This is a genomic window from Streptomyces sp. NPDC090045 (assembly GCF_044747975.1).
Taxonomy (GTDB): Bacteria; Actinomycetota; Actinomycetes; order Streptomycetales; family Streptomycetaceae; genus Streptomyces.
In genome coordinates, this window is sequence record NZ_JBIVFA010000029.1 from 1 (window position 1) to 44,966 (window position 44,966).

At 72.1% G+C, this 44,966-nt stretch carries 36 protein-coding genes and 1 pseudogene; 11 read left to right on the forward strand and 26 right to left on the reverse strand.

Features of this window, described 5'->3' with window-relative positions; all coding sequences use genetic code 11:
* Window positions 1–394 precede the first annotated feature (394 nt).
* The 3 genes from ACIPYQ_RS40165 to thyX form a co-directional block, all read right to left on the reverse strand.
* A complete protein-coding gene (locus tag ACIPYQ_RS40165) occupies window positions 395–2,080 on the reverse strand; it encodes a ribonuclease J (protein ID WP_361766126.1) in 1,686 nt (561 codons plus the stop codon).
* Between the two features lie 122 nt (window positions 2,081–2,202).
* Complete coding sequence (gene dapA, locus ACIPYQ_RS40170; protein ID WP_401259552.1) at window positions 2,203–3,102, reverse strand: 4-hydroxy-tetrahydrodipicolinate synthase; 900 nt, start codon at window positions 3,100–3,102, stop codon at window positions 2,203–2,205.
* 229 nt (window positions 3,103–3,331) lie between these two features.
* Window positions 3,332–4,072, reverse strand: coding sequence for an FAD-dependent thymidylate synthase (gene thyX / locus ACIPYQ_RS40175; protein ID WP_361766132.1), 741 nt, complete (start codon window positions 4,070–4,072; stop codon window positions 3,332–3,334).
* A 213-nt stretch (window positions 4,073–4,285) separates the two neighbouring features.
* Here thyX and ACIPYQ_RS40180 point away from each other — a divergent pair, with 213 nt between their 5' ends.
* Complete coding sequence (locus tag ACIPYQ_RS40180) at window positions 4,286–4,525, forward strand: hypothetical protein (protein ID WP_327416746.1); 240 nt, start codon at window positions 4,286–4,288, stop codon at window positions 4,523–4,525.
* 48 nt (window positions 4,526–4,573) lie between these two features.
* Window positions 4,574–5,137 carry a hypothetical protein gene (locus tag ACIPYQ_RS40185; RefSeq protein WP_401259554.1) on the forward strand — a complete coding sequence of 188 codons (564 nt, stop codon included), beginning with the start codon at window positions 4,574–4,576 and terminating at the stop codon, window positions 5,135–5,137.
* A 35-nt stretch (window positions 5,138–5,172) separates the two neighbouring features.
* On the opposite strand, the gene ACIPYQ_RS40190 is transcribed toward ACIPYQ_RS40185, so the two are convergent.
* The 6 genes from ACIPYQ_RS40190 to eccD form a co-directional block, all read right to left on the reverse strand.
* Window positions 5,173–5,625, reverse strand: coding sequence for a hypothetical protein (locus ACIPYQ_RS40190; protein ID WP_319726327.1), 453 nt, complete (start codon window positions 5,623–5,625; stop codon window positions 5,173–5,175).
* 16 nt (window positions 5,626–5,641) lie between these two features.
* Window positions 5,642–6,394, reverse strand: a complete 753-nt coding sequence (gene dapB / locus ACIPYQ_RS40195) for a 4-hydroxy-tetrahydrodipicolinate reductase (RefSeq protein ID WP_401259556.1) — start codon at window positions 6,392–6,394, stop codon at window positions 5,642–5,644.
* A 25-nt stretch (window positions 6,395–6,419) separates the two neighbouring features.
* A complete protein-coding gene (locus tag ACIPYQ_RS40200; protein WP_361766143.1) occupies window positions 6,420–7,799 on the reverse strand; it encodes a pitrilysin family protein in 1,380 nt (459 codons plus the stop codon).
* Window positions 7,796–10,018 (reverse strand): polyribonucleotide nucleotidyltransferase, encoded by a 2,223-nt coding sequence (locus ACIPYQ_RS40205; RefSeq protein WP_319726368.1) that lies wholly within the window; start codon window positions 10,016–10,018, stop codon window positions 7,796–7,798. Before ACIPYQ_RS40205 ends, ACIPYQ_RS40200 begins: the two co-directional genes overlap by 4 nt.
* Window positions 10,019–10,324: 306 nt before the next feature.
* Window positions 10,325–10,612 carry a 30S ribosomal protein S15 gene (rpsO, locus tag ACIPYQ_RS40210; RefSeq protein WP_030011220.1) on the reverse strand — a complete coding sequence of 96 codons (288 nt, stop codon included), beginning with the start codon at window positions 10,610–10,612 and terminating at the stop codon, window positions 10,325–10,327.
* Window positions 10,613–10,795: 183 nt separating this feature from the next.
* A complete protein-coding gene (eccD, locus tag ACIPYQ_RS40215) occupies window positions 10,796–12,316 on the reverse strand; it encodes a type VII secretion integral membrane protein EccD (protein WP_401259559.1) in 1,521 nt (506 codons plus the stop codon).
* Window positions 12,317–12,512: 196 nt separating this feature from the next.
* Between eccD and eccCa the strand changes: the two genes are divergently transcribed.
* Both eccCa and ACIPYQ_RS40225 read left to right on the forward strand, forming a co-directional pair.
* Entirely contained in the window at window positions 12,513–16,469 is a 3,957-nt protein-coding gene (eccCa, locus tag ACIPYQ_RS40220; RefSeq protein WP_401259561.1) for a type VII secretion protein EccCa, read from the forward strand.
* A gap of 130 nt (window positions 16,470–16,599) precedes the next feature.
* Window positions 16,600–16,845 (forward strand): DUF397 domain-containing protein, encoded by a 246-nt coding sequence (locus ACIPYQ_RS40225; RefSeq protein WP_030708695.1) that lies wholly within the window; start codon window positions 16,600–16,602, stop codon window positions 16,843–16,845.
* A gap of 82 nt (window positions 16,846–16,927) precedes the next feature.
* Here the strand turns inward: ACIPYQ_RS40225 and ACIPYQ_RS40230 are convergent, their stop codons facing one another.
* The 4 genes from ACIPYQ_RS40230 to eccB form a co-directional block, all read right to left on the reverse strand.
* Window positions 16,928–17,236: a WXG100 family type VII secretion target gene (locus ACIPYQ_RS40230; protein WP_401259563.1), complete on the reverse strand. Its 309-nt coding sequence runs from the start codon at window positions 17,234–17,236 to the stop codon at window positions 16,928–16,930.
* 45 nt (window positions 17,237–17,281) lie between these two features.
* The gene (locus tag ACIPYQ_RS40235) at window positions 17,282–17,623 is read right to left on the reverse strand and encodes a WXG100 family type VII secretion target (protein ID WP_401259565.1); all 342 of its coding nucleotides are present in this window, start codon (window positions 17,621–17,623) and stop codon (window positions 17,282–17,284) included.
* Between the two features lie 216 nt (window positions 17,624–17,839).
* Window positions 17,840–19,096, reverse strand: a complete 1,257-nt coding sequence (gene mycP, locus ACIPYQ_RS40240) for a type VII secretion-associated serine protease mycosin (RefSeq protein WP_401259567.1) — start codon at window positions 19,094–19,096, stop codon at window positions 17,840–17,842.
* Between the two features lie 11 nt (window positions 19,097–19,107).
* Entirely contained in the window at window positions 19,108–20,691 is a 1,584-nt protein-coding gene (gene eccB, locus ACIPYQ_RS40245) for a type VII secretion protein EccB (protein WP_401259569.1), read from the reverse strand.
* Between the two features lie 284 nt (window positions 20,692–20,975).
* Here eccB and eccE point away from each other — a divergent pair, with 284 nt between their 5' ends.
* The 3 genes from eccE to ACIPYQ_RS40260 all read left to right on the forward strand — a co-directional run bounded on the left by eccE (window position 20,976) and on the right by ACIPYQ_RS40260 (window position 25,997).
* On the forward strand, window positions 20,976–22,256 hold the full coding sequence (gene eccE, locus ACIPYQ_RS40250; protein ID WP_401259571.1) for a type VII secretion protein EccE: 1,281 nt from the start codon (window positions 20,976–20,978) through the stop codon (window positions 22,254–22,256).
* Window positions 22,253–22,951, forward strand: coding sequence for a hypothetical protein (locus ACIPYQ_RS40255; protein ID WP_401259573.1), 699 nt, complete (start codon window positions 22,253–22,255; stop codon window positions 22,949–22,951). The genes eccE and ACIPYQ_RS40255 overlap by 4 nt, the downstream gene beginning before the upstream one ends.
* A 106-nt stretch (window positions 22,952–23,057) precedes the next feature.
* Window positions 23,058–25,997: an SCO5717 family growth-regulating ATPase gene (locus ACIPYQ_RS40260; RefSeq protein WP_401259575.1), complete on the forward strand. Its 2,940-nt coding sequence runs from the start codon at window positions 23,058–23,060 to the stop codon at window positions 25,995–25,997.
* A 63-nt stretch (window positions 25,998–26,060) separates the two neighbouring features.
* On the opposite strand, the gene ACIPYQ_RS40265 is transcribed toward ACIPYQ_RS40260, so the two are convergent.
* The 9 genes from ACIPYQ_RS40265 to rimP all read right to left on the reverse strand — a co-directional run bounded on the left by ACIPYQ_RS40265 (window position 26,061) and on the right by rimP (window position 38,192).
* Window positions 26,061–27,017 (reverse strand): bifunctional riboflavin kinase/FAD synthetase, encoded by a 957-nt coding sequence (locus tag ACIPYQ_RS40265; RefSeq protein WP_401259576.1) that lies wholly within the window; start codon window positions 27,015–27,017, stop codon window positions 26,061–26,063.
* Window positions 27,018–27,146: 129 nt separating this feature from the next.
* Window positions 27,147–30,827, reverse strand: a complete 3,681-nt coding sequence (locus ACIPYQ_RS40270; RefSeq protein ID WP_401259578.1) for a serine protease — start codon at window positions 30,825–30,827, stop codon at window positions 27,147–27,149.
* A gap of 225 nt (window positions 30,828–31,052) precedes the next feature.
* A complete protein-coding gene (truB, locus tag ACIPYQ_RS40275) occupies window positions 31,053–31,961 on the reverse strand; it encodes a tRNA pseudouridine(55) synthase TruB (protein ID WP_361766180.1) in 909 nt (302 codons plus the stop codon).
* Window positions 31,961–32,416, reverse strand: coding sequence for a 30S ribosome-binding factor RbfA (gene rbfA, locus ACIPYQ_RS40280; RefSeq protein WP_361766183.1), 456 nt, complete (start codon window positions 32,414–32,416; stop codon window positions 31,961–31,963). The genes truB and rbfA overlap by 1 nt, the downstream gene beginning before the upstream one ends.
* A 28-nt stretch (window positions 32,417–32,444) precedes the next feature.
* Window positions 32,445–32,738 (reverse strand): DUF503 domain-containing protein, encoded by a 294-nt coding sequence (locus tag ACIPYQ_RS40285; protein WP_030030358.1) that lies wholly within the window; start codon window positions 32,736–32,738, stop codon window positions 32,445–32,447.
* 185 nt (window positions 32,739–32,923) lie between these two features.
* Window positions 32,924–36,061, reverse strand: a complete 3,138-nt coding sequence (infB, locus tag ACIPYQ_RS40290) for a translation initiation factor IF-2 (protein WP_401259580.1) — start codon at window positions 36,059–36,061, stop codon at window positions 32,924–32,926.
* A 148-nt stretch (window positions 36,062–36,209) separates the two neighbouring features.
* A complete protein-coding gene (locus tag ACIPYQ_RS40295; protein WP_401259582.1) occupies window positions 36,210–36,497 on the reverse strand; it encodes a YlxR family protein in 288 nt (95 codons plus the stop codon).
* A gap of 169 nt (window positions 36,498–36,666) precedes the next feature.
* Window positions 36,667–37,677 carry a transcription termination factor NusA gene (gene nusA / locus ACIPYQ_RS40300; protein ID WP_361766193.1) on the reverse strand — a complete coding sequence of 337 codons (1,011 nt, stop codon included), beginning with the start codon at window positions 37,675–37,677 and terminating at the stop codon, window positions 36,667–36,669.
* A 2-nt stretch (window positions 37,678–37,679) separates the two neighbouring features.
* Window positions 37,680–38,192 carry a ribosome maturation factor RimP gene (gene rimP, locus ACIPYQ_RS40305; protein ID WP_361766196.1) on the reverse strand — a complete coding sequence of 171 codons (513 nt, stop codon included), beginning with the start codon at window positions 38,190–38,192 and terminating at the stop codon, window positions 37,680–37,682.
* A gap of 114 nt (window positions 38,193–38,306) precedes the next feature.
* Here rimP and ACIPYQ_RS40310 point away from each other — a divergent pair, with 114 nt between their 5' ends.
* Genes ACIPYQ_RS40310 through ACIPYQ_RS40325 form a run of 4 tightly spaced genes read left to right on the forward strand, consistent with a single transcriptional unit; the run spans window position 38,307 to window position 41,257 of the window.
* Complete coding sequence (locus tag ACIPYQ_RS40310) at window positions 38,307–38,891, forward strand: hypothetical protein (RefSeq protein ID WP_401259585.1); 585 nt, start codon at window positions 38,307–38,309, stop codon at window positions 38,889–38,891.
* Window positions 38,888–39,355 (forward strand): ferritin-like domain-containing protein, encoded by a 468-nt coding sequence (locus ACIPYQ_RS40315; protein WP_401259587.1) that lies wholly within the window; start codon window positions 38,888–38,890, stop codon window positions 39,353–39,355. The genes ACIPYQ_RS40310 and ACIPYQ_RS40315 overlap by 4 nt, the downstream gene beginning before the upstream one ends.
* 16 nt (window positions 39,356–39,371) lie before the next feature.
* Window positions 39,372–40,274 carry an aminoglycoside phosphotransferase family protein gene (locus tag ACIPYQ_RS40320; protein ID WP_401259589.1) on the forward strand — a complete coding sequence of 301 codons (903 nt, stop codon included), beginning with the start codon at window positions 39,372–39,374 and terminating at the stop codon, window positions 40,272–40,274.
* 41 nt (window positions 40,275–40,315) lie between these two features.
* Window positions 40,316–41,257 (forward strand): slipin family protein, encoded by a 942-nt coding sequence (locus ACIPYQ_RS40325; RefSeq protein ID WP_401259591.1) that lies wholly within the window; start codon window positions 40,316–40,318, stop codon window positions 41,255–41,257.
* A gap of 182 nt (window positions 41,258–41,439) precedes the next feature.
* On the opposite strand, the gene ACIPYQ_RS40330 is transcribed toward ACIPYQ_RS40325, so the two are convergent.
* From ACIPYQ_RS40330 to ACIPYQ_RS40345, 4 genes and pseudogenes are all read right to left on the reverse strand, one after another.
* Window positions 41,440–43,137, reverse strand: coding sequence for a proline--tRNA ligase (locus ACIPYQ_RS40330; RefSeq protein ID WP_401259593.1), 1,698 nt, complete (start codon window positions 43,135–43,137; stop codon window positions 41,440–41,442).
* 42 nt (window positions 43,138–43,179) lie between these two features.
* A complete protein-coding gene (locus ACIPYQ_RS40335; protein WP_361771223.1) occupies window positions 43,180–43,722 on the reverse strand; it encodes a GNAT family N-acetyltransferase in 543 nt (180 codons plus the stop codon).
* 98 nt (window positions 43,723–43,820) lie between these two features.
* Complete coding sequence (locus ACIPYQ_RS40340; RefSeq protein ID WP_361771225.1) at window positions 43,821–44,666, reverse strand: GNAT family N-acetyltransferase; 846 nt, start codon at window positions 44,664–44,666, stop codon at window positions 43,821–43,823.
* Window positions 44,667–44,831: 165 nt separating this feature from the next.
* Window positions 44,832–44,966, reverse strand: a pseudogene (locus tag ACIPYQ_RS40345) (4-hydroxy-3-methylbut-2-en-1-yl diphosphate synthase); the annotation flags it as partial.

A 44,966-nucleotide genomic window follows, 5' to 3' on the forward strand; every position in this document is an offset into this window, starting at 1 on the left:
TCCTTTGTACTCACCCTCTCGGGCTTTCCTCCGGGCTTTCGTTCTGTTCTTGCGTTTCCGACTCTATCAGACTCTTTCGGGCCCGACTTCCTCGGCGCTTTCCAGTTCCTGCGCTTTCGCGCTTTCCCTTTCCGGCGATTCCGACTCTATCAGATTCTTTCCGGGCCGTTTCCGGCTGGATTCGAATTCAGATGGCCTTCGGAGGGCCTTTCCCTTTCGGGCGGATCAGACTTTATCAGGTCTCCCTGGTCTGGATTCACACCCGCTCGCGCGAACCGTCCGGACACACGTGTGTGCCCGGATGCCGTGCGAGGTGGAGACGTAAACGTACTGGAGCGGGGCCCCCGGATGCAAATCCGGTTGCCCCGCTCCCGTTCGGCCGTTAGGGCGAGGCTCAGACCTCGACGACGACCGGGAGGATCATCGGGCGGCGGCGGTAGCCGTCCGAGACCCACTTGCCCATCGTGCGGCGGATCAGCTGCTGGATCTGGTGCGGCTCGGCGACGCCGTCGGCCGCGGCGCGGGCGATGGCCTCCTCGATCTTCGGGATGACCGAGGAGAAGGCCGAGTCGTCGATGCCGGAGCCGCGGGCCTGGATGTTCGGGCCGCTGACGACCTTGCCCGTGCTGCTGTCCACCACGACGTAGACCGAGATGATGCCCTCGTCGCCGAGGATCTTGCGGTCCTTGAGGTGGACTTCCGTGACGTCGCCGACCGAGAGGCCGTCCACGTACACGTAGCCGGCCTGGACCTTTCCGGAGATCCGGGCCTTGCCGTCGATAAGGTCGACCACCACGCCGTCCTCGGCGATGACGATGCGGTCCTTCGGGACGCCCGTCATGGCACCGAGCTCGGCGTTGGCGCGCAGGTGGCGCCATTCGCCGTGGACCGGCATCAGGTTCCGCGGCTTGCAGATGTTGTAGAAGTACAGCAGCTCGCCGGCCGAGGCGTGGCCCGAGACGTGCACCTTGGCGTTGCCCTTGTGCACGACGTTGGCGCCCCAGCGGGTCAGGCCGTTGATCACGCGGTAGACCGCGTTCTCGTTGCCCGGGATCAGGGACGACGCCAGGATCACGGTGTCGCCGGGGACGATCCGGATCTGGTGGTCGCGGTTGGCCATGCGGGACAGGGCCGCCATCGGCTCGCCCTGCGAACCCGTGCAGACCAGGACGACCTCGTGGGCCGGCAGGTCGTCGAGGGTCTTGACGTCCACGACGAGACCGGCCGGGACCTTCAGGTAGCCCAGGTCGCGGGCGATGCCCATGTTGCGGACCATCGAGCGGCCCACGAAGGCGACCCGGCGGCCGTACTCGTGCGCGGCGTCGAGGATCTGCTGGATCCGGTGCACGTGGCTGGCGAAGCTGGCCACGATGATCCGGTTGTGGGCGTTCGCGAACACCGTGCGCAGGACGTTGGAGATCTCGCGCTCGGGCGGGACGAAGCCCGGGACCTCGGCGTTCGTCGAGTCCGAGAGGAGGAGGTCGATGCCCTCTTCGCTCAGACGCGCGAAGGCGTGCAGGTCGGTGAGGCGCTTGTCCAGCGGGAGCTGGTCCATCTTGAAGTCGCCGGTGGCGACGACCAGGCCCGCGGGGGTCCGGATCGCGACGGCCAGGGCGTCGGGGATGGAGTGGTTGACCGCGATGAACTCGCAGTCGAAGGGACCCAGGCTCTCGCGCTCGCCTTCCTTCACCTCGAGGGTGTAGGGGCGGATGCGGTGCTCCTGGAGCTTCGCCTCGATGAGGGCCAGCGTCAGCTTGGAGCCGATCAGCGGGATGTCCGGCTTCTCCCGGAGGAGGTAGGGGACGGCGCCGATGTGGTCCTCGTGACCGTGCGTGAGCACGATGCCCTCGATGTCGTCGAGGCGGTCCCGGATGGACGTGAAGTCCGGCAGGATCAGGTCGATGCCCGGCTGCTCCTCCTCGGGGAAGAGGACGCCGCAGTCGACGATCAGCAGGCGACCGTCGAACTCGAAGACGGTCATGTTGCGGCCGATCTCGCCGAGACCACCCAGGGGGGTGACCCTGAGGCCGCCCTTGGGCAGCTTCGGCGGCGGACCGAGTTCCGGATGCGGATGGCTCAAAAGTGTCTCCTCACCACGCACGCCACGTACCCGGAAGGCACGTGGCGCGCATGTCATTCGTGCACTTGCTGTTGTCTGTTCTGTATTTGTTCGTCGTGCTTATTCAGTTGTGAAGTCTGTTGTCAGAGCTGTACCCCGCCGGCGGCAAGATCGATCTTGAGCTGCGCCGTCTCTTCGGCGGTCAGTTCGATCAGCGGGAGCCGGAGCGGGCCCGCGGGCAGGCCCTGCAGGTTCAGCGCGCCCTTGGTGGTGATCACGCCCTGGGTGCGGAACATGCCGGTGAAGACCGGGAGCAGCTTCTGGTGGATCTCGGCGGCCTTCTGGACGTCTCCGCCCAGGTGGGCCTCCAGCATGGCGCGCAGCTCTGGGGTGACCACGTGGCCGACCACGGAGACGAAGCCGACCGCGCCGACCGACAGGAGCGGCAGGTTCAGCATGTCGTCGCCCGAGTACCAGGCCAGGCCGCTCTGTGCGATGGCCCAGCTGGCGCGGCCGAGGTCGCCCTTGGCGTCCTTGTTGGCAACGATACGGGGGTGCTCGGCCAGCCGGACGAGAGTTTCCGTCTCGATCGGGACACCGCTGCGGCCGGGGATGTCGTAGAGCATGACCGGCAGCTCGGTGGCGTCCGCGATGGCCGAGAAGTGCCGGTAGAGGCCCTCCTGCGGCGGCTTGCTGTAGTACGGGGTGACGGCGAGCAGGCCGTGGGCGCCGGTGCGCTCGGCCTGGCGGGCCAGCTCCAGGGTGTGGCGGGTGTCGTTGGTACCGATGCCGGCGACCACGTGGGCGCGGTCTCCGACGGCTTCGAGCACGGCTCGTACGAGGTCGTTTTTCTCCGCGTCGGTGGTGGTCGGCGACTCACCGGTGGTGCCGTTGATGATCAGGCCGTCGTTGCCTGCGTCCACCAGGTGGACGGCGAGCTGCTGCGCGCCGTCGAGGTCGAGTGCGCCATCCGCCGTAAACGGCGTGATCATGGCGGTGAGGACCCGCCCGAAGGGGGTCTGCGGAGTCGAGATCGGAGCCATGGGTAACACGCTACTCGCTGCCATGCTCGCAGTGTCCCCTCGGGGGACGTCAACGGGGTGTGCCGCCCGGCGGCGGCCGGGGGGAGGTGTTGGACGCCGGCACTGCCTGCTCGGGGGTTCAAGCAGTGCCGGGTCCGTTTGATCAGCCTAGATGAAGTTTACGAAACGTCGCAATACGGACACTTCGGACTTGACGCAGCACATCTGTACGCCGCTGGAGCAACGGGCCTTACGGGGCAACGCGGCCGTTGCCGTTGTAGGCCGCGTACGTGAGCGGCATGAGCTTCGCCCAGTGCTGCTCCATCTTCTGGCCGACCATCTCGATCTCCCGCTGCGGGAAGGAGGGCACGGCCGCGAGCTCGTGCTGGGTGCGCAGGCCGAGGAAGTGCATGAGCGAGCGCGCGTTGCAGGTGGCGTACATCGAGGAGAAAAGACCGACTGGCAGGACCGAACGGGCAACCTCCCGGGCCACGCCCGCGGCGAGCATCTCCTGGTAGGCCTCGTAGGCCCGCACGTAGGAGTCCTCCATGACGCGGCCGGTGAGCTCCTGCTGCGCCCGGGTGCCCTCGACGAAGACGTACTTGCCCGGGCGGCCCTCCTGGACGAGCTTGCGCTCGGCGTCCGGAACGTAGAAGACCGGCTCCAGCTCCCTGTAGCGGCCCGATTCCTCGTTGTACGACCAGCCCACGCGGTGGCGCATGAACTCCCGGAAGACGAAGATCGGGGCGCTGATGAAGAAGGTCATCGAGTTGTGCTCGAAGGGGCTGCCGTGGCGGTCGCGCATCAGGTAGTTGATCAGGCCCTTGGAACGCTCCGGGTCCTTCTGCAGCTCCTCCAGGGACTGCTCGCCGGCCGTGGAGACGCGCGCGGCCCACAGCACGTCGGAGTCGGCGGCGGAGTGCTTCACCAGCTCCACCGTCACGTCACTGCGGAAGCTGGGTTTCAGATCTGAAGCGGCGGTCTCGCTCACCGGGGGTCCTTCCAAACGTGCGTTCCTGGGGCGCGCCCACTCTACGGCGCCCCTCACGGGTCCTCGCGCAATCGCACGCTCACGGCGGACCCCTCACAGCTGACGCACAGCCATGAAATCTGGTGAATGTCCCGAAATCCGGCACCGATTGACCGGCTCGTTCGTCCTACAGGGCAGAACCCCCACCCCACCATCCCGAGGAGATTCGCTCTGATGTTCCTCCGGCGCGAAGCCGTCCCGTTCGCTTTCGTCTCCGAGGCCGACCGTTTCCGAAGCAACGTCACTCCGCCGCCGCGCGAGCGTCTGAGCCGGACCCAGATGGCCGCCCGTAGTCTGGTCGGACTGACCGTGGTTGCGGGGCTCGCCGGCTCACTGCTCTTCGGCATGCCCGCGCTGCAGCCGAACAAGGCGCCGGAGAAGTCGCAGCAGTCGGAGGCGTCCGAGGGGCGGTAGCCTCACGGGCACAGTCCAACCGAACGTGCATGTGAGTGAGGTCCAGCCGTGCCCCTGCCCTTCCTGACGGCCGACGGCGCATCCGATGCGGATGACGACGACGAGGTCCTGGCCCATGCCGACCACGACCGCTGGCGCCGCCCCTACCGGCCCGGCCCCTGGCGCGTGGCCATCGCCGCGCTGCTGCTCCTGCTGTCCGCCTTCATGCTGCTGGCCACGATGATCATCGCCTTCGCGGGTGCGTGGGGCGGGGCCTGCGTCTGCCTGGCGGCCGCCCTCGCGGTCGTCGGGTCGGCGGTGCAGACGCTGCGCGCGGGCGTGTGGGTGAGCCGTACGGGACTGCGCCACGTGGGGTTCTTCGTGACCCGCACGGTCAAGTGGAGCGAGATCGCCGAGGTCCGTACGGTGCAGCAGCCGGTGCGCTGGCTCGGCCTGCCGAGGACCGTACAGGGGCAGGCGCTGACGATGTCCCGGTGCGACGGCGCGGAGCCGGCCGTGCCGGTGCTGCTGACCGACCACAACGCCGATTTCCTGTCGCGGGCCGAGGCCTTCGACCGGGCGGCCGACACCGTGGGTGCCTGGGTCGACGAGTACCGGCCCGTGCCCGCCTGATCCGCCGCCGCGCGCCCGGGAAGCCCGTACAGGGATCAGACCTGTACGGGCTTCTTGTCGTGCAGGGCGATGGCCCGCTGCATGGCCTTGCGCGCCCGCGGGGTGTCCCGGGCGTCGTGGTAGGCGACCGCGAGCCGGAACCAGCTGCGCCAGTCCCCCGGCGCGTCCTCGGTCTCGGCCTTGCGGCGCGCGAAGACCTCGTCGGCGGAGTCCCGCAGGATCCGCCCGTACGCGTCCCGCTCCAGCTCGTCGACGGGCAGTCCGCCCTCGGCCTCCAGCTCGGTCGCGAGGTGGTTGGCCCTGGTGACGAACTGCGTGTTCTTCCAGAGGAACCAGACGCCGATGACCGGCAGGATCAGCACGGCCACACCGAAGGTGACGGTGAGCCAGGTGCCGTGCTGGATCAGCATCAGGCCCCGGCTGCCGACCAGGACGAAGTAGACGACCAGGACGGCGGCCGTGAGGAAGTACGTGATCTTCGCGCGCATCGTGAAATCAGTCCGGTCAGCCCAGGTCGAGGAAGTGTTCCAGGCCGAACGTGAGGCCCGGGGTCTGCGTCACGCGGCGCACGCCGAGCAGGATGCCCGGCATGAAGCTGCTGTGGTGCAGGGAGTCGTGACGGATGGTCAGGGTCTCGCCCTCGCCGCCGAGGAGCACCTCCTGGTGGGCCAGCAGTCCGCGCAGGCGGACGGCGTGCACCGGGACGCCGTCGACGTCCGCGCCACGGGCCCCGTCGAGGGCCGTGGCGGTGGCGTCGGGCTGCGCGCCGAGGCCGGCCTCGGCGCGGGCGGCCGCGATGAGCTGCGCCGTACGGGTCGCCGTACCGGAGGGGGCGTCGACCTTGTTCGGGTGGTGCAGCTCGACGACCTCGACGGACTCGAAGTAGCGGGCGGCCTGGGCGGCGAACTTCATGGTGAGGACGGCGCCGATGGAGAAGTTCGGGGCGATGAGCACACCGGTCTCCGGGGAGCCGGCGAGCCAGGTGTTCAGCTGGGCGAGGCGGTCCTCGGTCCAGCCGGTGGTGCCGACCACTCCGTGGATGCCGTGGCGGATGAGGAAGTCCAGGTTCCCCATCACCGAGGCCGGGGTGGTCAGCTCGACCGCGACCTGGGCGCCGGCCTCGGCCAGCGTCTCCAGCTTGTCGCCGCGGCCGAGGGCTGCCACCAGCTCCATGTCGTCGGCGGCCTCGACCGCCTTGACGGCCTCGGCGCCGATGCGGCCCTTGGCGCCGAGGACTGCCACGCGCAGCTTGCTCATATTGCTTCCTTACTCACGTACGGAACTAGGCGACCGCTTCGTCGAGACGGGCGGCCTGCTTCTCCTTCAGCGGGCCGATCACCGCGAGCGAGGGCCGCTGGGCCAGTACATCCTGCGCGACCGAGCGGACGTCGTCCGGGGTCACCGCGGCGATCCGGGCCAGCATGTCGTCGACCGACATCTGGTCGCCCCAGCACAGCTCGCTCTTGCCGATGCGGTTCATGATCGCGCCGGTGTCCTCCAGGCCGAGGACGGTGGAGCCGGACAGCTGGCCGATGGCCCGCTTGATCTCGTCGTCCGCGAGGCCCTCCGTCGCGACCTTGTCGAGCTCGTCGCGGCAGATCCGGAGCACGTCGTGGACCTGGTTGGGCCGGCAGCCCGCGTACACGCCGAAGAGGCCGGTGTCGGCGAAGGCCGAGGTGTACGAGTACACGCTGTAGGCGAGGCCCCGCTTCTCCCGGACCTCCTGGAAGAGCCGGGAGGACATGCCGCCGCCGAGGGCGGTGTTCAGCACGCCCAGCGCCCAGCGGCGCTCGTCGGTGCGGGCGATGCCGGGCATGCCGAGGACCACGTGGGCCTGCTCGGTCTTGCGGTTCACCAGCTCGACGCGGCCGGCGGTGCGGATGCGCTTGGCCCCGCCGCGCGGGCCGATCGGCTCGGCGTCGGTGCGGCCGAGCGCGCCGGCCTTCTCGAAGGCGGCGCGGACCTGGCGGACGACCTTGTTGTGGTCGACGTTGCCGGCGGCGGCCACCACGAGGTGGGTCGGGTCGTAGTGCTTCTTGTAGAAGCGGCGGATCCGGTCGGCGCCGAGGGCGTTGATCGTGTCGACGGTGCCGAGGACGGGGCGGCCCAGGGGGGTGTCCCCGTACATGGTCTGCGCGAACAGGTCGTGGACCATGTCGCCCGGGTCGTCCTCGGTCATCGCGATCTCTTCGAGGATGACTCCGCGCTCGGCGTCGACGTCCTCCTCGCGGATCAGCGAGCCGGTGAGCATGTCGCAGACCACGTCGATGGCGAGCGGCAGGTCGGTGTCGAGCACCCGGGCGTAGTAGCAGGTGTACTCCTTCGCCGTGAAGGCGTTCATCTCGCCGCCGACCGCGTCGATCGCGGAGGAGATGTCGAGGGCGCTGCGCTGGTGCGTGCCCTTGAAGAGGAGGTGCTCCAGGTAGTGCGTGGCGCCGTTGAGCGTGGGCGTCTCGTCACGGGAGCCGACGTGCGCCCAGATGCCGAAGGTGGCGGAGCGGACGGAGGGCAGCGTCTCGGTGACGATGCGCAGTCCGCCGGGCAGGACCGTGCGCCGGACGGTGCCGATGCCGTTCTGGCCCTTGAGGAGGGTTTGGGTACGGGCGACGGCCCGCCCCTCCGAAGAGGGGCGGGCCGTCACACGGGAACTACGCGACATCACTTGTCGGAGTCGTCCTTGTCAGCGTCGTCGCCGGCGGCCTCGCCGTCGATCACGGGGATCAGGGAGAGCTTGCCGCGCTGGTCGATCTCGGCGATCTCCACCTGGACCTTGGTGCCGACCGCGAGCACGTCCTCGACGTTCTCCACGCGCTTGCCACCGGCGAGCTTGCGGATCTGCGAGATGTGCAGCAGGCCGTCCTTGCCGGGCATGAGGGAGACGAAGGCACCGAAGGTGGTGGTCTTGACGACCGTACCCAGGTAGCGCTCGCCGACCTCCGGCATGGTCGGGTTGGCGATCGAGTTGATCGTGGCGCGGGCGGCCTCGGCGGCCGGGCCGTCGGCGGCACCGATGTAGATGGTGCCGTCGTCCTCGATCGTGATCTCGGCGCCGGTGTCCTCCTGGATCTGGTTGATCATCTTGCCCTTGGGGCCGATGACCTCACCGATCTTGTCCACCGGGATCTTGACGGTGATGATCCGCGGGGCGAACGGGGACATCGCGTCCGGCGTGTCGATCGCTTCCATCATCACGTCGAGGATGTGGAGGCGGGCGTCGCGGGCCTGCTTGAGGGCGGCGGCCAGGACGGAGGCCGGGATGCCGTCGAGCTTGGTGTCCAGCTGGAGCGCGGTGACGAACTCCTTGGTGCCGGCGACCTTGAAGTCCATGTCGCCGAAGGCGTCCTCCGCACCGAGGATGTCGGTGAGGGCGACGTAGTGGGTCTTGCCGTCGATCTCCTGGGAGATCAGGCCCATGGCGATACCGGCGACGGGGGCCTTGAGGGGCACACCGGCGTTCAGCAGCGACATGGTGGAGGCGCAGACCGAGCCCATGGACGTCGAACCGTTGGAGCCGAGGGCCTCGGACACCTGACGGATCGCGTAGGGGAACTCCTCGCGGGTCGGGAGGACCGGCACGATCGCGCGCTCGGCGAGCGCGCCGTGGCCGATCTCGCGGCGCTTCGGCGAACCGACGCGGCCGGTCTCACCGACGGAGTACGGCGGGAAGTTGTAGTTGTGCATGTAGCGCTTGCGGGTCACCGGGGAGAGGGTGTCCAGCTGCTGCTCCATGCGGAGCATGTTGAGGGTGGTGACGCCCAGGATCTGGGTCTCGCCACGCTCGAACAGCGCCGAGCCGTGCACGCGCGGGATGGCCTCGACCTCGGCGGCGAGGGTACGGATGTCCGTGAGCCCGCGGCCGTCGATGCGGACCTTGTCCTTGATGACGCGCTCGCGCACCAGGGCCTTGGTCAGGCTGCGGTAGGCGGCGGAGATCTCCTTCTCGCGGCCCTCGAAGGCCGGGAGGAGCTTCTCGGCGGCGATCTCCTTGACGCGGTCCAGCTCTGCCTCGCGGTCCTGCTTGCCCGCGATGGTCAGCGCCTGGGAGAGGTCACCCTTGACGGCGGCCGCGAGGGCCTCGTACACGTCGTCCTGGTAGTCCAGGAAGACCGGGAACTCACCCTCGGGCTTCGCGGCCTTGGCGGCCAGGTCGGCCTGGGCCTTGCAGAGGACCTTGATGAAGGGCTTCGCGGCGTCGAGGCCGGAGGCCACGATCTCCTCGGTCGGCGCCTGGGCGCCGCCCTTGACGAGGGCGATGGTCTTCTCGGTGGCCTCGGCCTCGACCATCATGATCGCGACGTCGCCGTCCTCCAGGACGCGGCCCGCGACGACCATGTCGAAGACGGCGTCCTCGAGCTCGGTGTGCGTCGGGAAGGCGACCCACTGGCCGCGGATCAGCGCGACGCGGACGCCGCCGATCGGGCCGGAGAAGGGCAGGCCGGCCAGCTGGGTCGACGCGGAGGCGGCGTTGATCGCCACGACGTCGTACAGGTGGTCGGGGTTGAGCGCCATGATCGTCGCGACGACCTGGATCTCGTTGCGCAGGCCCTTCTTGAAGGACGGGCGCAGCGGGCGGTCGATCAGGCGGCAGGTGAGGATCGCGTCCTCGGAGGGCCGGCCCTCACGACGGAAGAAGGAGCCGGGGATCTTGCCGGCCGCGTACTGCCGCTCCTCGACGTCCACCGTCAGGGGGAAGAAGTCGAGCTGGTCCTTGGGCTTCTTCGACGCGGTGGTGGCGGACAGCACCATCGTGTCGTCGTCCAGGTAGGCAACGGCGGAGCCGGCGGCCTGGCGGGCCAGACGGCCCGTCTCGAAGCGGATGGTGCGGGTGCCGAAGGAACCGTTGTCAATGACGGCCTCGGCGTAGTGGGTCTCGTTCTCCACTAGCGTTTTCTCCATTTTCGTCGTCTCCGTCCGCCGCCCGTGTGGCGGTGGACGGTTGCGGAGAAGCGCTCCTGGCGTGCGGGCCGGTCTTCGATCGAAGCATCCGGTTCGTTGCCCCCCCTGGGGCATTCCGGGTGCCACTACCGAGGACCGGCGGCGTGGGAGGGCGCTCCTCCTCTTCAGTTGTGCGCGTCTTCCTCAGACGCGCACGTGCGTCCGTTCCAGACTACAAAGGGTCCGGTCCGGTGCGCACGTACAGCAAAGGGAGCGGCCCCCTGATGTGGGAACCGCTCCCTTCACGGCGTGTTACTTGGCGCCGGCCGCACCGCGGCGGATGCCGAGGCGCTCGACCAGCGTACGGAAGCGCTGGATGTCCTTCTTGGCCAGGTACTGCAGCAGGCGGCGACGCTGGCCGACCAGGATCAGCAGACCACGACGGGAGTGGTGGTCGTGCTTGTGCGTCTTGAGGTGCTCGGTCAGGTCCGAGATGCGGCGGGAGAGCATCGCAACCTGGACCTCGGGGGAGCCGGTGTCGCCCTCCTTGGCACCGAACTCGGTGATGATCTGCTTCTTCGTAGCGGCGTCGAGCGGCACGCGTACTCCTCGTTTTAGGTCTTCGTTGCCACCGAGTGCCCCAGGTCTGAGTCTCTGGGGAGCTTCCGTTACTCGGGAGGCGGGGTCCGCTGAGCGCAGTCCACAGACCCTTGGGAGAGGATCCGGGGGACGCGTACACAAACGGCCGTCACACAGCGTACCAGGCTGCCGGGACGCGACGTCTCAGCTGGTGAGAGCGCGGGCCCGGGAGTAAACGTCCAGCACGGCCAGGGTCAGGGGGACCAGGCTGAGCAGGACCGCCGCCTCGGTGAGGTCGAGCAGCCTTCCCCAGAAGGGTGACAGGCCCTTGCTCGGGATGACAAGCGCAATTCCCGCGAGGAGGGCCGCGCCGGCCGCGACGGCGGCGGTCAGCCAGATCGTACGGAGGTCCAGACCGCTGCTGTCCTGCTCCAGGACCAGGGCCTCGACCAGGTCGACCGGCGGGTGCAGCGCCATGCCCAGGATCAGCAGGGCGATGGCGGCGAGACCGGCGGCCAGGGCGCACACCACCTGGGAGGTGTAGCGGAAGAGGCGGGCCCGCAGCAGCATGGCGAGGCCGGTGGCGAGGGCCAGCAGGCGGCCCCAGGTGTTGTCGGAGAAGCCGAGGACGGCGGCGGAGGCGACGGCGACGGCGGCGCAGCCGCCGACCAGGCCGAGGAGCATCTCGTGGCCGCGGCGGGCCTGGGCGGCGATCGCCTCGGCGTCGAGCGGGGTGCCGGCCGCCTCGGGCTGGTCGGAGCCGGACTGGTCACCGTACGGCTCTGTCTCGTAGCGGTCCGGGGTCGCCGCGTAGTCGGTGTACTCATCCGTGGCGCTCTGCGGTGCGGCGTAGCCGATCGGCAGCCGGGCGAAGCGGGCGGAGAGGCCGGGGAGGAAGGCGACGAGCCCGATGGCGACGGGGGCGCAGACGGCGGCGGTGTAGGTCGCGGACGCCTCGGTGACGATGGCGGTGAAGGTGGCGAGGGTTCCGGTGGCGGCGACGAAGGTGGCCGCGACGAAGGGGGCGTCGCCACTGGGAGTGAGCGCGACCAGTGCGACGGAGGCGACCAGGACGCAGACGCAGCCGAGCAGGAACTGGAGCCGGCCGGGGCCCTCGCCGACGGCCGGGGCGATGATCCCGGAGCCGGCGATCAGCAGGTGCGGGAGGGCGCCGAGGCCGAGCGCCACTGCGGAGAGGCGGTCGCGGTAGACGCGGGCCCGGACGCCGGCCACGGCGGTGAGCAGGACGCCGACGGCCCCGGCGATGATCCCGGGCAGGCCGTGCATGTCGTGGCGGACCGGGTCGGCGTACCAGAGGACGAAGCCGAGCATGACGAGCAGCACGGCGGCGCCGGCCAGGCCCGCGCCGCGCAGCATGTCGTCGCTCCAGCGGTGCCGGTCGCGGACGACGGCGGAGGCGACGGCGTCGGAGACGTCGTCGAACACCGCGGGCGGCAGGGACTCGGCGAAGGGGCGCAGGCTGAGCACCTCGCCGTCGAGGACCTGCTGCGCTGCGAGGGTGCGGGCGCCGTCGAGGACGGTGCCGGAGCGGCGTACGAGGTGGAAGCCGGTCGGGGCACCCACGGGCTGGGTCTGGCCGGTGAGGCGCAGCAGCTCGGGATAGACGTCGGCGACGGCGATGTCCTCGGGGAGGGCAACGTCGATCCGGCTGTCGGGAGCCACGACGGTGACCCTGCAGAAGCCCGTCGTTGCGGCCGTACTCACCTGTGAGACTCCCCTGGTTGGTGCCCGCACCGGCGGACGATTCGCGGATGCGCATGATGCGCGCGCCACCCTACCGGGCGCCTGGCCCTACTGTCGGCAAGTAGGATCACCGTCGCGTGGGGGAACCCCCTTCGCGCCCGGGACTTGGGGGCGCCGGTTACGACGTCCCGTCCGTTTTCGAGGGATTGATTCTCCGGTGAGCCAGATCGTCGTCAAACGCCCGCCGCGGTCCCTGCCGCCCGAGGTTCCCTCGGACGAGCTGCGGCTGGAAGCTCCGCCCGAACTTCCGCGCGGGCAGCAGGAGGGCATGCTGATGCAGCTCCTGCCGATGCTCGGCATGGGCTCTTCCGTCGTCTTCTTCTTCATGCCGGGCGCGGCACCGTTCATGCGCATCATGGGTGTGCTGATGCTCGTTTCGACCGTCGCCATGGTCGTCGCCCAGCTGGTGCGCCACCGGCGCGGTACGCAGGGGCAAATGGCCGACGTCCGCCGGGATTACCTCAAGTACCTTGCGCAGACGCGCCGTCAGGTACGCAGGACCGCGCGGGCGCAGCGCGACGCGCAGCTCTATCTGCACCCGGCGCCGGAGCAGTTGTGGTCGGTGGTGGCGGAGGGTTCGCGGCTCTGGGAGCGGCGGGTCGGCGACCCGGACTTCGGGCAGGCCCGGCTCGGGCTGGGCGCGCAGCGGCTGGCGACCCCGCTGGTGGCGCCGGAGACGGCGCCGGTGGACGAGCTGGAGCCGCTGACCGCGGGTGCGATGCAGCGCTTCCTGAAGGTGCACTCCTCGCTGGACGGGCTACCGGTGGCGCTGTCGATCCGGGCGTTCTACCACGTGACGGTTTCCGGGGAGCCGGACTCGGCGCGCAGTACGGCGCGGGCGATGGTCGCGCAGCTGGCGACCCTGCACTCCCCCGAGGACCTGGTGGTGGCCGTGGTGGCCGCGCCGGGTGCGCTGCCCTCCTGGGACTGGACGAAGTGGCTGCCGCACACGCAGGTCCCGGGTCAGGTCGACGGGGCGGGTACGAAGCGGCTGTTCGGCGACGACCTCGCCGAGCTGGAGGGGCTGCTGGGGAACAGGCTGGAGGGCCGGCCCCGGTTCAGTCGGGACGTTTCCCCGGTCTTGGACCAGCCGCACCTGGTGGTCGTGCTGGACGGCGGCATGGTGCCGCCGGACTCGGTGTTCGCGGCGGCCGAGGGGCTGCAGGGCGTCACCATCGTCGAGGTGGTCGCGGGCGAGCTGGACGAGCCGCGCGGCGGGCTGTCGGTCGTGGTGCGGCCGGGCCGGCTGCGCCTGGAGTCGGGCGGCGGGGTCGCGTACGAGGGCGTCCCGGACACGCTGTCGCTGCCCGCGGCGGAGGCGCTGGCCCGGCAGCTGGCGCCGATGCGCACGGGCGGCGGGGACGACGACGAGCCGCTGCTCGCCAACCTGGACTTCACGGACCTGCTGAACCTGGGCGACGCGGCAGCGGTGGACGTGGCGCGGACCTGGCGGCCGAGGTCGGCCGGTGAGCGGCTGCGCGTGCCGATCGGTGTCGGCGAGGGCGGCGCCCCCGTCATGCTGGACCTGAAGGAGGCGGCGCAGGAGGGCATGGGCCCGCACGGTCTGTGCGTGGGCGCGACCGGTTCCGGCAAGTCGGAGCTGCTGCGCACGCTGGTGCTGGGTCTGGCGGTCACGCACACCTCGGAGACGCTGAACTTCGTGCTCGCCGACTTCAAGGGCGGTGCGACCTTCACCGGCATGGGGCAGATGCCGCACGTGGCGGCCGTCATCACCAACCTGGCGGACGACCTCACGCTCGTGGACCGCATGGGCGACTCGATCCGCGGTGAGCTGCAGCGCCGTCAGGAGCTGCTGCGTTCGGCGGGCAATTACGCCAACATCCACGACTACGAGAAGGCCCGCGCGGCGGGCGCCCCGCTGGAGCCGCTGGCCTCGCTGGTGCTGGTCATCGACGAGTTCAGCGAGCTGCTGACGGCGAAGCCGGACTTCATCGACATGTTCATCCAGATCGGCCGCATCGGCCGGTCGCTGGGCGTGCACCTGCTGCTGGCCTCGCAGCGGCTGGAGGAGGGCAAGCTGCGCGGTCTGGACACGTACCTGTCGTACCGGATCGGTCTGCGGACCTTCTCGGCGGCGGAGTCTCGGACGGCGATCGGCGTGCCGGACGCCTACCACCTGCCGTCGGTGCCCGGTTCGGGCTACCTGAAGTTCGGTACGGACGAGATGACCCGCTTCAAGGCGGCGTACGTGTCGGGCACCTACCGCTCGGGCGGGCCGGACCTGTCGGTGGGGCTGTTCCCGGTGGAGCGGCGTCCCGCGCTGTTCACGGCGACCCCGGTGCCGGTGGTGTACGCGGCTCCGGACCCGGCGTACCTGGCGGCGCAGACGCCGCGGGAGGACGACGCGCTCGCGGACACGGTGCTCGACGTGATCGTGAGCCGGCTGGAGGGTCAGGGCGTGCCGGCGCACCAGGTGTGGCTGCCGCCGCTCGACCAGGCTCCGCCGCTGGACCAGTTGCTGCCGGCGCTGGCGCCGAGCGCGGAGCGCGGGCTGCACGCGGACGGGTACACGCGCCCCGGCGGGCTCGTGGTGCCGCTCGGCCTCATCGACAAGCCCTTCGAGCAGCGGCGCGAGGTCCTGTACCGGGACTTCTCGGGTGCGGCGGGCCACATGATGGTCGTCGGCGGTCCGCAGTCGGGCAAGTCGACGCTGATGCGGACGCTGATCTCCTCCTTCGCGCTCACCCACACCCCGCGCGAAGTGCAGTTCTACGGACTGGACTTCGGTGGTGGCAGCCTGTCGGCGGTGGCCGAGCTGCCGCACGTGGGCGGGATCGCCTCGCGTCTGGACCCGGAGCGGGTACGGCGTACGGTCGCGGAGGTGGGTGGCATCCTCAACCGCCGCGAGGAGTTCTTCCGCGCGAACAACATCGACTCGATCGGCACCTACCGGCGGCGCCGGGCGGCGGGCGACATGCCCGGTGAGCCGTGGGGCGACGTGTTCCTGATCGTCGACGGCTGGGGCAACTTCAAGGGCGAGTACGAGGCCCTGGAGCAGATCGTCACGGACATCGCGTCCCGCGGTCTGGGCTACGGCATCCACGTGGTGATCACGGCGGCGCGCTACATGGAGGTGCGGGCCGCGCTCAAGGACCAGATGCTCAGCCGGCTGGAGCTGCGGCTCGGCGACACGATGGACTCCGAGTTCGACCGGAAGGTCGCGGCGAACGTCCCGCCCGGGATGCCGGGCCGCGGGCAGGTGGCGGAGAAGCTGCACTTCCTGGGCGCGCTCCCGCGGATCGACGGCTCGCACGAGGCCGGGGACCTGTCCGAGGCCACGACGGCGTTCGTGGAGGCGGTGAAGCAGAACTGGTCGGGCCCGGCGGCTCCCGGCGTACGGCTGCTGCCGCGGCTGCTCCACTCGGACCAGCTGCCCAAGGGCGGGGAGTTCCCCGGCCGCGGGATCGCGATCGGCATCGACGAGAGCGACCTGGAGCCGGTCTTCGTCGACTTCGAGTCCGACCCCTTCCTCCTCGTGTTCGGCGAGAGCGAGTCGGGGAAGACGAACCTGCTGCGGCTCATCGCCAAGCAGATCGCCGAACGCTACACGCCGGACCAGGCGCGGCTGGTCGTGGGCGACTACCGGCGGAGCCTGCTCGGGGCGCTGCCGGAGGAGCACCTGCTGGAGTACGCGCCGATGGCGAGCTCCCTGCAGATGCACATGGAGGCGCTGGGCGGGGTGTTCTCGCGCCGGCAGCCGCCGACCGACGTCACCCCGCAGCAGCTGCGCGACCGGAGCTGGTGGACCGGCCCGGACGTGTACATCGTGATCGACGACTTCGACCTGGTGGCCACCAGTCAGGGCAATCCGCTGGCGCCGCTGGTGGAGTTCCTGCCGTTCGCACGGGACACGGGCGTCCGCTTCATCATCGCCCGCAACTCGGCGGGTGCCTCGCGTTCGATGTACGAGCCGTTCATGCAGCGCATCAAGGAGCTGGGCGCGCAGGGCATCGTCCTGTCCGGCGACCCGTCCGAGGGCGACCTCGTCGGCACCGTGCGGCCGCGTCCGATGCCGCCGGGCCGGGCGTACTTCGCCTCGCGCAGGCGGGGGACGTCGCTGGTGCAGCTCGGGCGGATGCCGGGCCAGATGTGATCGCCTTCCCGGTGGCCGGACACCTGTCAGGGGCCGGCGACCGGGAAGGATCGGGTGGAAACCTCTCCCGGTCGGCGGCGCAGCACCGATAATCGGCGGTGAACACGCGCCACCGAGGGAGAGGCCACCCATGGGCACTCAGCAGGAGAAGGACGAGCTGTACGCGCTCGACATCAGCGGCGTGGAGTGGGAGGGGCCGCCCGGGACCAGCCCGGACGAGGAGCGGGTCGAGATCGCCCGGCTTCCCGAGGGGGCGGTGGCCATGCGGTCCTCTCTGGACCGGGACACGGTGCTGCGCTACACGGCCGCCGAGTGGGAGGCCTTCGTACTGGGGGCCAGGGACGGCGAGTTCGACCTCGACCGGCACCGTCCCTGAGAGGACCGCAGGACAACGCCGAAGGGGCGCGCCCGGTGTGGGCGCGCCCCTTCGGCGTGTGCGGACCTGTCGGCGACCGGGCTCAGAAGGCCTCGGTGAACAGGCTCGACGCCCGCTTGTCGGTGGCGCGGTAGTCGTCCTTGCCGCGCTCGATGAGCTGGGCGACGTTCTCCAGCATGTCCTTCATGTGGTCGGCCTTGTCACGGTACTTCTTCTGGAGATCGACGTACTGGCCGTGCGCCTCGCCGTCCCAGGTGTCCGTGACGACCGTCACTGCCCGCTCCATCGCGTCCAGGTCCTCGATGATGTGCCTCGAGACCTGGCGGAGGCGGTTGGCCATCTGCTGGACGCTGTCATACCGGACCTTGGTGTGGCCGTCGTCGGCAGCCATGTGCTTCTCCTTCTCGCTGAGCGGGTTACCTGAAAACGACGTGGGTCAGAGGTTGTTGAGGCCCGAGGTGCTTGCACCGTAGGCCTTGATCCCCTGCCTGAACGCCGCTTGCACCTCGTCGTCCTGGGCGTTGGTCAGGTTCTTGGTCTGGGACACCGCGTTGTGCAGGACGCGGAGCAGACGACGGATATCGTCGTGGTCACGGTTCAGCAGCACCTGGGCTCGCTTGAACCCGTCGGCACCGACACCGGTCCAGCCGGCACTCACGGTTTCAAGGATGTCGGCCATCTCGCGGGCCTGCCTGGAGACGGCATCGGCCGTCTCTTCGATCTTGGTCTTCGCCTTGACGACCGGAGTGTCTGCAAGTCCGAAAGTGTTCGTGCTCATACGAAGCTCCTTACTTCTCAATTCGCCGGCGGAACCGGCGGATTGCGTGGCGGAGCGGACACCGCCCCGGCGCGGTTGTGAGCCACGCGCCCTCGGGCGTCCCCCTCCGCTCCACGCGATTCCCCGATCACACTCGTGAAGCCTGGTGTCACTCTAGCCAGTTCAGCGACCAGCCCCAACACAGGTGGGCCGCTTCGGTTGACGAGCTGTGACCGTTCACTGCAAACGGCGTCGGCGTCCGCGTGCGTCCCGGATGACCGTCGCGGTACCCGCGATGACGGCGATCAGGACGGCGCCGATGCCGAGAGCGTACGTCCCGAACCTCTCCGCACGCTCCTGGGCCGTCTCGGTGAGCTGCAGCGCCGCCGCCTCGGGGGCCGTCGCCGGGGGCGGGCCGGGGTCCGGGACGGGGGCCCTGGGGGCCTCCTGGTCGTGGCTGAGCGCGCGCACCGGGTCGACGATGCCCCAACCGACGTAGTCGTCGTGGCCGTTGACCGAACGTTCGGCGGTGTTCTGGATCTGCCAGACGATCTGCTCGGCGGACCAGTCCCCGTGCTCGGCGCGCAGCAGGGCGGCGACCCCGGCGACGTACGGGGCGGAGAAGCTGGTGCCGTTGTCGATGCACTGCCCGAAGCCCGGGACGGTGGACACCATGTCGACGCCGGGCGCCGCCACCCCGATGAAGTCGCCGGGCTGGGAGAACGGGGCGCGCTCGTTGTTGCGGTCCGAGGCGCCGACGGCGAGCACTCCGGGGAAGGCCGCCGGGTAGGTCTTGCGCTTCTCGCCGCTCATGCCGTCGTTGCCGGCCGAGGCCACGACCACGACGTTGGCGGCGAGGGCCTTCTGGACCGACTTGGCGAGCTCGGAGTCCGCGGTCAGCTGTGCGTCGGTGTCCTGGGAGATGTTGATCACTTGGGCGCCCTTGGACACCGCATGGTCGATCGCCTGGCTCAGCGACAGGGCGTTGCCCTTGCCCTGCCCGTCGTTCTGCCGGATCGGGATGATCGTGGCGTCCGGGGCCAGGCCGACGAAACCGGTGCCCTGCTGGGGGCGGGCCGCGATCAGCCCGGCGACCTTCGTGCCGTGGCCGATGGTGTCGCTCGTGCCGTCGCCGCCCTTGGGGTCGACGAAGTCCTTGCCGGCGCCCGTGTCGAGGGCGCCGCTGAGCTGCGGGTTCACCCGGTCCACACCGGTGTCGATGACGGCGACGCGGACGCCGGCGCCGTTCTTGTCCTTGCCCTTGGTCTGCGCCCAGAGCTCGTCGAGCAGCAGCCGCTGCAGGGCCCAGGGGCGGTCCTCGATCTGCTTCTTCATGGGGAAGGTGCACTCCCCCGCGCCGTCGGGGCGCAGGGCGTACGGGGCGTGCGGCGCGGGCGTTTCGGCCGCGGCGGCCGCGCCCGCGCCACCGGTGACCAGGGTGAGGGCGAAGGCGGCGGCGAGGAGCCCGGGCCGGGGCTTCTGGGACTGGGGCATCGGCGGCTTCCTCACGAACCCTGGGGCTGACGGGCGGAGTTGGTGTCCAGGCGCGGGCCCTTGGAGAGGAACTCCGACCAGGCGATGGGCACCATGGCCGGGGTGATGCCCCCGTAGCCGAGGCGGAGCTGCGCCTGGCTGGCCTCGGGGCGGCCGTCGGCGGTGCCGCTCTTCGCCTGGTCGGGCGCGCCGATCTTCGACTTCTCGGCGTCGCTGTCCCCGTTGGCCTGGACGGCGTACCGCAGGCCGGTGTCGGTGACCAGGAAGAGGGAGCCGCCGGCCGTGGTCTGCTTGCCCTGGACCTGCGTGTAGAGCAGCCCCGAGCCCGGGGTGACGTAGGCGCTGGTGCCGCTGGCGGTGATGTCGATGGGGAAGCCGGTGCCCGCCCAGGTGCTCAGGGTCTGGTTGCCCTGGCCGTCGACCGAGCGCAGGACGTTGCAGACGGTGTCGCGGTTGTTGGAGCCGCTGCCCGTCTGGGTGCCGGCGGCCGGCGCCGTCTGGTTGATCCGGTCGGTCTTCTCCTGCGGCCACTTGACGTCGCCGGCGAAGGGGGCGGCGTCCGGGCTGAGCGACTGGAGGTCGACCTCGCGGGCCTTGCCGTGCATGTTGAGGCCGTCGGTCGCGGGCGCCGAGATCAGCAGCCAGGCCACGAAGTCGGAGACCGGTGCGACCTTCCCCGGCAGCACCACGTAGTGCTGCGCGCCGGAGCCGGTCTGGGCCTTGAGCACCATGCCGACCTTGTTGTCGGCGGTGGTCAGGCCCTTCACGTCGGCGTTGGCGCCGGCCTTGCCGGGGAGCGGCGGGAAGGCCAGGTCGTCGCCGGAGTTGAGGGTCCCCAGCCATTCCGGGGTGACCTGCTGCGGGGTGGCGCCGGTGCCGACCAGGGCGTTGGTCATGGTCCCGGCGGCGGGCGTGCCCTCCGGGAACTTGTACTTCGTCCCGGTCCGGTCGACCAGGTAGCGCTCCTTGCCCGGACCGGTGCCCTGCACGTACAGCGACTGGGTCTCGGTGAGCCTGCGGGCGTCGTCCGTCTTGGCCGCCTCGCGGTCGGCGAGGACGAAGGTGGCGGTCTGCACGCCGCGGCCGTTGCCGCCCGGCTGCTGACAGACGGCCCAGCGCTTGGCCTTGCCGGCGTCCTCCTTGGAGGGGAGCCGGTCGGGGGCGTACTGGATGCCGATGATGGGCCCGCGCGGCGGCTTGCCCCCGTCGAGGACCTTGTCCTCGACGGTGATGACCTTGAACTTCTGCGGATCCAGCAGGAGTCGGGCGGAGGCGAGGTTCAGCACCGGGTGCAGCCGGGTCTGGTCCTTGCCGTTGACCTTCGTGGTCAGGACCACGTACCGGGTCGTCGAGTCCTTGCCGACGATGACCCTGGTCCCGGGCTCCGCCCAGCCCTTGGGGGCGGTCGGCTTGAACATGCCCCAGGCGCCGAATCCGGCGAGCACGAGCGCGCCGACGATCAGGCTCGGCAGGACCGCGCGCAGCGGGCGCGGCGCGCCCTCCTCGGTCCCCGTGGCGGAGGGCTGGAGGAACGCGGCCACCGTGCGCCGCTTCGCAAACGTGTACGCGTTGAGCTCATCGCGTCGTGATGCCATGACCGCCTGTTTCTCCCCGCACGGCCCGGCCGGTGAGTACGGTCCCAGGGCCTCGATTGTCGGACCGGGCACCTACTATGCCTCTTGACGGACGGTATGCACGGGCCGGGTAGGGTGAGGCAGCCGCTCAGCGCCTCCCGCACCGGGGTAATCAGGGTTTGTTGAGGTGGATCGGGGAGACTCCGGGGTCGTGCGGCAGTGACGCACAACGCCCGGACTCATGGGTTCTGACCCTGGGGGCACCACTCAGCGTGGCCGGGGGAGAGAGGGGAAGTGCGCGAGTGATGGCAACCGCGACGGAGCCGCAGACCGGCGCACCCGCGCCCGCACCCGCCCGCGGCGGGGTGACGCCGCAGCCGAAGTCGAGCCCTGGCCGCTTCGGTCCGTTCCGACTGCAACAGCTCGTACTGCTCCAAGTCGCGGCGGCCGCGCTGCTGGTGGCCTGGGTGGTCGAACCGATGCTGCTGGTCCCCGTCGGCGTGCTCGCGCTCGTGCTGGTGGTGCTCGCGGTCGTACGCCGCCACCAGCGCTCCCTGCCGGAGTGGATCGGCGGCGCGCTCGCACTGCGTTCGCGTCGCGGCCGGGCCGCCTCCTTCGTCGTGCCCACGGGCACCGAGCCCGGGCTGGCCCCGCTGGTCGAGGCCGATCCGGCGCTGCGCACGCTCACGTTCAGCGACCGCGAGCGGCGTCCGGTCGGGATGATCGGCGACGGGACCTTCCTGACCGCGGTCGTCCAGGTGGACACGGACGCCACCGCGCTGCGGCCCGACCGGGCGGCGCGTCCGCTGCCGCTCGGCCTCGTACGGGACATCCTCGAAGTGGACGGCATCCGGCTGGAGTCGGCGCAGCTGGTGCAGCACACCCAGCCGGCGCCGGCGCCGCACCTGCCGGCCCGGTCGATGGCCACCCTCAACTACGCGCCGCTGCAGGCCCGGACGGGAACTCCGGCGGTGCGCCTGACGTGGATCGCCCTCAAGCTCGACCCGGAGCTGTGCCCCGAGGCCGTCACCGCGCGCGGCGGCGGGCTGGCGGGGGCGCAGCGGTGCGTGGTGCGCGCGGCCGACCAGTTGGCGAGCCGGCTGGCCGGGGCCGGGTTCACGGCCACCGTGCTGACCGAGCAGGAGCTGACTGCGGCGCTGGCCACGTCCTCGTGCGCGAACCCGATGGCGATCACCCAGGCCGGGCGGTCGGCCAGTACCGGGCGGCGCACCGAGGAGACCCCGCGGACGTGGCGCTGCGACGACCGGCGGCACACGACGTACTGGATAGGCCGCTGGCCGCAGCTGGGCGGCTCGGGCGCGGCGGCGCTGCCGCAGTTCGTGGCGCTGCTGACCTCGCTGCCCGCGCTCGCCACGAACTTCAGCCTGACGGTGGCCCCGGCGGAGCGACAGGGCGTGACCCTGACCGGACACGTACGGGTGACCGGGCGCAGCGACGAGGAACTCGTCGCGGCGCGGCGGGAGTTGGAGCGGACGGCGCGGGGCGTGAAGGCCGGGCTGGTCCGGCTCGACCGTGAACAGGTGCCGGGGCTGCTGGCCTCGCTGCCGCTGGGAGGGGCGCGATGAGGGGCGGTTTCGGGCTGGTCGGCCCGCGGCGGGAACGGCACGTGGTGCCCTCGGCGGACCTGGACGCACTGGCGCTGCCCGTCGGGGACGACGGGGTCGTCATCGGCGTGGACGCCGAGGGCCGGTCCGCGGTGCTCGGCATCAACCGGCCGACTCCGTACGAGGTGACGCTGATCGGCGGCCTGTGGACGGCTCAGGTGCTGGCGCTGCGCGCGGCGGCCACGGGCGCGCGGGTGGCCGTGGAGACCGGGCGCAGCCAGGTGTGGTCCGGGCTGGCCCAGGCGGCGGGCGGCGGGCAGCCGTGCGTGACCCTGCACGAGGTGGGCCGGGTCCCGCCGCAGGGCGCCTCGGCGGGCAGCCCGGTGCTGGTGGTCCGCGACTGCGGGATGCGGCCGCCGCGCGGGCGCGTGGTGGCCGGGCCGTGGCAGTCGGTGCTGACCCTGCTGCCGTATCTCAGCCTGACGGCGCCGCGGTTGCTGCAGCAGTCGTCGCTGGTGGGCGTGCAGCGGGTGTCCCCGGACGAGGCGGAGCAGATCGGCCGTCTGATGCGGCTGCCCCGGCAGGCGGTGGCGTCCCTGCCGACGCTGGGCGACGGAGTGACGCTGTGGTGCACGCCACGGGACCGGCAGTTCGTGATGACCCAGGGGACGGAAACGGAGACGGGCCTGCTGGGCGGAGCCCGGCGCATCGACTGACCAAGGCCCCTGAGGGGGGCGGACAGTGATGTCGGGGCGCGATTAGGCTGGGTCCGGGCGCGGCGAGGTGGGCGCCGGACCAGTGTTCAACAGACCAGGAGGACCAGTGAGCGGCGATCGGAACGAGAGGCGCGGCGGGGCGTGGGACGTCCCGACGGACGATCAGTCCGACGCGGAGCCCGAGGTGACGGGCGAGTTCACCATCGACTACACCCCGCCGGCCTGGTACACGCAGGGTGCGGCCCCGGCCGCGCAGGTGCCGGGGCTCCCCGAGGGCAGCGGCTTCGAACCGCACCGCCCGCCGGACGTGGAGTCGCCCTCGACGATGCGGATCGCGCCGCCGGCCCAGCGGACCCCGTCCGACGGGGCGGGCCTGCCCGCCCCGTTCCCGGCAACCACGTCGGCCGAGTCGCCGTTCCCGGCCCCGATCCCGATCGAGGCGCCTGCTCCGGCTCAGGCCGCACCGCTGTACCCGGCTCCGGCTCCGTTCGAGGTGCCTGCTCCGGCTCCGGCTCCGGCACCGATCGAGGCTCTGGCTCCGGCCGAGGCCGCCCCTGCGCATCCGTTCCCGGCCCCGGCCCCGATCGAGGTGCCTGCACCGGCTCCGCTGTACACGGCTCCGGCCCTGGACCCGGCCTCGTTCGAGGCTCCGGCTCCGTTCGAGGTGCCTGCGCCGGCTCCGACCGAGGCCGCACCGCTGCACCCGGCTCCGGCCCCGGCTCCGTTCGAGGTGCCTGCGCCGGCTCCGACCGAGGCCGCACCGCTGTACCCGGCCCCGGCCCCGGCTCCGTTCGAGGTGCCTGCGCCGGCTCCGACCGAGGCTCCGGCTCCGGCCGACGCCCTCCCGGCCTACCCGGCTCCGGCAGCGCCCGAGGCACCTGCTCCGGCTCCGGCCGAGGCCGCACCCGCGTACCCGGCCCCGGCCCCGGCCCCGATCGAGGCACCTGCTCCGGTTCCGCCGTACACGGCTCCGGCCCTGGACCCGGCCCCGGTCGAGGCTCCGGCTCCGGCTCCGGCTCCGGCTCCGGCCGACGCCCTCCCCCCGTATCCGGCATCGGCACCGACCGAGGCACCGGCTCCGATCGAGGCACCTGCTCCGGCTCCGCTGTACACGGCTCCGGCCCTGGACCCGGCCTCGTTCGAGGCTCCGGCTCCGGCCGACGCCCTCCCGGCCTACCCGGCTCCGGCAGCCCTCGAGGCGCCTGTTCCGACTCCGGCCGACGCCACCCCGGCGTATCCGGCCTCGGCACCTGTCGAGAACGGGCTGCCCGTTCCCGACGCCCCTGCCCCCTTCGCGCCGCCGTTCGGCGCCTCCGACGAACCGGCTCCGTCGTACGCGGCTCCCACCCCGGGCCCGGCACCGATCGAGGCCCCGGCTCCGACTGACGCCCTCCCGGCGTACCCGGCCCCGGTCGAGGACGCTCGGCCCGCGCTCGACGCCCCGGCGCCGGTCGCCGACGAGCCGGTCCCCGCGGTGCAGGCTTCCTCCGGCGGCTGGGCCGGTCCGCAGGACACCCCCGCCGACGGGCTGCCCGCGCTGCCTCCCGCCGAGCAGGCGCCGGCACCGGCGCAGGCGCAGGCCGGCGGGGAGACCCCGTTCGGAGGACCCGGCGGTGAACTGCCCCTGCTGCCGCCCGCGTTCGCGACGCAGGACGCCCATCCGTTCCCGCCGTCGATCCCCGCCCCGCAGCAGCAGCCGCAGCCGCAGCAACAGCCCCAGCCGCAGTCGTACGACCCCCGTTCCGCCGGGCAGTGGCCCGTGGGACCGGGGCAGCAGCAACAGCCGCCGCAGCCCCAGCCGCACGACCCGCGCTACTCCGCCAGCCCGACCGGCGGCGGGGCGCCGCTCGGCTACACCGCCGCGGTCGAGCTGTCCTCCGACCGCCTGCTGCGCAACAAGCAGAAGCCCAAGAACAACAACAACAACGGCGCCGGCGGCCGCTTCCGCTTCGGCGGCAAGGCGGCCGAAGCGGAGCGCCAGCGCAAGCTGGAGCTGATCCGCACCCCGGTCATGTCCTGCTACCGCATCGCCGTCATCAGCCTCAAGGGCGGCGTCGGCAAGACCACGACCACCACCGCGCTCGGCGCCACCCTCGCCACCGAGCGCCAGGACAAGATCCTGGCCATCGACGCGAACCCCGACGCCGGTACCCTCGGCCGCCGCGTGCGCCGCGAGACCGGTGCCACCATCCGCGACCTGGTCCAGGCGATCCCGTACCTCAACTCGTACATGGACATCCGCCGGTTCACCTCGCAGGCGCCCTCCGGTCTGGAGATCATCGCCAACGACGTGGACCCGGCCGTCTCCACGACCTTCAACGACGAGGACTACCGGCGCGTCATCGACACGCTGGGCCGCCAGTACCCGATCATCCTCACCGACTCGGGCACCGGCCTCCTCTACTCCGCCATGCGCGGCGTCCTGGACCTGGCCGATCAGCTGATCATCATCTCGACGCCGTCCGTGGACGGCGCCAGCAGCGCCAGCACCACCCTCGACTGGCTCTCCGCGCACGGGTACGCGGACCTCGTCTCCCGCTCCCTCACCGTCATTTCAGGAGTCCGCGAGACGGCCAAGATGATCAAGATCGAAGACATCGTGCAGCACTTCGAGACCCGTTGCCGCGGTGTCGTCGTGGTGCCGTTCGACGAACACCTCGCGGCCGGCGCCGAGGTCGATCTCGACATGATGCGGCCCAAGACGCGCGAGGCGTACTTCAACCTCTCCGCGCTCGTGGCCGAGGACTTCCTGCGGGCCCAGCAGCAGGCCCCGCAGGGACACTGGGGAGCGCCCCAACAGCCCCAGCAGTCCCCGCAGTCCCAGCAGCCCTACCCCCAGCAGCAGCCGCCGCAGCCGCAGCCCCACCAGCAGCCGCAGCCGTACGGCCAGCCCCAGGGCCAGCCCCCGTACCAGCAGCCGCCGCAGCAGCCGCAGCCCTACGGCCAGCCCTACCCGCAGCCCGGCCAGCCCTGGCAGCAGCCCCCGGCCCCGCAGCAGCAGCCGCCGCAGCCCCAGCAGCCCCAGCGCGACCCGCGCCTCGGCTGACCGACGGCACGACGAAGGGCCCGTACCACCCCGGGGGTGGTACGGGCCCTTCCGTTTCGTCCGTCAGCGCTGCAGGTCGTACGTGTCCGTCAGCACCCGCGCCCGCTTCACATCGTCCGCGATCGCCTCCAGCAGCCCGTCCAGCGACTCGAACCTCGCCATCCCCCGCACGTACGCGAGGAAGTCGACGGCCACGTGCTTCCCGTACAGGTCCAGCCCGACCCGGTCGATCGCGTACGCCTCCACGGTCCGCTCGGTCGCGTCGAACTGCACGTTCGTCCCCACCGAGATCGCCGCCGGCATCCGCTCGCCGTCCGCCGTCAGCCAGCCCGCGTAGACCCCGTCCGCCGGGATCGCGGTGTGCGGCGCCGTCTCGACGTTGGCCGTCGGGTAGCCGAGCTCGCGCCCGCGCTGCGCACCGCGCACCACCACGCCCTCCACCCGGTGCGGGCGTCCCAGGATCTCGGCCGCGCCGTCCATGTCGCCCTCGCCGACGAGCCGGCGCGCCAGCGTCGAGGAGAACGGCACTCCGCCGCCCGCCTCGCCCCGCTCGACCAGGTCCACGACCTCGACCTCGTAGTCGTAGGTGGAGCCCAGCTCGCGCAGGAAGTCGACGTTCCCCGCGGCCCGGTGACCGAAGCGGAAGTTCGGGCCCTCGATGACGGACCGCGCGTGCAGCTTGTCGACGAGCACCTTCACGATGAAGTCGGCCGGGGACAGCTGCGAGAACTCCGCCGTGAACGGCAGGATCAGCAGCGCGTCCACGCCCAGCCCGGCCATCAGCTCGGCACGCCGGTCGTAGGGGGCCAGGATCGGCGGGTGGCTGCCGGGGCGGACGACCTCGCTCGGGTGCGGGTCGAAGGTGACCACGACGGACGGGACGTCGAGCGCGCGCGCCGTGGCCACGGCCCGTCCGATGATCAGCTGATGTCCCCGGTGCACGCCGTCGTAGGAGCCGATGGTGACGACGCTGCGTCCCCAGTCCTGGGGGATGTCCTCCAAGCCACGCCAGCGCTGCACTGTGACCGCTCCTCGCCCGAACCCGGTTGGTCCTTGAACTGATTGCCGATTGCAGGTCTAAGACTGCCATGCCGGTGGCCGCTGCCCCGCATCGGCGTCCGAGTGGGACCGCTGCCGCGGAGTATCGCTTCACGTCACGTCCGGCGCCGTCCTGCCGAGGGTCTCCACCGTCCGCCGCGCGCTCGGCCCCAGCAGGGCCGCGGCCTCCGCACCCGCCTCCGCCAGCCAGCGGGCGACGAGCGCCCCGAAGGCCGGTACGGCCCGGGCCAGCTCCACCGTCCGCCGCTCGAAGACCGCCGGCCCGCCGGGGGCCCGCAGCAGCTGCCGCCCGGTGCGCCGCAGCAGTTCCCGCGTACGGGCCTCCGGGCGCCCGGCGGTCCCGGCCGCGAGGCCTCCGAGGAACGCGCCGAGGACCTGCGGATCGGCCTCCTCGCGCAGCAGTACCCCGGCCAGCTCGCCGCGCAGCGGGTACGAGCACTCCCCGCCCGGCGCGGCCAGTACGGCGGCCAGCTCCGCCCTGACCTCCGCCGGGGCGTTGCGCAGCAGGTCCAGGACCAGCGGGCGCAGCACGAGGGCGGCGGCCGGGCCCTGTTCGAGCCGCCGTTCCACGAAGACGGCGGCGTGCGGTGCGTCCCCGGGCCGGTGCGCGAGGTGCTCCCGTACGAGGTCACCCGCGCGGCGGGCCAGCCCCGGTGTGGTCAGCGCGGCCAGGGCGCGCACCACCTCACCGTCGGCCCGGGCCCGCAGGGCGGCGAACACGGCGTCCGGGTCGGGCAGTACGGGCAGGGCCGCGACCAGCGCCGCCGCGGGCAGCCGGGAGCCGGGCTCGGGGTCGCGGAAGCAGGCGAGGGCCTCGGGCAGGTAGCGGCCGCGCACCTGCGGGTCTCGCAGCAGCACGGCCAGGGCGCTGCCGTGCAGGGTCGCGTCCGCGGGTCGGGCGAGCAGCGCCTGGGCGGCGTGGCGCAGCAGCTCGCGGTCGGCGGGGGTGCGCACGTGCGGGGCGGTGGCGAGTCCGTAGGCGGCGGCCGCGACCCGCCGCCCGGGCCGTTCGTCGTGCGCCCAGCGGTCCACGGCCCGGCACATCGCGGACGGCTCGTCCTCGGCGAGTACGGCCAGCAGCTCGTCGGCGCGGGGGTGCGCGGCGGTGACGAGCGCCTCGGTGAGGTCGTCCACGGCGAGCCGGCGGTGGGTGTGCAGCAGGGCCTGGGCCGCGGTGGCGACGGTGGCCCCGGGGCGGCCGCGCAGCCGGCGGTCGTCGGCGAACCAGGCGCAGAGCAGCGGCTGCGCGTGCTGCGGGTCGCGGGCCAGGCGGCGGGCGGCGGCGTCGAGGTAGCGGTCGCCGGGGACCGCCTCGGCGGGGTCGGCGGGCAGCAGGCGGCGCAGCAGGTCGAGGCGGTCGGGCTCGGGCAGCCGGAGCCGGTTCCAGAACCAGCCGCCGAACTCCCCCGGGCCGGCGCGGGCCACGTGCTCGGCGAGGGCGTGCAGGACGGGCAGATGAGCGTACGCGTCGGGGGCCCGGAGCAGGCTCTCGCGCAGCAGGCGGGCGGCCCACCAGGCGCGGTCCGGATCGGCCTGCGCCGGCTCCTCGGCGAACTGGTTGAGGCGGTGGACCAGGGCGGTGAGCTCGCTGCGCAGGTGCTCCGGGGGCAGCCTGCGCAGGGCCTCCAGGACGGGGCCGATCCGGTGCCGGGGCACGGACAGGCCCGGTCCGGCGGGGCCGTGGACGAGGAAGGCGAGGGCCGTCGGGACGTCTAGGTGGACGGCCTGGATCCAGTCGGACAGCTCCTCGTGGGCGAAGCGGTAGCCGGTCCCGGCGGGCACCAGCAGACCCTCGGTGAGCACGGCGGAGGCCCAGCCGGTGCGCCACGGGAACAGCTCCTCGAAGGAGGCCCGGTCGAGCTGCCCCTGCCCGGGCCCCAGGCAGCGGCGCGCGGCCTCGTGCACGCTGCCGGCCACGCGCGCCGCGAGCCGCCGGACCCCGGGGCCGTGCACCCGGGCCCCGCCGGCGTCGGCGCCGGCGTCGGCGCCGGCCGCGGCGGTGCGGACGGCGGTGCGGACGGCGGTGCGCAGGCACAGCAGGTCCAGGTGTGCGGCGAAGACCTCGTCCCGGCCGGGGCGGCCGGCGGTGACCTCGGCGGCGCGGATCCCGGCCAGCAGGCTCAGGGTGAGCGGGTGGCGGGCGTCGGCCGCGCGGACGGCGTCGGCGGGGATGCCGAGACGGGCCCGGACGGTCTCGGCCTCGGCGGCGGTGAGGTCGCCGAGCCGGAGCGCGGGCGGCTGCGCGGGCGGCTGCCGCCGGGCGGGGCGGGCCGGGGTGTGCAGCGCGTCGGGCGGGTAGAGGGCGCCGGCCCGCTCCCAGTACTCGGGCCGGGCGGCGACGACCAGCCGGGCCCCGGTCGCGCGCAGCCACTGGGCGGTGGCTTCCGTCCAGGGGCCCAGCCGGTGGGCGAGCTCCGGCGGCATCTCCTCGGGGGCGTCGAGCACCACGAGCAGGGGCCGGCCGGCGCGGGCGACCACGTGGGCGAGGTGCTCCGCGGCTCCCGCCGGGGCTGCGGTTTCCTCTTCCTCGGCGGGGGCGGTTTCGTCCGGGGCCGGGGGCGACGGAGTGGTGCGGGTGGGGCCGGGTGTGTTCCGGGGCGTCTCCTCGGGCGTCGAACGTGTCGGGGGGTCGGAGGGCCGGGGCACCTTGTGTTCGACGCCCTGCGGGGAGCGCCCCTGCACACACCCGCCCCCTACGGAGCCACCCTGGGGGGCGGAGGGCCGAGCTGCGTTGCGTTCGACGCCCTGCGGGGAGCGCCCCTGCACAGACCCGTCCCCTGCGGGAGCCTGTGTGGCTGCCGTATTCCCGCCAGCACCCTGCGGGGGCCCCGGCACGCGCCCGTCCCCGGCGGGAGCGGTGGGTGTTTCGAGGAGTTGGGAGGCCCTTGTCAGGGCGCGTGTCAGGGCGTCGGAGAGGGAGGTGTCGTCGGCGTGGAGGTCCGCGCCGCGGAGCCAGAGGGTGGGGGCGTGGCGGGGGCCGTGGGTGCGGCGTACGGCCAAGGCCGCGAGGGTGGTGGTGCGGCCCGTGCCGGGTTCTCCGACCAGGCCCAGGACCGGGCGGTCGCCCTCCGTGAAGGCCGCCAGTTCGGCAGTGGTGCCTGTCCGTTCCACCAGGGCGGAGGCATCGGTGGTGAAGGCCGTGTCCAGGGTGGTCGCGGTGAGTTCCAGTGCCCCGGCGAGGTTCAGGTCGGGGCCGTAACCCGGCACGGTGGCGGCGTTGCGTTCCAGCAGGGCGGCCAGGGGGCCGCCCGGGTCGGCCGCGGCGGCGGTGCGCAGGGGCACCGCGAAGGGCGCCGAGCGGTGTTCCGCCTGCAGAGCGGTGCCCAGGACCGCGAGCACCGCTCCGGTGCGGGCGTCGAGGACCGGGCCCCCGCAGGCCTCCCCGCCCAGCAGCAGGGCGTCCCGGCCGTCCGTGCCGATCGCCAGCTCCACCGCCGGATAGGTGACCTGCGCGCCCCCCAGTACCCGCGCCTGGCGCCAGCCCCGCGCGGGCAGCCGTACGTAGGTCCCCGGATCGATCACCTCGCGCATCCCGACCGGCAGCGGCCTCATGCCGAGTCCGTCGGTCCGTACGAGCGCCAGGGCCAGCCCCGGCAGCACCGTCACGTCCGCCGGCTCGGCCAGCCAGGTCCGCCCGGGGCCGTGCAGCAGCACCCGGGTCAGGCCGTCGACGGCCTCGTGACTGGTGACCACCGTGCCGCGGTCGTCGGCGACGAAACCGCTGCCGCGCACCCGCCCCGCGGGATCGCAGATCTTGACGAGCTCCGCCATGGCCGCACCACTCCCCCGCAACTCCCCGTGTTCACGACGGTAGGCAGGTGAAGATCAGCACGGAAAGCACGCGAGGCGAACGCGCCCCCTTACGCTCCCTCCATTCACTCCGAGCGCCTGCTCGGACGGGTGAATACGGGCGTCCGGGTGGATAGAGACCTACCCGAGGGGGGTCGTGGAGCGGTGAGCGGCAGTCCATGTGCGCTCACCGCTCCACGTCAACGATCAGACGAAGACCGCGAGGGACTTCGCCTTCCCGTTCTTGCTCTCGACGAGGCCGAGCAGCTGGCCCTGCGGCCCGAAGACCGCGACCGTGCGGCCGGCCTCGTACTCCTCCGGCATGTCGATCCGGACGCCGTTGGCGAGCAGCGAGGCCCGCCGGGCGTCCAGGTCCCAGCGCGGGAAGGCCGCGGCGGCGGCCTCGCCGATGGGCATGACGGTCAGCTCCTCCTGGAGCTGGTCCAGGGTCCGCGCCCGGTCGAGCTTGTACGGGCCCACCCGGGTGCGCCGGAGCGCGGTCAGGTGGCCGCCGACGCCGAGGTCGGCGCCCAGGTCGCGGGCGAGGGCGCGGATGTACGTACCGCTGGAGCAGACGACGGAGACGACGAGGTCGACGACCTTGGTGCCGTCCTCGGCCTCCGCCTCCCGCATGTCGTACACCTGGAAGGAGGAGATGGTCACCGGCCGGGCCGGGATCTCGAAGTCCTCGCCGTCGCGGGCGCGCTTGTAGGAGCGCACGCCCTTGATCTTGATGGCGCTGACCTTCGACGGGACCTGCATGATCTCGCCGGACAGCTTGGCGACGCCTGCGTCCACTGCGTCCCGGGTGACCCCGGTGGCGTCCGTGGAGGAGGTGATCTCGCCTTCGGCGTCGTCCGTCAGGGTGTTCTGGCCCAGCCGGATCGTGCCGAGGTACTCCTTTTCCGTGAGCGCGAGGTGGCCGAGGAGCTTGGTGGCCTTCTCGACGCCCAGGACCAGCACGCCCGTCGCCATCGGGTCGAGCGTGCCGGCGTGGCCGACGCGGCGGGTCTTGGCGATCCCGCGCATCTTGGCGACCACGTCGTGCGAAGTGAAGCCGGACGGCTTGTCGACGATGACAAGGCCGTCCGGAGTCTTCCCTGCGTTGGTGCTCATTACGCGGTTGCGTCCTCGTCGGAGTCGTCGTCTTCGCCCGGCTTCTTGTACGGGTCGGCGTCGCCGGCGTACTGGGCGCCGGAGGAGACCTCGCGCACCTGGGCGTCGGAGGTGCGCGCCTTTTCGAGGAGGTCCTCGATGGTCTTGGCGTTCTCCGGGAGGGCGTCCGCGACGAAGGTCAGGGTGGGCGTGAACTTGGTGCCCGCCGCCCGGCCGACCGCGGAGCGCAGGACGCCCTTCGCGCTCTCCAGGCCCGCTGCCGCGCTGGCGCGGTCCTCGTCGTCCCCGTAGACCGTGTAGAAGACCGTGGCCTCCCGCAGGTCGCCGGTGACCCGGGTGTCCGTGATGGTCACGTGCGTACCGAGGCGGGGGTCCTTGACACCACGCTGCAGCTTCTCCGCCACCACCTCCCGGATGAGGTCCGCCAGCTTCTTCGCCCGCGCATTGTCGGCCACTGGTCCGTCTCCTTCTTATGTCTTGCTATCAGTCTTCATCACCGTGGAAGCGCCGTCGTACGGACAGCAGCTCCACTTCCGGACGTGCCGCGACCAGCCGCTCGCAGCGGTCCAGTACATCCGAGAGGAACCCCGCGTCCCCGCTCACCAGAGCGACCCCTATACGGGCCCTGCGGTGCAGGTCCTGGTCGCCCACTTCAGCCGCGCTCACGGAGAACTTTCGTTGGAGCTCGGCGACGATGGGCCGGACGACGGAGCGTTTCTCCTTCAGCGAGTGGACGTCGCCGAGGAGCAGGTCGAAGGACAGAGTCCCCACGTACATGCAGTTCCGGATATCCCGCCGGTGCGGGTTCGGTGGCCTGCCGGGCCCTCGCCCGGCAGGATCACCCGGCGCTCACGCGGCCGGGTCACCAGAACCGTACACGCAACGGCCGGGGCCGATCGACGGATATTCCGCCGACCGGCCCCGGTGTTACGAGTTACGACACGGTGCGAACCGCCTCGCGCTTACGCGCGGGGCTTCTCGCGCATCTCGTACGTCGCGATGACGTCGTCGATCTTGATGTCGTTGAAGGAACCGAGGTTGATACCACCCTCGAAGCCCTCGCGGATCTCGGTGACGTCGTCCTTGAAGCGGCGCAGACCGGAGATGGTGAGGTTCTCGGCGATGACCTTGCCATCGCGCAGGAGCCGCGCCTTGGTGTTGCGCTTGACCTCGCCGGACCGGATGAGGACACCGGCGATGTTGCCCAGCTTGGACGAGCGGAAGATCTCGCGGACCTCCGCCGTACCGAGCTCGACCTCTTCGTACTCCGGCTTGAGGAGACCCTTCAGGGCCGCCTCGATCTCCTCGATGGCCTGGTAGATCACCGAGTAGTAACGAACGTCGACGCCCTCGCGGTCCGCCATCTGCGCGGCACGGCCGGCCGCACGGACGTTGTAACCGATGACGATGGCGTCGGAGCCCATCGCCAGCGAGATGTCGGACTCGGTGACCGCACCCACACCGCGGTGCAGGACCCGGATGTCGACCTCTTCACCGACGTCGAGCTGGAGCAGCGAGGACTCGAGAGCCTCGACCGCACCGGACGCGTCGCCCTTGATGATGAGGTTGAGTTCCTGGACCAGACCGGCCTTGAGCACGGAGTCGAGGTCCTCGAGGGACACGCGACGGACGCGCTTGGCGAAGTTGGCGTTGCGCTCACGCGCAGCACGCTTCTCGGCGATCTGACGGGCCGTACGGTCCTCGTCGACGACGAGGAAGTTGTCGCCGGCGCCGGGGACGTTGGTGAGACCCAGGACCAGGACGGGGGTCGACGGACCCGCTTCCTCGACGTTGTTGCCCTTGTCGTCGAGCATGGCGCGCACGCGGCCGTAGGCGTCGCCCACGACCATCGTGTCGCCGACGCGGAGGGTACCGCGCTGGACGAGGACGGTGGCGACGGCACCGCGGCCGCGGTCGAGGTGGGACTCGATCGCAATACCCTGAGCGTCCTGCTCCGGGTTGGCGCGCAGGTCGAGCGAGGCGTCGGCGGTGAGGACGACGGCCTCGAGCAGGGAGTCGATGTGCAGACCCTGCTTGGCGGAGATGTCGACGAACATCGTGTCGCCGCCGTACTCCTCGGCGACCAGACCGAACTCGGTGAGCTGACCGCGCACCTTGACCGGGTCGGCACCCTCGACGTCGATCTTGTTGACCGCGACGACGATCGGGACGCCGGCGGCCTTGGCGTGGTTGAGCGCCTCGATCGTCTGCGGCATGACGCCGTCGTTGGCCGCGACCACGAGGATCGCGATGTCGGTCGACTTCGCACCACGGGCACGCATGGCGGTGAACGCCTCGTGACCCGGGGTGTCGATGAAGGTGATGCGACGCTCTTCGTCGTTGACCTCGGTGGAGACCTGGTACGCACCGATGTGCTGCGTGATGCCGCCGGCCTCGCCCGCAACGACGTTCGTCTTGCGGATGGCGTCGAGCAGTCGGGTCTTACCGTGGTCGACGTGACCCATGACGGTCACGACCGGCGGACGCGGCATGAGGTATTCCTCGCCGCCCTCGTCCTCGCCGAACTCGATGTCGAAGCCCTCGAGGAGCTCGCGGTCCTCTTCCTCCGGGCTGACGATCTGGACGACGTAGTTCATCTCGCCGGCCAGCATCTCGAGCGTCTCGTCGGAGACGGACTGCGTGGCAGTGACCATCTCGCCGAGGTTCATCATCACGGCGACGAGCGACGCCGGGTTGGCGTTGATCTTCTCCGCGAAGTCGGTGAGGGAGGCACCGCGCGACAGGCGCACGGTCTCGCCGCCACCGCGCGGCAGCATCACGCCGCCGACGGACGGGGCCTGCATGGCCTCGTACTCCTGGCGCCTCTGACGCTTGGACTTGCGACCACGACGGGCCGGACCACCGGGGCGGCCGAAGGCACCCTGCGTGCCACCACGGGCACCGGGACCACCGGGACGACCACCGAAGCCGGGACGACCGCCGCCACCGGCACCGGCCGGACCGCCGCCGAAGCCGCCGCCACCGGGACGCGGGCCGCCGAAGCCGCCACCGCCGCCGGGACGCGAGCCCGGACCGGCCGGACGACCGGCGAAGCCGCCGCCCGCGGGACGACCGGCGCCGCCACCGGGACGGGCGCCGCCCGCACCGGGACCACGGCCACCGGGGCCGCCGCCGGGACGGGGACCGGGACCACCGGCAGCGGGACGCTGCGGCATCATGCCCGGGTTCGGACGGTTACCACCGGGGGCACCACCCGGACGCGGGGCGCCGGCCTGCGGGCGCGGCATGCCGCCCGGGGTCGGACGGGCGCCGCCGGGACCCTGCGGACGCGGGGCGCCGCCGGGGCCGCCCTGCGGGCGGGGAGCACCCTGGCCGCCGCCGGCGCCGGGGGCACCGGGACGGGGAGCGCCGGCCGGACGGGGCGCCTGCGGGCGCGCCATGCCGGTGGAGCCACCAGAGGTGAAGGGGTTGTTGCCCGGACGGGGACCCGCCGGACGGGCACCCTGCGGACGCGGCGCCTGGGAGCCGGGGGCTCCGGCGGGGCGCTGTGCCTGGCCACCGGGGGTGGCACCGGCCGGACGCGGGGCGCCGGGACGGGCGCCGGCCTGGCCGCCCTGACCCTGAGCCGGACGCTGCTGCGCCGGACGGGGGCTCGGGGCCGCGGCGGCGGGACGCTCGGTGCGCGCCGGGGCGGCCGGAGCCGCCGGAGGCGCGGAGAACTCGGTCGCCACGGGCGCCGCCGGAGCGGGCTTCGGGGCGGCCGGGGCCTTCGGGCCGGGACGCGGGCCGGAGGCGGCCGGAGTCACCGGGGCGGGCGCTGCGGCGGCCGGAGCCTCCGCGACGACCGGCTTGGGGGCCGGTGCGCCGGGCTTCGGCGCAGCGGGACGTGCAACGGCACCCGGGGTCGGAGCCCCGGGCTTGGCGGGCGCCGCCTTGCGGGGCGCACCAGGCTTGGCAGCGGACTTGCCGGCGTTGCCGCCGGGCCCCTGCAGTGCATCGGTCAACTTGCGCACAACCGGCGCCTCGATCGTCGAGGACGCCGAACGGACGAACTCACCGAGTTCCTGGAGCTTGGCCATGACGACCTTGCTCTCAACTCCGAACTCCTTGGCGAGTTCGTATACCCGGACCTTAGCCACTTCGCTCCTTTTAGGTCCGGGTTACGCCGGACCGTTGCTACTTCATGGGCGTACTCATCGCGTACTCATCGAGTGCTCATCGCAATCTCGACCTACTTCCAACTCGCGAGGTACCTGACCGCACGGGGTATCCGTGCCGTTCTACGTCTTACGGTGTGGCCCCGGCCTCAACGACCAGGGCTTTGCGCAGTTCCGCCGTGTCGAGTGCTCCGGCGGACCGAAGGGCCCGGGGGAACGCTCGGCGGCGGACCGCCTGGTCGAGGCAGACCACGGCAGGGTGCACGTAGGCACCCCGGCCGGGCAGCGTACCGCGAGGATCGGGGACGCATTCGTCCTCGATCGCCACGATCCGCAGCAGATCGCTCTTGGCCGCTCGCTCCCGACACCCCACACAGGTGCGTTCGGGGCATGCGCGGGCTTGCGTCCGGCCAGACACGCCTAAGTCTACCTCCCCGCACCGACCTCTCCCCCGACATGTGGCGGGCGAAAAATCGAACGGCTGTCGTGTTGTCTTGATCCGCTGCCTGCGCAGCGGCCGTACGGCACCGCCTCGGCGGTAGCCGTAAGCCCTGTCTACCGTCCGGGTAGCCCCGGCCGGTACCGGTTTATTCCCCGCCCCGGTCCCGGTCCGCGTCCGGGGACGCCTCGGTGTCGGGACGGATGTCGATGCGCCAGCCGGTGAGCCGCGCGGCGAGGCGGGCGTTCTGGCCCTCCTTGCCGATGGCCAGCGACAGCTGGTAGTCGGGCACGGTCACCCGGGCGGACCGGGTGTCCCAGTCGACGACCTCGACCTTGCTCACCCGGGCGGGTGACAGCGCGTTCGCGACCATCTCCGCCGGGTCGTCCGACCAGTCGACGATGTCGATCTTCTCGCCGTGCAGCTCGGCCATGACGTTGCGCACCCGGCTGCCCATCGGGCCGATGCAGGCGCCCTTGGGGTTCAGGCCCGAGCGGGTGGACCGCACGGCGATCTTGGTGCGGTGACCGGCCTCACGTGCGATCGCCGAGATCTCGACGCTGCCGTCGGCGATCTCCGGGACCTCCAGCGAGAAGAGCTTCTTCACCAGGTTGGGGTGGGTGCGGGAGAGGGTCACGGACGGGCCGCGGACACCCTTCGCCACCCGCACGACGTACGCCTTCAGGCGCAGACCGTGCGTGTACTCCTCACCGGGGACCTGCTCCTGCACCGGCAGGATGGCCTCCAGCTTGCCGATGTCGACGAGGACGTTCTTCGGGTCCTTGCCCTGCTGGACCACGCCGGTGATGACGTCGCCCTCACGGCCGGCGAACTCGCCGAAGGTCAGGTCGTCCTCGGCGTCGCGCAGACGCTGCAGGATCACCTGCTTGGCGGTCGTCGCGGCGATCCGGCCGAAGTCCGACGGGGTGTCGTCGAACTCCTTGGGCTCCTGGCCCTCTTCGAGATCCCTCGGGTCTTCCGTCGCCCACACGACCACGTGACCGTTGGTGCGGTCCAGCACGACGCGTGCGCGGCGGAAGCTCCCCTCGGTCCGGTGGTACGCGATGAGGAGGGCCGACTCGATCGCCTCGACGAGCAGGTCGAAGGAGATCTCCTTCTCCCGGACCAGACCCCGCAGGGCACTCATGTCGATGTCCACGGCTACGCCTCCTCTTCCTTCTTGTCCTTGCGGTTGAACTCGATCTCGACACGCGCCTTGGCGATGTCGGTGAAAGCAATGCGGCGGGCGGTCGCCTTGCGGCCCTTCACGCCCGGTACTTCGAGGTCCATGCCCTCGTCGTCGACGTCGAGGATGCGGGCTACCAGTTCCCCGGCGGCCTTGTCGCCCTCGGCGGCGAGCTGGAACTTCACGAGACGGCCGATGGCCCGTACGTAGTGACGGTGCTCGGTCAGCGGGCGGTCGGCGCCCGGCGAGCTCACTTCGAGGACGTACTCGTCCTCACCCATCACATCGGTTTCGTCGAGCTTGTCGGAGACCTCGCGACTCAGCTCCGCACACGCGTCCAGCTCCACGCCCTCGTCGGAGTCCACGATGATCCGCAGCATCCGGCGCTTGCCCGCCCGCGACATCTCGATCTCTTCGAGGTCCAGGCCCTTGGCGGCGACGAGCGGCTCCAGCAGTCCGCGCAGCCTGTCGCTCTGGGTGGTGCTCATCCGGGTGACTCCTCGGCCGCGTGTGCTGTTGTGATTTCCGTCGTGTGTCAGGTCAAAGGGTATCCGGTGTCGGAGGGTGTTGCCGTCCGCCCTGTGGACGGGGCCCCGGGTACCGTGATCACACCCTGCCCCGCCACCACCACCGAGGACGTCGCCGTGCCCTGGACTCTGCCTTCGAGACCCTCGCGCCGGAGCCTGCTCGCCGGAGCCGCCGGCGCGGCCGGAGCCGCGCTGCTGACGGGGTGCTCCGACGACCGCCCGACCGGCGGCGAAACCGGGATTTCACTCGAACGGCGGATGCGGGAGGCGGCCGTTCGTGACAGTGCGCGCCTGCTGGAACGTTACGACGCCACCGCCGCCGCCCATCCGGCCCTGGCCGCGCGGCTGGCGCCGCTGCGCGCCGCCGTCGCCGCGCACTCCGCGGCCCTGGCCCCGACCCCGGCGGGCTCGCCGTCACCCTCCGCTTCCCCCTCGGGCGGTACGGGGGCCGCCGCGCCCGCGGGGAGCGGCGAACCGGTGCCCCCGAAGGCCGCCGAAGCCCTGACCGCCCTCGCGGACGCCGAGCGGAGCCTGTCGGAGGCCCGGACCATCGACCTGGCCGGGGCCCCGGGGGAACTCGCCCGGATGCTGGCCTCGGTGGCCGCCTGCGGCGCCGTCCACGCGTACCTGCTGACCTCGACCCCCGGAGCCACGTCGTGAAGCCCGAACCGCCCGCCGCAGGCCGGTCCCTGGAGGCCGCCCAGGCCGCACTCGCCGCCGAGCACGCGGCCGTCTACGGCTACGGGGTGATCGGCGCCCGCAGCACCGGGGCCCGAGCGAACGAGGCCCGCGAGGCCTACGGCGCCCACCTCGCGCGCCGTGACGCGCTCGCGCGGACCGTACGGGAGCTGGGCGGTGCGCCCCGGCCCGCGGAGGCGGCGTACGCCCTGCCGTTCGAGGTCCGCACCCCGGCAGAGGCCGAGCGGCTGGCCGCGGTGGTCGAGGACCGGGTGGCGGGCGCGTACTCCGATCTGGTGCGTGCGGCGGAGGGTCCGCTGCGCCGCGAGGCGGCCGATGCGCTGAGCGCCGCGGCCGTGCGCGCGGCACGCTGGCGCGGTGTCGGCGTAGCCTTCCCTGGGCTCGCGGAACGCGCTGACGAGGCGCAACGGGCCCAGCACAGCTGAAAGGGACCACGCACGCATGGCTTTCGAACCGCCGCAGCGGCTTGTACGGGCGCTCGGCGAGATGCCGGAAACGGCGCAGGACGAGGACTGGCTGGGGCAGTTGCCCCGACTCACCGAGGCCGCGCTGTCCCGGCGCGGGGTACGCGCGCAGCGCGTGCAGGCCCCGGGCGGCCGCAGCAGCCTGGTGGTCCTCGTCACGTACGAGGACGGGACCCCGGCCGCGCTGAAGCTGGCGCCCCCGCACGCCCGGCCCGACCGGGAACTGGCCGCGCTGGCGCACTGGGGCGGTTTCGGGGCCGTACGGATCCTCGACACCCGGCATCACGAGGACGACGGGGCGCTGCTGCTGGAGCGGCTGCACCCGGAGGTGTCGCTGCGGTCGCTGCCGGAGGCGAAGGCGCTGCTGGAGGCCAGCGGCACGCTGCGCCGGCTGTGGGTGGCCCCGCCGGCCGGGCACGTGTGGGAGACGGTGGCGGAGCGCACCGGGCAGCAGTCGGCGGCGCTGCGGGCGGCCCCGGCGGAGGTCCGGGCCCTGGCCGACACGGCTCTGGCGATGCGTGAGGAACTGGTCGCGGCCCAGCCGGAGGAACTGCTGCTGCACGGCAACTTCCGGCAGGGCAAGGTCCTCGCGGGCGAGCGGGCGCCGTGGCTGACGGTGGGCCCCGACCCGCTGGTCGGCGAGCGGGCGTACGACCTGGCGCGGCTGGTCCGGGACCGGCTGGAGGACCAGGTGGCCTCCTCGGCGGGGGCGGCGGGCGCGCGGCGCCGGGTGAACAAGCTGGCCGACGCGCTGGAGGTGGACCGGGACCGGCTGCGGGGCTGGTCGCTGTTCCGGGCGGTGGAGTCGGGGAACCGTGCGCTGGCCGCCGGACGGCGCCGGGACGCGGAGCTGCTGCTGGAGTTCGCGGCCTGGCTGTAGGGCATACCGTAGGTAGAAGGTGCGTCCGGCAGGGGGCCGTCATGGTCGAAGAACTGCTGACAGCGGCGATCGCCGCGGGTGTGGGCGTAGCGGTCTACGTGGGCGCCGCGGCCCGGGTGGTGAAGCAGTACGAGCGGGGCCTGGTGTTCCGCTTCGGCAGGCTGCGCCAGGAGATACGGCCGCCCGGCTTCGCGATGATCGTCCCGGTGATCGACCGGCTCCACAAGGTGAACATGCAGATCGTGACGCTGCCGGTGCCCGCGCAGGAGGGCATCACCCGCGACAACGTCACCGTGCGGGTGGACGCGGTCGTCTACTTCAAGGTCGTCGACCCGGCGAACGCGATCGTGGCGGTGGAGGACTACCGGTTCGCGGTCTCGCAGATGGCGCAGACCTCGCTCAGGTCGATCATCGGAAAGTCGGACCTGGACGATCTGCTGTCCAACCGGGAGATGCTGAACCAGGGCCTGGAGCTGATGATCGACAGCCCGGCGGTGGGCTGGGGCGTGCAGATCGACCGGGTCGAGATCAAGGACGTCTCCCTGCCGGAGACGATGAAGCGGTCGATGGCCCGGCAGGCGGAGGCGGACCGCGAACGGCGGGCGCGGGTGATCAACGCGGATGCGGAGCTGCAGGCCTCGCACAAGCTCGCCGAGGCGGCGGAGGTCATGTCGGAGCAGCCGGCGGCGCTGCAGTTGCGCCTGCTGCACACGATCGTGGCGGTCGCCGCCGAGAAGAACTCCACGCTGGTGCTGCCGTTCCCGGTGGAGCTGCTGCGCTTCCTGGAGCGCTCGGCCCCTCCGCCTGCGGCGGCGGCCGCGCGGGAGAAACCGGCCCCGGCCGGCCCGGCTTCCGAAGGCCCCGGGCCGGCCGAGGTCGCCGACGCGGCGGCCGAAGCCCCGCCCGGGCTCGGCGGCCCGGAGCCCGACCTGTTGCTGGACGCGCGACCGCCTGAGCACGAGCTCGACGGGCCGCGCGACTAGCCGCTGCGCGGAGCCTTCGCCCCCCGCCGGGCTCCGCCCCGACCCGGTCCTCAAACGCCGGACGGGCTGAAAAGCCCTGGGGCTCCGCCCCAGACCCCGCTCCTCAAACGCCGGAGGGGCTGGATGGTGCGGCATCAGCCAAATCCAGCCCCGCCGGCGTTTGAGGCGATCTTTCAGCCTCGTCAGCGGGTCAGGCGGGCGAGGGCTTCGGTGAGGGGGAGTTCCTCGCGGGTGCCCGAGGCGCGGTCCTGGAGTTCGACCACCGACTCCCCGGAGCGCCGGCCCGCCACGAGGATCCACGGCACGCCGATCAGCTCCGCGTCCGTCAGCTTCACCCCCGGGGAGAGCCCGGGCCGGTCGTCCAGCAGGACCCGCAGGCCGGAGCCCGCCAGGGCCGTCGCCGCCTCCTCCGCCAGGGCCAGCGGCACGGCCTTGCCCGCCGCCACCACGTGGACGTCGGCCGGGGCCACCGCCGCCGGCCAGCACAGCCCCCGCTCGTCGGCCGTCTGCTCGGCCAGCGCCGCCACCGCCCGTGAGACGCCGATGCCGTAGGAGCCCATGGTGACGCGGACCGGCTTGCCCTCCTTGCCGAGGACGTCGAGGCCGAAGGCGTCGGCGTACTTGCGTCCCAGCTGGAAGATGTGGCCGATCTCGATGGCCCGGTCCAGGCGCAGTCCGGCGCCGCAGTTCGGGCAGGGGTCGCCGGGCTCCACGACCACCACGTCGAGGTACTGGTCCACCTCGAAGTCGCGCCCGCACACCACGTTCCGGGCGTGGGTGTCCGCCCGGTTGGCCCCGGTCACCCAGGCCGTGCCGGGCGCGACCCGCGGATCGGCCAGGTAGCGGACCTTGTCCAGGCCCTGCGGGCCCACGTAGCCGCGTACGAGGTCGGGCCGGTCCGTGAAGTCCTCGGCCGTGACCAGTTCGACCACCGCCGGGGCCAGGTGCTCGCCGAGCTTGCCGAGGTCCACCTCGCGGTCCCCCGGCACGCCCACGGCCACGATCTCGCCGTCCACCTTGACGAGGAGGTTCTTCAGCGTCGCGGAGGCGGGGACGCCCAGGTGCGCCGCGAGGGTCTCGATGGTCGGGGTGTCCGGGGTGTCCACCTCCTCCAGCGCCGGGTGCTCGGCGGACACGGGGGCGAGGGCGAAGGTCACGGCCTCCGTGTTCGCCGCGTAGGCGCAGGAGGGGCAGTCCACGAAGGTGTCCTCGCCGGCCCCGGCCGGGGCCAGGAACTCCTCCGACGCCGAGCCGCCCATCGCGCCCGACACCGCCGACACGATCCGGTGGTCGAGGCCGAGCCGCTCGAAGATGCGGACGTACGCCTCGCGGTGGAGCCGGTAGGACTCCTCCAGCCCCTCGTCGGAGACGTCGAAGGAGTACGAGTCCTTCATCTGGAACTCGCGCCCGCGCAGCACGCCGGACCGGGGCCGCGCCTCGTCGCGGTACTTGGTCTGGATCTGGTACAGCATGACCGGCAGGTCCTTGTACGAGGTGCACTGGTCCTTCACGACCAGGGTGAAGATCTCCTCGTGCGTCGGGCCGAGCAGGTAGTCCGCGCCCTTGCGGTCCTTCAGGCGGAAGAGCAGGTCGCCGTATTCCGACCAGCGCCCGCTGACCTCGTACGGCTCCTTCGGCAGCAGGGCCGGCAGCAGCACCTCCTGGGCGCCGATGGCGTCCATCTCCTCGCGGACGATGCGCGAGACGTTGTCGAGGACCCGCTTGCCGAGCGGCAGCCACGTCCACACCCCGGCCGAGCTGCGCCGGACGTAGCCGGCGCGGACCAGGAGCCGGTGGCTGAGGGTTTCGGCGTCGGCCGGGTCCTCGCGGAGGGTCTTGGCCATGAGGCGGGACATGCGCTGCACGTGTTGCGTAGACATGCCGGGAGGTTACCGGGGCCCGAGCGGGCCCCGGTAATCAATTCAGTGCCTGCTCAGCGGCAGTGTGGCGCCCATGACGGCGTACGGGAGGCTCGCGCTCGGGAAGTGGACCTGGCGGGCGAGGTCGGTGTAGCCGAGGGCCCGGTAGAGCCCGCGGGCGGGGCTCTCGGTGTCGATGGCGGAGAGGATCGAGCGGGGCTCGGCGGCGGCGTCGGTGATCCGGGTGATCAGCTCGCGGCCCACTCCGTGGCCCTGGAAGCCGGGGTGGACGTGCAGTTCGGTGATGACGAAGGAGTCGTCGAGCCAGTCCTCCTGCCCGCCGGCCCGCAGGTAGGGCTCGACGATCGTGGACCACCAGTGGGAGCGGTCGTTCGGCATCCCGTACACGAAGCCGGTGAGGGCCCCGTCCTCGGCGAAGGCCCCGAGGGCGCGGGCGCCGCGGCAGGTCATGTGGCGCTGGACGATGTAGCGCCGGATGCCGACCTCCTCCTCGCTGAGGCCGAAGGCGACGGCCTGCACGCGCAGGGCCTCGTCCACGCGGGCGGCGAGGTCGAGGGGGCCGATGCGGAGTCCGGAAGGCAGCATGCGGCGACCTTACTTCGCGGTAGGGGCGTGCCGGAATGCCAGTGGCGGGGTGCGGGGCCCACCTTTTCGATCAGGGTGGCCGGGACCCGGTGCCTCTCTCAGAACAGCACGCTCATGAACGCGCCGACCTCGCGGAAGCCCACCCGCCGGTAGGAGGCCCGGGCGGCGGTGTTGAAGTCGTTCACGTAGAGGCTGACGACGGGGGCGACGTCCCGCAGCGCGTAGGCGACGACGGCGGCCATTCCGGTCTCCGAGTGCCCGCGGCCGCGGAACTCGGGGGCCACCCACACGCCCTGGATCTGGCAGGCGCGCGGAGTGGCGGCGCCGATCTCGGCCTTGAAGACGACCTTGCCGTCCGCGACGTGCGCGAAGGAGCGGCCGCCGGCGACGAGCTCGGCGACGCGGGCCTGGTAGAGCAGCCCGCCGTCCCCGGCCATCGGCGAGATGCCGACCTCCTCGGTGAACATGGCCACGCAGGCGGGCATGATCAGGTCCATCTCGTCCTTGCGGATCCGGCGGACCTGCGGGTCGGCCTCGACCGTGGTGGACGGGCGCTCGATGACCATCAGCGGCTGGTGGGAGCGGACCTCGCGGGCCGGACCCCAGCTGGGCTCCAGGAGCTGCCACAGCAGCCGGGTGGCCTCGGCGGGGCCGACGATGGAGGAGCAGCGGCGGCCGGTGCGGCGGGCGCGGTCGGCGAAGGCGCGTACGGCGTCGGGCTCGGCGCAGACGGGGACGAGGTTGGCCCCCGCGTAGCAGAGCGACCGGAGCTCGCCGTCGGCGTACCAGCCCCACATCTCGCCGCCCAGGCGCCACGGGTCGAGTCCGGCGACCTGGACCCGGGAAGTGACGAAGGCGTTCTCGACCGGCTCGCGTCCGAGGATGTCGAGCGCGGCGTCGAGATCACTGGGCTCAAGGACCCGGGTGGTGGTCTGCGTCAACACTGGGGCCTCACCATGCAAGTCTGCTGATCTCCGCACTGTACCCGGCGATGCCTGGCGATGCCGCGTCGCAGGTCACGAAAGGGCCCCGGCCCCGCCCGCGAACTGCGGGAACGGGGCCGGGGCCATGACCGAGCCTGTACGGGCGAGCGAGCCGAGCCCTGAAGATCAGACTCCGATGGCGACGGTGGGCTCGCCGCTCATCACGCCGTCCTTCTCCATCTGTTCGGCGATCTTCAGTGCCTCTTCGATGAGGGTTTCCACGATCTTGGATTCGGGGACGGTCTTGATGACCTCGCCCTT

What these genes read in the sequence shown, in the direction of transcription:
- ACIPYQ_RS40270 (WP_401259578.1), bottom strand. Translation starts at nt 30,827, where the DNA reads ATGGCGGAGCTCGTCAAGATCTGCGATCCCGCGGGGCGGGTGCGCGGC.
- mycP (WP_401259567.1), bottom strand. Translation starts at nt 19,096, where the DNA reads ATGCCCCAGTCCCAGAAGCCCCGGCCCGGGCTCCTCGCCGCCGCCTTC.
- ACIPYQ_RS40335 (WP_361771223.1), bottom strand. Translation starts at nt 43,722, where the DNA reads ATGCTGCCTTCCGGACTCCGCATCGGCCCCCTCGACCTCGCCGCCCGC.
- ACIPYQ_RS40255 (WP_401259573.1), top strand. Translation starts at nt 22,253, where the DNA reads ATGAGGGGCGGTTTCGGGCTGGTCGGCCCGCGGCGGGAACGGCACGTG.
- rimP (WP_361766196.1), bottom strand. Translation starts at nt 38,192, where the DNA reads ATGAGCACCACCCAGAGCGACAGGCTGCGCGGACTGCTGGAGCCGCTC.
- eccE (WP_401259571.1), top strand. Translation starts at nt 20,976, where the DNA reads ATGGCAACCGCGACGGAGCCGCAGACCGGCGCACCCGCGCCCGCACCC.
- ACIPYQ_RS40225 (WP_030708695.1), top strand. Translation starts at nt 16,600, where the DNA reads ATGGGCACTCAGCAGGAGAAGGACGAGCTGTACGCGCTCGACATCAGC.
- ACIPYQ_RS40325 (WP_401259591.1), top strand. Translation starts at nt 40,316, where the DNA reads ATGGTCGAAGAACTGCTGACAGCGGCGATCGCCGCGGGTGTGGGCGTA.
- ACIPYQ_RS40180 (WP_327416746.1), top strand. Translation starts at nt 4,286, where the DNA reads ATGTTCCTCCGGCGCGAAGCCGTCCCGTTCGCTTTCGTCTCCGAGGCC.
- truB (WP_361766180.1), bottom strand. Translation starts at nt 31,961, where the DNA reads ATGAGCACCAACGCAGGGAAGACTCCGGACGGCCTTGTCATCGTCGAC.
- ACIPYQ_RS40320 (WP_401259589.1), top strand. Translation starts at nt 39,372, where the DNA reads ATGGCTTTCGAACCGCCGCAGCGGCTTGTACGGGCGCTCGGCGAGATG.
- dapB (WP_401259556.1), bottom strand. Translation starts at nt 6,394, where the DNA reads ATGAGCAAGCTGCGCGTGGCAGTCCTCGGCGCCAAGGGCCGCATCGGC.
- eccB (WP_401259569.1), bottom strand. Translation starts at nt 20,691, where the DNA reads ATGGCATCACGACGCGATGAGCTCAACGCGTACACGTTTGCGAAGCGG.
- ACIPYQ_RS40235 (WP_401259565.1), bottom strand. Translation starts at nt 17,623, where the DNA reads ATGAGCACGAACACTTTCGGACTTGCAGACACTCCGGTCGTCAAGGCG.
- ACIPYQ_RS40285 (WP_030030358.1), bottom strand. Translation starts at nt 32,738, where the DNA reads ATGTACGTGGGGACTCTGTCCTTCGACCTGCTCCTCGGCGACGTCCAC.
- ACIPYQ_RS40330 (WP_401259593.1), bottom strand. Translation starts at nt 43,137, where the DNA reads ATGTCTACGCAACACGTGCAGCGCATGTCCCGCCTCATGGCCAAGACC.
- ACIPYQ_RS40230 (WP_401259563.1), bottom strand. Translation starts at nt 17,236, where the DNA reads ATGGCTGCCGACGACGGCCACACCAAGGTCCGGTATGACAGCGTCCAG.
- dapA (WP_401259552.1), bottom strand. Translation starts at nt 3,102, where the DNA reads ATGGCTCCGATCTCGACTCCGCAGACCCCCTTCGGGCGGGTCCTCACC.
- ACIPYQ_RS40190 (WP_319726327.1), bottom strand. Translation starts at nt 5,625, where the DNA reads ATGCGCGCGAAGATCACGTACTTCCTCACGGCCGCCGTCCTGGTCGTC.